This window comes from Microbulbifer litoralis (assembly GCF_023634065.1).
Lineage (GTDB): Bacteria > Pseudomonadota > Gammaproteobacteria > Pseudomonadales > Cellvibrionaceae > Microbulbifer > Microbulbifer litoralis.
In genome coordinates this window covers 170,932-227,323 of the sequence record NZ_JALKCV010000007.1, presented here as the reverse complement: position 1 = coordinate 227,323, position 56,392 = coordinate 170,932, and the positions used below count along the sequence as shown (strand labels likewise).

Sequence of the window (56,392 nt, the reverse complement as noted above, 5' to 3'; positions counted from 1 at the left end):
CAGCACCACCTGGCGCTGCCCCGGCGGAATGGTGGTGCCGCTTGCGGGGTTGATGATGGCGATACTGTAGGGGCCGTCGTAGCGATCCCTGTCTTCGCGATCCTCATCCTGGCTCTGCGGCGACAGCTTGCGCGTCGGCAGCGGACGCGGCAGGGCGATGGGCTGTACGTTGGTGCGACTGATCTCGACTTTTTCCACCTTGTCCTTGTCGCTGCCCACCGGCGGTGTATCCGTGAATACGACTTCGCCGTTGGGGCCGGTGGTCTTGTAGATGGCGCTGCCGCCGGACTGGGCACTGTTGCCATCGTCATCGAAGCCGCTGCCGCCGGCAAGGCTGGTCAACGGGGCGCTGAGGAGTAGTGCCAGTAGCAGGTTGCGGTATTTCATGGCGTCTCTTGTTGCGGTTCGGACCGCTAATATCAGTATTTAGTACCTTACACCACACTAGTTTACCGCCAATAAAAAAGCCCGCACCTGGTGGTGCGGGCTTTTTCGATACCGTGTGACGCGTTTGGCGCCACACGACAGCACTTCCGATGCGGAAGCCCCTGCGATTTTTACACAGAGTAGTACATGTCGAACTCGACCGGATGGGTGGTCATGTTCAGGCGCTCCACCTCTTCCTGCTTCAGCTCGATGTAGGCATCGATGGTATCGTCGGTGAAGACGCCGCCCTCGGTCAGGAAGGCGCGGTCCTGGTCCAGTGCGTCCAGGGCCATTTCCAGGCTGGAGGCAACGGTCGGGTACTCGGCCACTTCTTCCGCCGGCAGGTCGTACAGGTCCTTGTCCGCCGGGTCGCCCGGGTGGATCTTGTTCTTGATGCCGTCCAGGCCGGCCATCAGCATGGCCGCGAACACCAGGTAGGGGTTGGCGGTCGGGTCCGGGAAGCGCGCCTCGATACGCTTGCCTTTCGGGCTCGGCACATACGGGATGCGGATGGACGCGGAGCGGTTGCGGGCGGAGTAGGCCAGGATCACCGGCGCCTCGAAGCCCGGCACCAGACGCTTGTAGGAGTTGGTGGAGGCGTTGGCGAAGGCGTTGATCGCACGCGCGTGCTTGATAATGCCGCCGACGTAGTACAGGGCGGTCTCGGACAGGCCCGCGTAGCCGTCACCGGCGAACTGGTTCACGCCGTCCTTGGAGAAGGACTGGTGAATGTGCATACCGGAACCGTTGTCGCCCACCAGCGGCTTGGGCATGAAGGTGGCGGTCTTGCCGTAGGCGTGTGCGACATTGTGCACCGCGTACTTCAGGATCTGCACTTCGTCCGCTTTCTTGGTCAGGGTGTTGGCGCCAACGCCGATTTCACACTGGCCGGCGGTGCCCACTTCGTGGTGGTGCACTTCGATTTCCAGGCCCATCTGCTCCATGGCGGAACACATGGCGGCGCGGATATCGTGCAGGGAGTCGACCGGCGGCACCGGGAAGTAGCCACCCTTGACGCCCGGGCGGTGGCCCATGTTGCCTTCGCTGAAGACGTTGCCGGAAGACCAGGCCGCTTCTTCGGAGTTGATCTTGTAGAAGGCGCCACCCATTTCCGCGCCCCAGGTGATGTCGTCGAAGACGAAGAACTCGGGCTCCGGGCCGAACAGGGCAGTGTCGCCCAGGCCGGTGGACTTCAGGTATTCCTCGGCGCGCTGCGCGATGGAACGCGGATCGCGCTCGTAGCCCTGGCCGGTGGACGGCTCGACGATGTTACAGCGCACGATCACGGTGGCTTCATCGGTGAAGGGGTCCAGGAATGCGGACTCGTCGTCCGGCATCAGGATCATGTCGGACTCGTTGATGCCCTTCCAGCCGGCGATGGAGGAGCCGTCGAACATCTTGCCTTCTTCGAAGAACTCGCCGTCAACTTCTGCAGACGGAATGGAAACGTGTTGTTCCTTACCTTTGGTATCGGTGAAGCGCAGGTCCACCCACTTGGCCTCACTCTCTTTGATCAAACCGAGCGTATTCGCTGACATTGCAGTCCTCCAGGTCTTGAATTGGAATTTGTCGCTTAACCCTTCTGTGGCATCTAGTGAAGCAAGGAGTGTGCCAAATTGGGGCAATGGCGCTATTGCGCGCCCCGCGGCGCCTGTGCGCCGGCCGGCGGCACCGGCCGACACAGATTGGCGACAGAATGTCCCATCGGTCGCCACCGAACGCACCATAACAGAGCGACCCCGTTCGGAGTCGCACAAATGTGGTGCACGACCAAGTTCGTGTCAGCTAGTTTATAATGCCGCATCTTTGTTCAACAGGCGGTACTCCACGGAATCCCATGCATTTTGTCGTCAAATTCTTCCCCGAAATCACCATCAAGAGCAACCCGGTGCGCAAGCGCATGTCGCGGCAGCTCAAGGACAACCTGCGCACCCTGCTGAAGCAGGTGGACGACCGCATCAAGGTGCACAAGGACTGGGAGAAAATCGACGTCATCGCCCCGGACGCGGTGGCGCACCTGGCCGACCGTATCGAGGAGGTGCTGGCGCACACACCGGGTATCGCCAATTTCTCCCGCGTATACCAGTACCCGCTGGGCGACCTGCAGGATATCTACGAGAAGACCAGGGCGATCTGGGGCGACCGGCTCGCCGGCCAGACCTTCTGCGTGCGGGCCAAGCGCACCGGTAACCACGATTTCAAATCCCTCGACGTGGAGCAGTACGTCGGCGGCGGCCTGAACCAGCATACCCAGGCCAAGGGCGTAAAGCTGAAAAACCCGGACATCACCGTGCAGCTGGAGATCCGCCACGACAAGCTGAACGTGATCGAGGCCAAGCATCCCGGCCTCGGCGGTTTCCCCATGGGCACCCAGGACCCGGTGCTGTCGCTGGTGTCCGGCGGTTTCGATTCCACCGTGGCCAGCTACCTGACCATGAAGCGCGGCATCCGCACCCACTTCCTGTTCTTCAACCTGGGCGGGCGCGAGCACGAGCTGGGCGTGAAGGAGGTGGCCTATTACCTGTGGAACCGGTACGGCGCCTCCCACCGGGTCAAGTTCGTCAGCGTGCCCTTCGACGAGGTGGTGGCGGAAATCCTGGAGCGGGTGGACGACTCACAGATGGGCGTGATCCTGAAGCGCATGATGCTGCGCGCCGCCACCGTCATCGCCAACGAGCTGGACGTGGACGCGGTGGTCACCGGCGAGGCCATTGCCCAGGTCTCCAGCCAGACACTGCGCAACCTGTCGGTGATCGACAGCGTCACCGACACCCTGGTGCTGCGCCCGCTGATTACCAGCGACAAGACCGACATCATCAAGACCGCCCGCGCCATCGGTACCGAGGAGTTCGCTGCGAATATGCCCGAGTACTGCGGCGTGATCTCGGTCAAGCCCACCACCCGCGCGAAACCAGAGAAAATCGAGAAGGAGGAGAACCGCTTCGACTTCGCCATTCTCGATCGCGCCGTGCGCAACCGCGCCATGCAGAATATCGACGAGGTGATGGCGGACGTCGAGGGCGAGACACCGGATGTGGAGGTACTGGCCGAACCCGGCGATGCCGTGGTGATCGATATCCGCCACCCCACCGAGGAAGAGGTAAATCCGCTGGAACTGGAAAATACCGAGGTGGAGACGATTCCCTTCTACCGCCTCAACAATGCCTTCGGCGGGCTGGATAAGGGCAAGCACTACCTGCTCTACTGTTCCGGTGGCGTCATGAGCCGGCTGCACGCCTCGCACCTGCTGGACGAGGGCTATCGCAATGTGGGCGTCTACCGCCCGGAGAAAGGCGCCCCCGGGAAATCTTGAGGGCCCCCGGATTGTCTTGACCACTGCCCGCCCCCGTTCACAACGGGCGATTCCCGGATGCACTCCATACCGTCGTCATTCCGGATCCGGTCCGGAATCCAGGCCGCCGGAACTCCTTTACCGGATCCCGGATCGAGCCCGGGATGACGACTCCGAAGGGCGATTTCCACAACCACGCCGCCACAGCCGGAATCTCGGAAATTACCTCCCGGGTAAAGTTATTTATTTACCTGAAAGATAAGAAATCCCTGTCAAAAACCGCCTTTTCATTACCTGCCAGATAATAATTTTTCCCACTTTTTCCCCGATAGAAAATAAATGGAAGAATTCGCGCTCCCCCGAGTGATTTTAGATTTCCTGTGTGCTAATAATTTTCCCGATAACGGCAAAAAAAGCCGATAAGAATAACTTCTAATAAATAAATATAACGAAGGGAGAAAGCGATGTTCGGGACCAAGAAGTTACCGCGAGCCATTCACCTGCTCAGCCTGCCCCTGGCCACGACAGCGGCGCTGCCGGCCCTTGCCCAGGACGCAAAACTGTACCGCGGCCTGGAGGAGGTGGTGGTCACCGCGCAGAAGCGCGAACAGAACCTGCAGGACGTGCCGGTGGCAGTGAGCGCCTTCAGCGGCGAGCAGCTGCAGGAAGCGGTGGTCAAAGATATTTTCGACCTGCAGACCAACACCCCCGGCCTGATGGCCGGCCAGAACCAGACCAACACCACGTCGAATTTCGCCATCCGCGGTATCGGCACCTCGGGGCAGAACTTCGGCCTGGAATCCTCGGTGGGCCTGTACGTGGACGGCGTCTACCGCTCGCGCCCCAGCTCGATGATCAACAACCTGGTGGACATGGAGGCGGTGGAAGTGCTGCGCGGCCCGCAGGGCACGCTGTTCGGCAAGAATACCGCCGCCGGCGCCATCCAGTTTCGCACCAGGGCGCCGAGCCACGAGAGCGACGGTTACGTCGAGGTCACCGCCGGCAACTACGGCCTGATCAACACCGCCGCCGCGGCCAATGTATCGCTGGTGCCAGATGTACTGGCGGTGCGCGCCACCGGTTTCACCAGTGAGCGCGACGGCTATGTGGACGCCGCCATCGACGGAGACACCGTGGACATCAACAACCGCGACCGCTGGGGCGCGCGCCTGCAGGCGCTCTACACCCCCACCGATACCCTGTCCGCGCGGCTGATCCTGGACAAATCAGAAATCGACGAACTCTGCTGCGCGGCACTGACGGTGCAGGACAGCCTCGAGAACGAGGCCGGCGAACCCGGCCCCTCGGCACTGCTCGCCGGCCTCGGCGGCACCGTGTTTACCGGCAGCCAGTTCGACGACTACCGGACGGCCCTGAACTTCGCACCGGTCTCCCGCGGCGAGGACAGCGGCGCCTCGCTGGAAGTGAACTGGGACCTGTCCGACCGCTGGACCCTGACCTCCGTCAGCGCCAGCCGCGACTATAGCTCCTACGACATCATCGACAGCGATTTCGGTAATGTGGATATCATCTCCACCGAAAACGATGCCGAGCAGAGCTCCTTCTCGCAGGAAATCCGCCTGGACTTCACCGGCGAACGCGGCAACGCCGTGCTGGGCGCCTACTATTTCGACCAGGATATCGCGCTCGACTACCAGGTGACCGATCTCGACGCCATCGACGAATTCCTGCCGGCGGCGCTGGGCCTGAACGGCCTGATCGACGGCATCAACGGCTTTGCCGATCTCACCGGTATCAACGCCGCGGACGCCTTTATCGAAAACTACCGCGTGCCGCACCGCGCCGACCAGCAACACGAGAGCTGGGCCCTGTTCGGCCAGTTCGACTACAGCCTCACCGACGCACTGACCCTGACCATGGGCCTGCGCTACACCGAGGAGGACAAGTCGATGCAGACCGCTTTCTCCGAGTGGGTCGGCGACGAGCGCTGGGCGTGGCAGGGCGACACGCCCGATATCCCCGCCGCCAGCAGCTACCTGGGCCAGATGGGTGCCGCCTACGCCGCCGGCGATTTCCCGACGCTAATGGCGCTGGCCGGCGACCCGCAAGTGCAGGCCGCGCTGGCGCCCTTCGGCCAGGCCGGCTGGGGCAACTGGCTGCTGGCCGCCAACGCGCCGCGCGCGGATATCGACGCGGACCTGAGCGACGAGCAGGTCACCGGCACCGTCAAGCTGAGCTATGCACTGTCCGCCGACTCGCTGGTGTACGCCTCCTACGGCACCGGCTACAAATCCGGCGGCACCAACACCGACCGCATCGCCTTCGGTTTCGATCCGCTGTTCGACGCCGAGAACTCCAGCGCGGTGGAACTGGGGCTCAAGTCCGAGTTCCCGGCGCAGTCCCTGCGCCTGAACCTGGCCCTGCACCACACGCTGCTGGACAACTACCAGGCCAACGCCTTCACCGGCGACGGCTTCAACCTGCAGAACGCCGGCGAGCTGGAATCCTACGGCGCCGAGGCGGAGCTGTTCTGGGCACCGACGGACAACACCACCGTGACCGCCGCCTACGCCTTCACCGAGGCCAGTTTCAAGGCGTTCTCCAAGGGCAACTGCTGGGTGGCCACACCCTGGCACACCGGTGAGCCGGACCCGGGCCAGACAGACCCGAACGTCAACGTCTGCGACCGCACCGGCGATCCGCTGGCCAATGTGCCGGAGCACTTCCTGACCCTGGGCCTGCGCCGGGACTTCGCGCTCGGCGACGATATCAACGGCTACCTCTACGGCGAGTACAACTACAAGTCCGAGCATATGACGTCCAACGTCAACGACCCGCTGATGGAGCAGGACGGCTTCGGCCGCATCAACCTGCGCGCCGCACTGCAGTTCCTGGCCTACGATGCCGACCTGACGCTGTGGGGCCGCAATGTCACCGACGAGCGCTACCGCGGGGTCAACTTCGATGCGGTGATCCAGACCGGCACCGTCATGGCCTATCCGGGCGAGCCGCGCACCTACGGGCTCACCCTGAACAAGCGCTTCTGATCGCTCTCACAGTAAATTCCTCGCAGTAGTCTTGCTACCTGGGCCGCTCCGCGGCCCTTTTTTCCATCTAGTACTTCCCCGATACCGGTGCCACAGCCGATCAGTTCTGGCACCGGAGGTGGACATTTCGCTAGAATCGTCGGTCACGAAAATGTTTCACAGGGGAAAGGATGACCAAGCTGTATCTGGGGATCGATCTCGGCACCACCAATTCCGCCGCGGCGGTTTTCGATGGCGAGCAGACCAACGTCATACTGAACAAACGCGGCCAGGAAAATACGCCCTCCATCGTGCGCATCGCCGGCGACAAGGTGATGGTCGGCGACCGCGCGCGCAAATTCCTCGACAGCGACGCGGCCAATACCCACCGCGAGTTCAAGCGTCTCATGGGCACCGACAAACTGACCGCGCCGGACGGTGCCGGCAAGCAGTGGTCGCCGGAACAGCTGTCGGCCGAAGTGCTCAAGGCACTGCTGGACGACACCGAGGCCGCCACCGGCAGACGCCCGTCCCGCGCCGTCATTACCGTGCCCGCCCTGTTCGAACTGCCGCAGAGCAAGGCCACCTCCGAGGCGGCGCAGATTGCCGGGCTGGAAAAAGCGGAACTGCTGCCCGAACCGGTGGCATCGGCGTTTTCCGCCGGCTGGTCGGAGGATTCAGTGGGCCAGTCGTGGCTGGTATTCGATCTCGGCGGCGGCACCTTCGATGCCTCGCTGGTGGAGGCGCGCGACGGCCTGCTGCGGGTGATCGGCCACGACGGCGACAACTTCCTCGGCGGCCGCGATATCGACCGGCTGCTGGTGGACTGGGTCGTGCGGCAACTGGAGACCAACCACCAGGTGCAGATCCCCGTCGACGACCCGGCCCACAAGTCGCTGGCCGCCAAACTGTACAGCGAAGCCGAGCAGGCCAAGATCCGCCTGTCCACGCAGCCGGCAACCACGGTGGAAATCGAACTGGAGCTGGACGGCGAGGATATCTTCGACGAACTGTCCCTCAGCCGCCGGGAACTGGAACTGCTGTGCGAGCCGGTGATCGACCGCGCGCTGGAGATCTGCCGCCGCCTGCTGGCCGAACACGGCCTGGACGAGGGCGGTCTCGATCGCACCGTGCTGGTCGGCGGCCCGGCCAATATGTCGATTATCCGCGACCGGGTGACCGAAGAGCTGGCGCCGCTCGCCGCCGCGGACCGGAACCCGATGACCCTGGTGGCCCAGGGCGCGGCCCTGTACGCCGCGTCGATCGATCTCGGCAGTGAAGATGAAGAAGAGCAGGCCGGCGACAATAGCGCCGCCGGCTGCAAATTCTGGCTGCAGTACCCGAACGTCTGCTCCGAGCTGGACCCCACCGTCATGGGGCGGCTGGTCAGCGCGGAGGGCGCGACACCGGCCGCGATTCAGTTTGTCCGCGACGGCTGGGAGGGCGAAAAGGTTGCCCTGAACCAGGAGGGCGCCTTCCTGACCACCGTCGGCATACAGCCGTCCAGGGCCACACAGTTCGAAGTGCGCTGCTTCGACGCCAGCGGCGGGCGGATTGACGCCTACCCGGAAACCGTTTCCATCATGCACGGGCTGACGCTGTCCGACCCGCCGCTGTCCCGCTCCATCGGCGTGGCGCTGGCCAACGGCTACGTAAAGACGTTCCTCGAGCGGGGCACACCGCTGCCGGCGCGGCGGACGTTTTCCCAGTCCACCATCGACACGCTGATGCCGGGCACCGGCGGCGAACTGAATATCCCCATTGTGCAGGGCGAGCGCGCCAAGGCCCGCTACTGCCGCCGCGTCGGCAATCTCGTGATCCGCGCCAGCGAACTGAAAAAGCCGCTGCACGCCGGCTCCGCGGTGGAGATTTCGCTGGAGGTGGACCGCGGCGGCAATATGGAGTCGCAGGCCACGGTGCCGGACCAGAAACTGCTGATCAAGGGCGTCGCCGAACTGGTGATTCCCAGTGCCGATCCACACGCGATGCGCGCCATGTGGCAATCCCTGCAACAGCGCGGCTCGATCCTGCAGCAGGATGCCTTCCGGGAACGCAACGAGAAGATGGTGCGCCAGTTGGAGCGCCAGCAGCAGCAACTGGGGGAAATCGGCGTGCAGCTGGCCGGCACCATGGAAGACGAGGACACCCGCCAGCGCCTGTACCGCAACCTGCTCGAGCTCGAGGCGGAAGTGGAAGAGCTGGAGCAGCGCGGGCAGGTCGAAGAACTGCGCGACCAGTGCGAGACCGAATACCTGAACGCGCAGTCCAGTGTCATGCAGTGGGGCAGTGAAACGGACAAGCAGCTGCTCGCCAACCTGGAACAGAAAATGGCCACCGCCATGGACAGGGGCCGGGTGACCGAACTGGAAAGGATCATCGAACAGATGGAGCGGATCAACGCCACCGCCTATCGCAAGAGCCCGGAGTTCTGGTCCGACCAGTTCCGCCACGCCGCATCCCGCCTGCACGAAGCGCGCGATATGAAGCGGGCCAGGCGGCTGGTGGAGCAGGGCGGCAACCTGCTGGAGGAAGGCAGGACCGGGGAATTGCGCGGCATCACGCAATCCCTGTGGGCACTACTGCCGGACAATGTCCGCGCCGCCGAGGACACCCATGGCTCCGGCATTTTCTGACAACCCGGCCCTGTCCGGCTGGCCGTTCTGGGTGCTGGAACTGACGCCTTCCGCGAGCCTGAACGAGGTGAATCGCGCGGCCCGCGAAATCGCCGGCAAGCTGGCCCTGCAGATGGACGGCGCCGGCGAATACCCCACGCCGGCCGGTGTCATGTCGCGCGATGAATTTCTCGTCCGCGAAGCGCAGGCGGTACTAATCGACCCGCAGCGCCGCCTGCTGGCCGAGTTCTGGTACCTGCCGCCGGCGGCGCCCGCCGAAGAAGATGACGAACACCGTGAAACCGCAACCGCCGACCAGTGGCGCCGCCACTTGGGAGTGGGCTGATGTTCGGCGCAATCGCAGTCATCGCCTGGCTGATCTTCTTCGCCATCAGGGCCAGCAACGGCAACCAGGGCGGGACAAAAAAAAGCACGACCTGGCCACGCATCACCGGCTTTTTCATCTGGGTCACCGCCATCGTCGCGCTGCTCGCGTCCATCCCCGCCGATGCCCCCGTCCGGGTGGCCGTGCTGGTCGCCGCACTGTTGCTGCTGTTCCCGTCGGTCTGGATACGGCTGCCGATCAGGGCCGGCTGGGTAGCGCCCAGCTATTACCTGAGCTTTCTCATCCTGCGGGTCAACGGCCACGCGCTCCGTGCCGGCGCGGCCTTCAATGCCTACCGCGCGCTGCTCCACAAGCGCGGTGCGCCGGAGGCGTTCCGCGAACAGACCGTGGGCCGGCTGCGCGACCGGATCATGCGGCACAAGGGCAAAATCAGCAGTGGCGACATGCTGCTCAGTATCCTGCTGGATACGGAGAAGGGCAGCCCCGGAGCCATGCGCAGACTGGAACGCATGGACCTGCTCAGGAAGGAACAGGTGCCGCTGCCCATGATCCGCTTCGCCTTTGCGCGGCTGATGGCCGATGCACTGGCCGACGGGGACTGGCAGCGGGTCGCGACCCTCAGCAACCGATGGCGCCGCAAATGGCGCCTGCCGCTGGCCTCGCTGATCGAGTGCTGTTACCACCGGCATATGCAAACCCGCCGGGTAAACCCGCTGGACTTTTTCCTCCTCAGGCTGCAGTGCGGCTGGCCCGGCTGGCTGTCGCAACTGCCGCTCGCGCGGGCGGAACAGGCATCGGCCCCGGACGACGGCGATCCCGCGGCGCTGAAGCTGAAACTGGTCCAGCGCGCACTGTCCGGAAAGCCGCTCGAACAGGACAGTGCCGCCGCCGGACAGCTGCTGCCGCCGCAACAGCTCGACGCCTGGAGCGCCCGTGCGCAGGCCCTGCACTGCCGCGAGCCGGCGGCGGCGGTCGCCGCTATCGAGCAGTCGCTGGCCGTGCTCTGCGGTGGAGACGCCGGGCCCGCGGATTCCGGGCGCGCCGACAACGAGCCGCTGACCCGGCTGCGCTATCACGCCCAGTCCATCCAGCGCCGCCAGGCCGGCGGCGACCTGCAGGCCGGCTCGATGGAGTTTCGGGAGTGGCTCCACTTCACTGCCGTCTACGAGCAGCTGGCCGACGACGACAACGACCGCTACGAGGCCTATTCGCTGGTGGAGGGCGTGGTCTGGAACTGGATGGCGGATCTGTGGAACATCAAGAAAGAGCGCCACCTGGCGTTTGTGATGTGCGGCTACATGAACCCCCACGCGCGGGAATTCGGCTCCGAGGCCAGCAAGGTTTACGAGCAGGTGCTGCGGGGCGATCTGGGATAACACCGCTCCCCGGTGCCGGTGACCGGACCGTCCGACCGCTGGTCGGCCGGCCGCGCGGTCACAGCGCCCGATTACCGCTCAACTTTTACCCAGTTTCTACTCGCAGTTGTCACGCTTGGCCACTATAATCGCCGCCTTTGGCCGGACCACCGCTGTAGTACAGCCCCGCCCGATACCATTTCACGTATTAGCCCAGAGGCCCTTTGTGATAGAGAAGTTGCGCAATATTGCGATCATCGCCCACGTCGACCACGGCAAGACCACCCTCGTAGACAAACTGCTGCAGCAGTCCGGCACCCTGGACCGCCGCGACGAGGGCGCCGAGCGGGTGATGGACTCCAACGACCAGGAGAAGGAGCGCGGCATCACCATCCTGGCCAAGAACACCGCCATCAACTGGCACGACTACCGCATCAATATCGTCGACACCCCCGGGCACGCCGACTTCGGCGGCGAGGTGGAGCGCGTCATGTCCATGGTGGACTCGGTGCTGCTGCTGGTGGACGCGGTGGACGGCCCCATGCCGCAGACCCGCTTCGTGACCCAGAAGGCGTTCGAGCAGGGCCTGAACCCGATCGTCGTGATCAACAAGATCGACCGCCCAGGCGCGCGCCCGGACTGGGTCATGGACCAGGTGTTCGACCTGTTCGACAGCCTCGGCGCCACCGACGAGCAGCTGGACTTCCCGGTGGTCTACGCCTCGGCCCTGAACGGCATCGCCGGTATCGACGACACCGATATGGCGGACGACATGACGCCGCTGTTCCAGATGATCGTCGACAAGGTGGAGCCGCCCAAGGTGGACGCCAGCGGTCCCTTCCAGATGCAGATCTCGGCGCTGGACTACAACAGCTACGTGGGCGTGATCGGCGTCGGCCGTATCAAGCGCGGCACCCTGAAATCCAACCAGCAACTGGTGGTGGTCGATCGCGAGGGCAACTCGCGCAAGGCCAAGGTGCTGCAGGTGATGGGCTACCTGGGCCTGGAGCGGATGGAAGTCGAGCAGGCCAGTGCCGGCGATATCGTCTGCATTACCGGCGTCGGCGAACTGAATATCTCCGACACACTGTGCGATCCGGAAAATCCGGAAGCATTGCCGCCGCTGACCGTGGACGAACCGACCGTCAGCATGACCTTCCAGGTGAACGACTCGCCGTTCGCCGGCCAGGACGGCAAGTTCGTGACCTCGCGCAATATCAAGGAGCGCCTGGAACAGGAGCTGATCCACAACGTGGCGCTGCGGGTGGAGCAGGGCGATTCTCCGGAAAAATTCAAGGTTTCCGGTCGCGGTGAACTGCATCTGTCCGTCCTGATCGAAACCATGCGCCGCGAAGGTTTCGAGCTGGGCGTATCCCGCCCGGAAGTGGTACAGAAGGAAGTCGATGGCGAAATCCACGAACCCTACGAAGAGGTGGTGGCCGACGTCGAGGATCAGCACCAGGGTTCGGTGATGGAAGAGCTGGGCCTGCGCAAGGCGGAGCTGAAGAATATGGAGCCGGACGGCAAGGGCCGCGTGCGGCTGACGTTTATCGTGCCGTCGCGCGGCATGATCGGCTTCCGCTCCCAGTTCCTGACCATGACCAGCGGCTCCGGCATCATGACCAGTATCTTCGACCACTACGGCCCGGTGAAAATGGGCGACGTGGGCAAGCGCGTCAACGGCGTCATGGTGTCCATGGTCAAGGGCAAGACCCTGGCCTACGCGCTCTACACGCTGCAGGACCGCGGCCGCCTGTTCCTGGGCCACGGCGAGGACATCTACGAGGGCCAGATCGTCGGCATCCACTCCCGCAACAACGACCTGGTGGTGAACCCGACCAAGGCCAAACAGCTGACCAACGTGCGCGCCGCCGGCACCGACGAGGCCCTGACCCTGACCCCGCCGATCCGCCACACGCTGGAACAGGCGCTGGAATTCATCGAGGACGACGAGCTGGTGGAGGTAACCCCGAACCACCTGCGCGTGCGCAAGAAAATCCTGCAGGAAAACATGCGCAAGCGCGCGAAGAAATAAACGCGCTGTCCGCCGCAATAACAACGGGCCCATCGGGCCCGTTTTTTATGGGTGCATCCATTGATTCGTCATCTCCCGGATTCCGCTGCGCTCCATCCGGGCTACACCTGTCGATCCGGAATCCCGAATTCTGAAACTGGACTAGCGTCAGCGGCCCCCAAACCGCCGCGGCCGCACCCAGAACCAGCTGACCACCACCAGCGCCCCGAATGCCGTATAGCCAGTCACGAATACCCACTCCGGCGCCCGGTAGTAGAGGATGCTTTCCAGCCAGTGGACAATAAAGGAGCCGGAATAAACCGTATCCCCGGCGCGCTCGCGCAGTGCCATTTCCCAGATCGTCAGCGGGCAGATCACACTGAACCAGGCCTGCAATACCACCACGCCGATGGCGAGCAGGTGCAGCAGCCGGAACCAGGGGTTGCGCACCCATCTCCAGGCACGCAGTTTGCCGATCGGGATCAGCACAAGACCAAAGACGACGAAAGCGACAAACAGTGTATGCGTCACCAGGATTGCATCTGCCGCCAATAGATAGAGTTGTCGGGTTTCCATTGATCCAGCCGGGGGAAGGGTTATGACTGTTTCTCCAGGTGACTGCAGCCCGCGATGGCCGGCGGGCAACTCCCGAAGCCTCCACCTTAATACGCTCGCCGCGCCGGGGAAATAATCGCCCGGACAAAAGTTCCCGCGCGGCGCCAGCGTACCGCGCATTCCCGGTAAATCCCTCCCAATACGCTAGTCTGCTAAAGAGCCCAGCGACCGCTCCCAGGCACCGAAGATATCCATGCCGCAGATATTCCACCCCAGAGTCAACGGCCTGACGCGCATACTGCTCGCCGCCGGTGGGGTGGCGATAGTGGCTTTTGCCTATGTCGCCTATTTTGTCGATCGCTCTCCGTACAGCACCGGCCAGGGGGTTATTCCGGAACAGCCGGTGCCATTCAGCCACGAGCACCATGTGGGCGGCCTCGGCATCGACTGCCGCTACTGCCACACCGGCGTGGACCGCTCGACGTTTGCCGGCATGCCGGATACGCACACCTGCATGAGCTGCCACTCGCAGCTGTGGACCAACGCGCAGATGCTGGCGCCGGTACGCGACAGCCTGGAGCAGGAGCGCCCGTTGCACTGGGTGCGCGTGCACGAACTGCCGGATTTTGTCTATTTTGATCATCGGGCGCACGTGACCAACGGTATCGGCTGCGAGTCCTGCCACGGGCGCGTGGACCGGATGCCGCTGATGCGGCAGGCGGCGTCGATGACCATGCAGTGGTGCCTGAACTGCCACCGCAATCCACAGGGGGCACTGCGCGCGCCGGGGCGGATCACGGCGATGGACGTTTCCGATACGCCCGATCCCCTCGCGCTGCTGCGCCAGTACCAGATTCACACCGACCGGATGACCGAGTGCGTGACATGCCACCGCTAAAACCCGGACAGGAAACGGAATTTCCCGCGCAGGCACTGGCCAGCCAACGCGGCGCCGGCTACTGGCACAGCCTGGTGGCGCTGGCCGCGCGGGCGGACAACCTGATCGGCAGCGACGGCGACCACTCGCCGCAGCGGCGCCGGATGCTCAAGCTGCTCGGCGCCAGCATGGCCCTGGCGGGGCTGCCCGCCTGCACCCGCGAGCCGCGCGACACCCTGGTGCCCTATGTCCGGCAGCCGGAAATGCTGGTGCCCGGCCGACCGCGCTACTACGCCAGCGCGGCCGTCGTCGCCGGCTACGCCCAGGGCGTGCTCGCGGAGAGCCACGAGGGGCGCCCGGTCAAACTGGAGGGCAACCCGGATCACCCGGCCAGCCGCGGCGCCTGCGACGCCATTTCCCAGGCGTCGGTATTGTCCCTCTACGATCCGGACCGCTCCGCCGCCGTGCGCCACCGCGGCGCCATCGCCAGCGGCGACGAACTGCTGCGCGCGCTCGGCGACAAGCGCCGCCAGTGGAACGCGACCCGCGGCCGCGGCCTGGCCTTTGTGACCGGCACCATTACCTCCCCCAGCCAGCGCGCGCGCATCGACGCGCTGCGCGAACGCTGGCCGGAAGCGCGCTGGTACCTGCACGAGCCGGTGGACCGCAGCGGTGTGTACTCCGGCAGTCGACTCCTGTTCGGGCGCCCGCTGGAGCCCCGTTACCATTTCGGGCAGGTGCAGGTGGCAGCGACACTGGACGCGGATTTCATGCAGGCGCAGCCGGGCTTCCTGCGCCATGCGCGGGACTTCACCGCGCGCCGCCGCCCGCGCGACAACAGCGGCGACCTGGCCCGCCTCTACGCGATCGAATCCACCCCCAGTGTCACCGGCGCCAACGCCGATCACCGCCGCGGATTGCCGTATGCGCAGATCGAGGACGCCGCGCGCCAGCTGGCCATCGCGACGGGTATCGCCGTCGCCGCGCCGCGGCAAAATCCGCTGCCCGGACACTGGGTCGATGCACTCGCCGCCGACCTGCGGCGCCACCCGCGCGCGGCACTCGTCGTTCCCGGCGACCAGCAACCGGCCGCGGTGCACGCACTGGCGCACGCGATCAACCGCAAACTAGACGCCTTCGATCACACCGTGGAATGGATGGAGCCGGTCGCCCTCGATCCCGCTGCCGGCTCGCTGGTGGAACTCACCCAAGCCGCCGCCAGCGGCGCGATCGACAGCCTGGTCATCGTCGACAGCAACCCGCTCTACAGCGCGCCGGCGGACCTGGATTTCGCCGAAATCTTCGCGAAAATTCCCTGGCGGCTGCACTGGGGCGAATACCTCGACGAGACGGCGCGCCTGTGCCACTGGCACGTGCCCGCCGCCCACGCACTGGAAAGCTGGGGCGACGCCCGCGCCTTCGACGGTAGCGCCGCACTGCTGCAACCGCTGATCCGGCCACTGCACGGCGGCGTGTCGGCACTTCAGTTGCTGCAGATGCTGGCGGAAGGCCGGCAGGGCGAGCCGCTGAAACTGCTGCGGGAGTTCTGGAAAACGCAGTACGGCGGCGACGATTTCGAACACTTCTGGCGCCGCAGCCTGCGCGACGGCCTGGTGCCGGACAGCACCGCCAAAGCCGCCAGCGCGGAACCGGCGGCCGACTGGGCGCAGAAACTGCCCGCGCCCGCGGCGGAACCGGACGAGGCGCTCACGCTGCAGTTCCGCCCGGACCCGGCACTGTGGGACGGCCGCCACGCCAACAACGGCTGGCTGCAGGAAATGCCTCGCCCACTGACGACGCAGACCTGGGACAACGCGCTGCTGATCAGCCCGCAACTCGCCGCCGAAAGAAAACTGCGCGACGGCAGCCTGGTCAAGGTGACCAGCGGCGGCCGCACCCTGGCCGTACCGCTGCTGACGCTGCCGGGCCAGCCGCAACGCGCGCTGACCCTCTATCTCGGCTACGGCCGTACCGCCGCCGGGCGGGTCGGCGACGATATCGGCGTCAGCGCCTACCGGCTGCGCTCCAGCCGCAACCCCTGGGCCGTACCGGCCACCATCGAGCCTACCGGCGCCGAACAGACACTGGCGCTGACCCAGGTCCACCACAGTATCGAGGGGCGCGACATGATCCGCACGGCGGATCTCCACAGCTATCGGCAAAACCCACATTTCGCCCAACACCCCGCGCCGGAACTGTCGCTCTATCCCGAGCCGGAACCGCTGCCGCAGGGCGACGATCGCCACGCCTGGGGCATGGTCGTCGACCTGTCCGCCTGCATCGGCTGCAACGCCTGTGTCACCGCCTGCCAGGCGGAAAACAATATCCCGGTGGTGGGCGCCGGCGAAGTGGCCCGCGGCCACGATATGCACTGGCTGCGGGTGGACCGCTACTTTCCCGATCCGCCGGTCTCCCCACAGCCGCGCACCACCTTCCAGCCGGTGCCCTGCATGCACTGCGAAAATGCGCCGTGCGAATACGTGTGCCCGGTGGGCGCCACCATGCACTCCGGCGACGGCCTCAACCAGATGATCTACCAGCGCTGCGTCGGCACCCGCTACTGCTCGCAGAACTGCCCCTACAAAGTGCGCCGTTTCAACTGGTTCGACTACACCGGCAGCGGCGCCGCACACCCGGCACTGCCGCCACTGCAGAACCCGGACGTGACCGTGCGCGCCCGCGGTGTGATGGAGAAATGCACCTACTGCGTACAGCGCATCGTCGCCGCGCGCCGCGAGGCGGAGACCGAAGGCCGGCCGATCCGCGACGGCGAACTGCAAACCGCCTGCCAGCAGTCCTGCCCCACGCAGGCGATCCTGTTCGGCGATCTCGCAGATAGCGACAGCAGGGTCAACGCGCTGCGGGCGAGCCCGCTGAACTATGCCATGCTGGAAGATCGCAATACCCGGCCGCGGACCACCTACCTGGCCGCGGTACACAACCCCAACCCCGGATTAAAAGAGGCGGAACTCGACGACGAATGAACCAGACGTAGGCGTAGGGTGCGCCGAGCGCACCAGAAATTGAAACGGTGCGCGCGGCGCACCCTACAACCCCAAAAGGGACATGTCGCAAAACACGACGGAAAAACTGCTGCCGGAGGAGCTGACCCACGGCAACATGACCGAGCGCATCGCCGGGCTGGTGCTGGCGCCGCGTGCGCGCACGCGCTGGCGGCTGGCGTTCGCGGTGGCGGGCGCGCTGGCACTGCTGTTCGCGTTCTGTCTCGCAATGGTTTTCAGCAACGGCGTCGGCCTGTTCGGCATCAACATTCCCGTCGCCTGGGGCTTTCCCATCGTCAACACCATCTGGTGGATCGGCATCGCCCACGCCGGCACACTGATCTCCGCCGTGCTGCTGCTGACGCGCCAGCCGTGGCGCGCACCGGTAGCGCGGCTGGCGGAGGCGATGGCGATGTTCGCGATCGTCTGCGCCGGCATCTACGCCATCGCCCATCTGGGGCGCCCGCAACTGATGCACTTCCTGCTGCCCTACCCGAACACCCAGGACCTGTGGCCGCAGTGGCGCAGTCCGCTGGTGTGGGATTTCTTCGCCATCGCCACCTATTTCGTTTTCACCCTCGGCTTCCTGTTTTTCAGCCTGCTGCCGGACTTCGCCACGCTGCGCGACCGCGCCCGGTCGCGCTCGCTGCAGATTTTCTACGGCCTGCTGGCGCTGGGCTGGCGCAACTCGGCGCTGCACTGGGCGCGCTACGAACAGGTCAACGGCGTATTGGCGGCGGTGGCGGCGCCGATCGTGGTCTCGGTAACGGGTATCATTTCCCTGGACCTGGCGGTGTCCATCGTGCCGGGTTTCCATTTCACGATTTTTCCACCGTATTTCGTCGCCGGCGCACTCTTTTCCGGCTTCGCCACCGTCGCGCTGCTGGCGGTGATCACCCGTGCCATGTTCGGCCTGCGCGACCTGATCACCCGCCGCCACCTGGACTATCTGGGGCGCATGATGCTGCTGTTCGCGCTGGTCGTGAACTACTCCTATATCCAGGAGATATTCACCGCCTGGTACTCCGGCGATCTCTACCAGCGCGCGGTTTATATCGACCGCTGGACCGGCCCCTACGCGCCCGCCTGGTGGAGCATGTTCGTGTGCAATGTACTGCTGGTGCAGCTGCTGTGGTTCAGGGCCGTGCGCCGCTCACCGGCCGCCATTTTTGCGCTGGCGATCACCAGCAATATCGGCATGTGGCTGGAGCGCTACCAGATTCTGTTTACCAGCGTGCACGCAAGCTTTATTCCCGCCACCTGGGGCACGGCGTTGCCGACTGCCTGGGACGCGCTGCTGGCACTCGGCTCCCTGGGGGTTTTTGCATTTTTCCTGCTCGCCTTTGTGCGGCTGGCGCCGGTGATCTCGATGCACGATATGCGCAGCGCCATCCACCGGCGACAGCAGCAGCGGGAGCGGGCGGAATGAGTGAAATGAAAGGCGCGGCCAATGGGCACTACGGACTGATTGCCCGCTTCGACGACGGCGAGGCACTGCTGGCCGCCGCGCGCCGGGTGCGCAAAAGCGGCCACCGCCGGCTGGAAGCGCACGCGCCCTTCCCGCTGCCGGGGCTGGCGGAGGCGATGGGTTTCAGTGAGGGCGGCGGCGCTCTTTCAATCGCGCGTATCGCACTGCTGGTGGGCGCCATCGCCGCCGGTATCGCCTTCCTGCTGCAGTGGTACACGGCGGTGATCGACTACCCGATCGTCGTCGGCGGCAAGCCGCTGAACAGCTGGCCGGCCTTTCTGCCGATCACCTTCAAGGTCGGCATCTTCAATTCGGTCATGGCCGCCGCCATCACCATGCTGGTCAAAAACCGCCTGCCGCATTTTTATCATCCGGTGTTCAACGAGGACGACTTTGCCGCAGCCTCGGCGAACGGTTTTTTTCTCAGCCTGCGCGGCGGTGACGGGGAAAAACTGGAGGCACTGTTGCGGGACTGCGGCGCGCGCTATGTGCGGGAGCTGACATTGTGAATTGGCTTCGCATATTTTTGCGCACTGCAGAAAATAGTACCGACAGGATGCGCCGTGCGCGCTTCGAACCGACAATGAGCCCCCTGTGGGAGCCAGCCTTGCTGGCGATGCGACGATCCCGGTGGCTTCTCGTCTTTCGCCTGCAAGGCAGGCTCCTACGGTGTGCTGTTCTGGCAAACTGCCTGCTCACCGCCTGCGGCAACGATATGCGCGACCAGCCGCGCTACGATCCGCTGGCGCCGGCGCCCGGCTGGCCCAACAACCAGTCGGCGCTGACGCCGGTGGCGGGCACCGTCGCCCGCGACGAACCGCTGGGCCCGGTGCCGGATGTTTTGCCGCAGCCGCTGACCCGCGCACTGCTCGAGCGCGGCGGCGAGCGCTACGACATCTTCTGCAGCCCCTGCCACGGCGGCAGCGGCCGCGGCGACGGCATGGTGGTACAGCGCGGCTTTCCGGCGCCGCCATCGCTGCACAGCGCGCGCCTGCGGGAAATTCCGCTGCGCCATTTCTACGATGTGATCGAAAACGGCTTTGGCAGGATGGTCGCCTACGGCGCGCGGGTACCGGACGGCGACCGCTGGGCAATCGCCGCCTATATCCGCGCACTGCAGCTCTCGCAACACGCCGGTCTCGGCGACCTGCCGCCAAAACAGCGCGAAACGCTGCAGAAAGCCCCGAAGCGGGAACCGGAGGCCACGCCGTGAACCCGCGCGCCCTGCCACTGGTCAGAATCGCCGCGCTGGGCCTCGGCGGTCTGGTCGCGGGCCTGGCCGGCGGTATCCTGGCGCCGGGCTGGCTGGCGGCGGCGCTGGCCTGGGGTTCGCTGCCGCTGGGCGCAACGGCGATCCTGATGGTGCACCGGCTCACCGGCGGCCGCTGGGGCGAGGCGGGCGGGGCCCAGTGGCTGGCACTGGCGGCGATCCTGCCACTGTTCGCCGCGGCCATGCTGCCACTGCTGGCCGGCATGCACGCCCTGTTCGCCTGGACCCAGCCGGCGGAGACACTGCCGCAGCTGGTGCGCAACAAACTCGCCTACCTGAATATCCCGTTTTTCATCCTGCGCACGCTGGCCTTTTTCGCACTGTGGCTGTGGCTGGCGCGCGCGCCCGGCCGCATGCCCGCGCGGGGCCTGCTGCTGTGGCTGCTGGCGCTGACCTTTTTCTCGTTCGACTGGCTGATGTCGCTGGAACCGGAATTCTACTCCGACGTCTACGGCCTGATGCTCGCCGCCGAGACAACGGCCGCCGCGTTCGCCTGGGCACTGCTGCTCGGCGCGCAGCGGATGGCGCCGGACGCGCGCCGCGATATTGCCAACCTGTGGCTGGGCGTGCTGTTGGGCTGGGCATTTTTCGCCTTTTCCCAATACATCGTGATCTGGTCGGCCAACCTGCCCGACGAGATCGGCTGGTATATCCATCGCGGCCAGGGCCTGTGGCGTGCCGTGAGCGTCATCTCGTTCGCGCTCTTCTTCCTGCTGCCGTTTGCGGTGCTGCTGTCCGGCAGGGCCAAGGGCAGTGCGCGCTGGCTGGAGCGCGCCGCGGCCAGCTGCCTGGCCGGGCACACGCTGCAGATCGGCTGGCTGGTGCTGCCGCCGTTTGACGACAACGGTTTCCACTCGCTGCTGTTGCTGGCGCTGCTGACAGGGCTGTTCGGCGCGGTGCTTTTCGCCGGTCGCCGGCGGGAATCCCCCGCCGGGACCGGCGGGGAGGTGCCCCATGGCTGAACGGCGCGGCCACGAACCCGACCTGGCCCGCGTGCGGCCCATCGCCCGCACGCTGCTGCTGACACCGGTACTGGTACTCGCCAGCGGCTGGCTGCTGTGGCACGCCTACCAACTCTGGCGGCCGCAGCCGTCGCCGCCGCTCTTTCCACCGGAGCCGCCGGCGGCGGGCCGGCCACACCTGCAGACAGACCCGCGCGCGGACATGCGCGCATACCACGAACGCGTACAGCGGCACCTGCACAGCGCCGGCTGGGTGGACCGGGAGGCGGGCGTGGTGCACATACCGATCGGGCGCGCCATGGACCTGCTGGTCGAGCGCGGCCTGCCCGGACAGGACGCAGAACAGACCAGTGAAAAAGCACCGGAAAATGACAGGGAGAAAAACGAAAAGCGGGAACCCGCCGCGGAGGAAACGCCGTGAACCGATTCCTGTCGCCATTGTTTCTCTTGCTCGCGCTGTCGCCGGTGCAGGCCCGGCCGCTGTACAGCGAACAGGGACCGCAGCAGGCAGTCCTCGACAGCGTGCGCTTCGACCAGAAGATCGGTGCGGTGCTGCCGCCGGACACGCCGTTTCGCAACGCGCGCGGCGAGCGGGTGGAGCTGACCGCGCTCGCCGGCGAGCGACCGCTGGTGTTGCTGCTGGTCTGGTACGACTGCCCGCACCTGTGCCCGACCCTGCTGGAACAACTGGCAAAAGCCGCCGCTGCACTGCCGTTTGACCCGGGCGATTACAGCGTCGCCCTGGTCGGTATAGACCCGCGCGCTACACCGACCGATGCGGCCGACCTGGCGCGGCGCCTGCGCGAACGCCACGGCCGCACCGTCGACGGCTGGGCTGTACTGACCGGCACAGAGAAAAACATCGGCACACTCGCCGACAGGATCGGGTTCCACTACACCTACGATGCCCGCCGCGACAGCTACGCACACCCGGCGGGGCTGGTGGTGGTCGCGCCGGGCGGCACCGTCAGCCACTACCTGTTGCGCATCGAGAGCCGGGATCTGCGCCTGGCGCTGCTGGAGGCCGGACGCGGAAAACTGGGCAGCCCCGTGGACCAGCTGTTACTGCGCTGCTATCAATTCGATCCGCAGGGCGGCCGCTACAACCTGGCCGTGATGCGCCTGCTGCAGGGCGCCGGCGCCGTGTCGGTCGTCGCGCTGGCGGCGATGCTGGTCGGGCTGCGGCGGCGGGAGCGCCCATGAGCAGCGAAGCGCCGCAGACGCCGGCGATCGAGGATCCGCAGATCGGCCTGAAGCTGATTCCCGAACAGGCCTCCGAATATGCGCAACAGGTGGATTTCCTCTACTACGCGCTGCTGGGGATTTCCGGCCTGCTGATGGGCATACTCGCCGCGCTGGTGGTGGTGTTCGCCGTGCGCTACCGCCGCAGCCTGCGGCGCGAGCGCGGCGAACTGATTGCCGAGCGCAGCGGGCGGCGCCTGGAAATCGGTTTTGCGCTGCTGCTGTGCCTGTCGTTTATCGGGCTCTTCTACTGGGGCAGCCAGCTCTATCTCCACCTCTACAGTGCGACCGATGCGGACGTCACCATCGATGCGGTGGGCAAGCAGTGGATGTGGAAGTTCCAGCACCCGGACGGCACCCGCGAAATCAACACCCTGCACCTGCCGGTGGGCGAAACGGTGGCGCTGCGCATCACCTCGCAGGATGTGATCCACAGCCTGTCGCTGCCGGCGTTCCGGCTCAAGCGGGACGCGGTGCCCGGCATGTACACGCGCGCGCAGTTCACCCCCACCCGCGCCGGCACCTACCGGCTGTTCTGCGCCGAATACTGTGGCACCGACCACGCGCGCATGCGCGGCAAGGTGGTGGTGCTGGAGCGCGCCGACTACCAGCAGTGGCTGGCCGGCAAGGTGGATGTCCCGGACCGCGCCGAGGCCGGCGCGCAGCTGTTCCAGAGCCTCGGCTGCGGCGCCTGCCACAAGGCCGACGGCAGCGGGCTGGCGCCGGCACTGCAGGGCGTTTTCGGCAGCCGGGTCAAGCTCGCCGACGGCAGTGAAGTGGTGGCCGACGAAGCCTATATCCGCGATTCCATCGTCGAACCGCAGGCGCAGCTGGTGGCCGGCTACCAGCCGGTCATGCCGAGTTTTTCCGGGCAGGTTTCCGAGGAGGAAATCCTGCAGCTGATTTCCTACATTCAATCACTTGGGCAGTCACGCGAGGCCGATGAACAATGACCAGCGTTGTCTATTCGGAAAACGAGGACCGCCACGCGACGCCGGAGGACTACCTCAGCGGTGGCTGGAGTATCCGCTCCTGGCTGCTGACGGTGGACCACAAACGCATCGCCTGGCTGTACGCGGTTTCCATCACACTGTTTTTCTTTTTCGGCAGCGCCGCCGCGCTGCTGATGCGCCTGGAACTGATCACACCGGCCGGTGACCTGCTGAGTCCGGAGAGCTACAACCGGCTCTTCTCGCTGCACGGTATCGTCATGGTGTGGTTTTTCCTGATTCCATCGATACCGGCCACGCTGGGCAATTTCCTGTTGCCGATGATGGTGGGCGCGCGGGACATGGCCTTCCCCAAACTGAACCTGCTGTCCTGGTATGTCTACACCCTGGGCGGCATCTTTACCATCGCCGCGGTGATCGCCGGCGGCGTGGATACCGGCTGGACTTTCTATACGCCCTACTCGACGCTGTTTTCCAATTCCGCGGTGCTGGCGGCGGCGGTGGGGGTTTTTATCGTCGGTTTTTCTTCGATTCTCACCGGGCTCAATTTTGTCGTCACCACCCATACCATGCGCGCGCCGGGCATGACCTGGGGGCGGCTGCCGCTGTTCGTCTGGGCCAATTACGCCACCGCGCTGATCATGGTGCTGGCCACACCGGTGCTGACCGTGACGCTGCTGCTGATCGGCCTGGAGCGCACCCTGGGTATCGGCATTTTCGATCCCGCCCTGGGCGGCGACCCGCTGCTGTTCCAGCACCTGTTCTGGTTCTATTCGCACCCGGCGGTGTACATCATGATCCTGCCGGCGATGGGCGTGGTGTCGGAAATCATCGCCTGCTTCTCACGCAACCCGATCTTCGGCTACACCGGCATGGTGCTGTCGATCATGGCGATCGCGCTGTTCGGTTTTATTGTCTGGGGGCACCATATGTTCGTGTCCGGGCAGAGCCTGTATGCGGGTATCCTGTTTTCGTTTTTCACTTTCCTGGTGGCGGTGCCGTCGGCGATCAAGACGCTGAACTGGACCGCGACCCTGTTCCGCGGCCGAATCAGTTTTGATGCGCCGATGATCTATGCCCTGTCGTTCCTGGAGCTGTTTACCGTCGGCGGCCTGACCGGCATCTTCCTGGCCGCGCTGGCGCTGGACGTGCACCTGCACGATACCTATTTCGTCACCGCGCACTTTCACTACATCATGGTCGGCGGCGCCGTGACCGCCTATATGGGCGGGCTGCATTTCTGGTGGCCGAAACTCACCGGGCGCATGTATTCCCGCGGCTGGGCGACCACCGCCGCGCTGGCACTGTTGATCGGCCTCAACCTCACCTTCTACCCGCAGTTCCTGCTCGGCTATGCCGGCATGCCGCGGCGCTATCACTCCTACCCGGACGATTTCTCGATACTGCAAGTGCTGTCGACACTGGGGGCCGGGGTGCTGGCGCTGGGCTACCTGCTGCCGCTGATCTACCTGTCCTGGTCCCTGCGCCGCGGCGAGAAGGCCGGGCCCAATCCGTGGGACGCGCAGGGGCTCGAGTGGCAGACGCCGTCGCCGCCACCGGTGCACAACTTCCGCGAGACACCGGAAGTGAACGAGGGTCCCTATGCCTACAAGTAACAGCGGGCGCTCGGGCGAGTCGCGGCCCGAGGTGCAGTTCGACGATATGGAGCAGCAGCGCCACGCGGGCCTGCTGGGCATGTGGGTCTTCCTGCTCACCGAACTGCTGCTGTTCGGCGCCATTTTTGCCAGCTTCGCGATACTGCGGGTGCGTCACGGTGCCGTATTCGCCGAGGCCGCGGGGCACCTGGACCTGTCGCTGGCGGCGGTCAATACCGCGCTGCTGCTGAGCAGCGGCCTGACCATGGCACTGGCGGAACTGTCGGCGGGTGCGCGCCTGCGCCGCGCCACCATCGGCTGGCTGCAGGCGACCATGGCGCTGGGCGCGCTGTTCCTGGCGATCAAGGGCTTCGAATGGTACAGCGAGTTCCGCCACCAGCTGATGCCGGTGCTGGGCCTGCCGTTTCACTACTCCAGCGCGCTGGCGGCTCCCGGCGAACAGCCGGTGGCGGCCGTGGCAGAGCTGTTTTTCAACCTCTATTTTATCGCCACCGGGCTGCATGCGGTGCATATGCTGGTGGGGCTGGGAATCCTGGCGGTGATGCTGGCCCTCGCGCGGCGCTGGCGCCGGCCGGACCGCATCGACCGGCAGCTGCGCATCGCCGGTCTCTACTGGGCGTTTATCGACGTGGTGTGGATATTCATTTTCACCTGCTTCTACCTGTTGCGGGCCTGAGAGGTGTCGTGAAATGACCAATCGCACTGCCGTACTCTGCTGGCTGGGGCTGTTGGCACTGCTCGCCGTGACCCTGCTGGCCGGCGCACTGGACAGCAGCGCGTTGCGCTACTCGCTCCACTTTCTGTGCGCGGCAGCCATGGCCGCGCTGGTGATGCTGGTATTCATGCGCCTGTATACCTCCAGCCCGTTGCTACGCCTGGTCGCCGTGGGCGGGGTAATGTGGATCGCGCTGCTGATCCTGCTGACGCTGGCGGATACATTGACGCGCAGCTAGTGGACCATGCGGAAAGTTCGCGAACAGCACACTAGTCGAATCCCCTCCCGCCTGAACGACCAGTTAACGATGATCCACTGACCGAGGAACTCTTCCATGTCCTATATCGACGGCTTTGTATTGGCAGTACCCACAGAAAACAGACAGCGATTTATCGAACACGCCGAAAAGGCCGACGGTGTGTTTATGGAACTGGGCGCCCTGCGCGTCGTCGAGTGCTGGGGCGACGACGTACCAAGGGGCAAGGTCAACGATTTCTACGGCGCCGTCCAGGCCGGTGACGACGAGACGGTCGTGTTTGCCTGGATCGAATGGCCGGACAAGGCGACCCGCGACGCGGCCATGGGCAGGATGGAGGAACTGATGCAGACCGACCCGCGCATGAACCCGGAACAGAACCCGATGCCGTTCGACGGCATGCGGCTAATCTATGGCGGTTTCAGCCCGGTGGTGGAACTGGGCGGTTAGCCATCACCAAAGAAGCGCCGCTGCACCCGCCGCCACTCCGCCAGCGCCGCCGGCGTGTGCAGGCAGACCGTCAGCCTGTCGAAATCCTCCCCCTGTGCATGCAGCACCTCCAGTGCCTGGTGCGCGGCGATGGAGTGGGGGAAACGGTTGGTGCCGGCGCCCAGTGCCGGGAACAGCAGGCTCCTGATTTTCTTCTCACGTGCCAGCGCCAGCGCGGCCTGGTAGCAGTTCCGCAACTGCGCCAGCGCCGCGGCCCCCCACTGGTCACCGCTGCTCCACTGGGGCGTTACCGTGTGCAGCAGGTACTGCACCGGCAGCCCGTAGGCGCGGGTGACCCTGGCCTCGCCCACGGCACATTCCGGTTGCTGTTCGCAGGCGGCGGCCAGCGCCTCCCCACCACGATCGAATATCTGCGCCGACAGGCCGCGTCCGCGGATCAGGTGCTTGTGCGCCGGGCACACCAGCGCTGTGGCGCGCAATGTCAGGATATTTCCGCTTGTCAGCTCTACTTTTGCCACGGTTTCGCATTTTGTGAAATTGCCTGCAGACACTTTAGACGAATAGCAGCGCGACACTTTGGCGGCGGGTGGAATCACCATATACTTGGCGCCCTGTCCCGAATACCGCGCGGGGGAATCCACGGCGGTGCGGGACGGTCCAAGGGTTAAAAGAAGAACCGCCGCCCGCGGCCGGGGCCGAACGCAGGCATCGGTCCGCACGATACAGGGAACCCCATGAATTCAGGGTATAACAACAACAGCCTGAGCTTCCGCAGCCCGCTGGAGGAAGCGCGGCAACTGGAGCTGCGCCGCCGTATCCAGGCCTCCGGCTACATGTTGATCTTTTCCATGGCCATCACCGGCGCCATGGGCTCCATCGCCCTCACCGGCGGCGACCTGCTGCGTTCCGGCACCCTGTTCGGCGTGGCCGCACTGATCCTGGCCGCCTATGTCGCCATCAACCTGGTGGGCCAGAGCAAGGCCACGCCACTGCTGGTGGGCGCGCTGTTGCTGGTGCTCTATTTCTACCTCCTGTTGTCCGGCGGCGTGAACAACACCGGGCTGATGTGGGCGGTGATGCTGGTTCCCGGGTTTATCAACCTCTACGGCTACAAGGGAGGAGTCGCCGCGCTGGCGGTGATCGGCGGCGCCACTGCGCTGGTGCTCTTCTACCCGGATTTCCCCGGTCTCACGGCCCAGTACGACACCGCCTACCGCGCCCGTTTCCTGGCCGTTTTCGGCGCACTCACGGCGTTGACGGCGCTGCTCGACAACAGCCGCCACCAGACACAGCAGCTGCTGCACCGCCTGACCCGGGAGCTCGAGAACCGCGCCAGCACCGACGCCCTGACCGGGCTCGCCAACCGCCGCGAGGCCTATCGCGCCATCAACGAAATGGAACGCCGCAACCGCCACCTGGCCGGGCGCTATACAGTGCTGATCGGCGACCTGGACAACTTCAAGACCATCAACGACACCTATGGCCACGCCTTCGGCGACCGCGTGCTGCAGGATGTGGCCGAGGTACTGCGCGACAACACCCGCGCCGACGATATCGTGGCCCGCTGGGGCGGCGAGGAATTCCTGATACTGCTGCCGAACACCGACCTGCACGGCGGCGGCGTGCTGGCGGAAAAGCTGCGCGAGCGCGTCGAGGCGCTCAGCCGCAAATACAATCCGCCGGTGGAGATCTCCATCAGCTTCGGCGTCGCCGAGGGCGACCCGGCCAGCGCCACCCACGGCCAATTGCTGGCGGAGGCCGACGCGCGCATGTACCGCGCCAAAGACGGCGGCCGCAACCAGGTGGTGGCGGTCTGATATCCGGGGCTCGCCAGCAAGCTGCGCCGCGCCCACCGGCCGCCCACTGGCACCGGCAGTGCACATCGCCTGTCGCCTATAGCGGCTGACTGCCACCTGCTCCGCCGTCGTACCCAGTTCACAAAGCCCATAATTGACGCCTTATCCAACCTCTCGCCAGGCGCCCCGCGGTTAAAATAACTGCCAGCCCGCAACAATAAGAAACGGGGCAATGCCCAATGCACAATCCGCTTCCGCAATCCTCCGCCACGGCACAGGGCCGCTCTCTGTCGTTTCTTGCCGGGCGCCTGCCGCGCTTCGAACTGCGGCTCAGCCGGCGTACATGTCTCTACGCCGGACTCTACCTGCTGGTTTTTCTCGGCGCCTGGCTGCGTATTGACCAGATACTGCAATTCAATCCCGTGGACCATATCTGGAGCGATCCGCAGCGACACTGGGAACAGGGCACAGAGCCCCTGCGCAACGACCCCATGGCGCTGACCGACCCGGTGCTCTACCAGATCTATATCGGCGTATTGGGCAAGCTCACTTTCAAGGACCCCCTGCTGGTGGCTTTCTACACCGCATTGCTATCGCTTTTCACACCCTGGATCTGGTACCGCTTCCTGCGCGAATTGCAGCCGAGCAAAGCCGTGGCCCTGGCCGGCTGGGCGGCGCTGGCGCTGCTGCCGTCCTGGGTCGCCATCTATTCCTATTTCATGCAGGAGACACTGCTACTGCCACTACTCGGCGCCGCCCTCTATGCCAGCTGGCGCTGTCGGCGCAAACAGACATTGCGCAGTTTCCTGCTGATGGCATTTCTGTGGGCATTGGCCGGATTGACACGCGGTATCGCCATCCCCCTGGCCGCCGTTACCTGCTGCTGGCTGTGGCTGGAGCAGGGCGACAAACTGCGCAAGGCCGGCTATTCCGCTGTACTGCTGGCTCTGTTGCTGGGGCCTCTCACGGTGCGCAGCTACCAGCAGCTGCACATCTTTGCCCCCTACGGCAACGGCAAGCTCGTATCTCTCTACACCCGTTCGGGCAAGCAGAAAATCAATATCAATTACGAGCGCGAGGGCGCCAAGTGGGGCTACTGGTTCGCCTCCCCCGCCACCGGCGAGCACCCACTGGAGCCGCTGTCCGACTGGACCACCGCGCGGCACGGCAGCGTGAAGGTGGACATCGACCTGGATCGCGGCGGCGAGGACTGGCGCAAAGCCATGGAGGAAAACCCGATGTCTTTCTCCAAATATCTGTGGATTACCAGGGAAAACCTGGTCTACCTCTTCTTCGGCGCCTCCTGGCCCGACAATAACCGGGCGTATCCCCTGCACAGGGTGAATATCCAGATGCGCTGGCTGTGGGCGCCCTTGACCCTGCTGCTGATCGGCGCGACCGCCGTTTACTGGCGGCGGCTGCGCGGCAAATGGTTGTTACCGGTACTGCTGACCACCTGGATCCTGGTGCAGGGACTGCTGCCAATTGCCGTCAATGAGGGCCGCTATCGCAAACCGGGCGAAGGCTTGTTGTTGGCACAGGCAGTACTGCTGTTGGGCACTTTTGTCGGCAGCCGGCGGCGGACCGAGTACAACGGAAGCCGGGACGATGATTGAGTGGCTGCTGCAGCAACGGTTTGTGCGCTTCGCTGCCGTGGGTGCGGCGGCAACGTTGATGCAGTTTTTCCTGCTGGCATCGTTCGTGGAGTTGCTGTCGTTCAATAAAGTACTGGCTTCATCGGCGTCGTTCTCCCTCTCCGCCGGAGTCAATTACTGGCTCAATTATCACTTCACCTTTGCCAGCCAGGCGAGTCACCGGCAAACCCTGCCCAAATTTGTACTGGTGGCACTGGTAGGCCTTGCGGTCAATACCGGTTCCTTTGCGCTGTTCGTGGTCTTCCTCCATTACTTACCGGCGCAGTGTATCGCCACCGGTATTACCCTGTTGAGCAATTTCACCCTGCACCAGTACTGGATCTACCGGAGTGACAAATGAAGCTTTCCTTGGTCGTCCCCGTCTACAACGAAGAGGATTCCATCCAGCTTTTCTACAGCTCGGTGAGAAATGCGGCCAGCCTGTCGGAACACACGGTAGAAATCGTTCTCGTCGATGACGGCAGTACCGACAGTACGCTACCGATTGCGGCATCGATTGCCGACAGGGATCCACTGGTCGTGCTTCTCAGCCTCTCCAGGAATTTCGGCAAGGAGGCCGCGCTTTTTGCAGGTATCGACCACGCCTCCGGCGATGCCATTATTCCCATGGACGTGGACCTGCAGGATCCGATAGAGGTCATACCGCAACTGGTGGAAAAATGGCTGGATGGTGCAGACGTAGTTCTGGCAAAACGCACAGACCGCAGCAGCGACGGTTACCTTAAACGGCGCAGCGCCGACTTTTTCTACAGGATCAACAATCTTGTTTCAGAGACAAAAATTGAATCGAATGTCGGCGATTTCAGGCTGATGTCACGGCAGGTGGTCGACGCCATCAGGCAATTGCCGGAACGCAAGCTGTTCATGAAGGGCATCCTCAGCTGGGTCGGCTACAAGACTGAAATCGTCGAGTACACGCGCGCGGAACGGGCGGCCGGAACCACAAAATTCAACGGCTGGAAGCTCTGGAATCTCGCGCTGGAAGGCATCACTTCGTTCAGCACCGTCCCGCTGAGAATATGGAGCTATATCGGCCTGTTTATCGCCTTTATGTCACTCGCTTATGCGTTGTGGATGGTGATCGATAAACTGCTCTGGGGAAATCCTGTGCCCGGCTACCCGTCACTGATTACCGCCATCCTTTTCCTGGGTGGCGTACAGCTAATTGGTATCGGTGTGATCGGCGAGTATATCGGGAGAATCTATATGGAAACCAAAGCCCGGCCCAGATATCTCGTCAGGAATTCTGTCAACTATCAACCCAAAAAACCTGTAGAACAACGACAGGAAAAAAGAGAGTCAATTTCCACTGCCGGTTAGTAAGATACAAGCGGTGCGGCAGTAATAAATTAACCAAGATACTGACAACTTCAATAATCCAACCCCAACCCGCCAAGATACCGCGATGAATAACAATACACTGCTCGAAGAGGGAGTAACCGAAACCTATCCAGCCCCGCTTGTTCGGTCTGACCGAAAAAACATACAATGGCGAAACGTCGTCCCGGATTTCATTAATTCGCTAAAAAAACATTGGTCCGGGATCGATATTCAGAACTGGCGGGACCCGGCAGTATTACTCTCAGTCGTTCTGCTAAGCGCCATTGCAGCCTTCTCTACCCTGCCTGCAGGCGCGCTGTCCGATGAAGGTTTTCATTGGCACCAGCTCCTGCAATATTTCTCCGGTCGCTTCGACACCGTCAGCTCACTGACCATGTTCCCGGGTTTTCATCGCACAGTGTATGGCCTGTCGGGGCTCTTTTCATTTACGGAAATTGCCGAGGTTCGTTACGCCTGTTTCTTGCTCTCCATACCGGCGCTGCTGTTTTTCTTCCTGACAAGCAGGCATTATCACGGAAATAGCAGTTATCCATTAAGCCTTCAACTGCTATTGTGCCCAATTATTTTCCCGTTCTTTTTCCTGCTTTATACTGACATCCCATCACTTGCCATGACAATGACTTCGTTATGGTTAGTGACGCGGCGCAACTATCAGCTTGCTGCACTCGTCATGGGTGCATCCCTGCTGTTCCGCCAGACAAATATTATCTGGCTCGTGATGATATGGGCGATGTCCCTGACCAACATGGGATTTTTCAATTTACTTTTTGTAAACTTCCCAGGTTTTCTGCGAAAAATTTCATATTTCTTGCGTAGAAGCTGGCTATTCGCTGTATTTTGCGCTCTGTTCTCCGCATTTATCTATCTCAACGGCGGAGTGGCAATAGGTGATGCTGGCAACCACAAACTCGGCCTCTACCCGACTCAGATTTTCCTGCTGCTCTTTGTCATTTTCTTTTTATTCCTTCCACTTCATATCACCAATTTCAGAAAAATTCTCAGCCGTTTGAAAAATGAACCCCTATTGCCACTTTTCAGTGTTCTGCTTTTCGCGCTTTACATATTGACTTTCGACGCTAGCCACGGCTACAACTCACCTCATATGGATTTCTTCCTGAGGAATAACCTTCTTGAATTTATAAGAACCAGTTTTCTCACCAAATTGCTCGCCTTTATTCCTGCGCTCATCGCACTACTCAGCCTGATGGTAACGCCGCTCAAGCGAGGCAGTCACTACTGGATATACCCTTTCATGGCGCTTTCCCTGCTGCCAATAGGCTTGATCGAGCAGCGTTATTTTATTGTTCCTATAGTACTGTTCATGCTGTTCCGAAAGCCGATCAGCCAAAAACTGGAATATCTCCAGGCCACGCTGTACGTACCGGTTACCGTCTATATTTTTGAAGGCATCGCAAAGTATCAATTTTTCCTGTGAAAAACGCACAACGAGCTCAAACCCTCAAGTGACTCCGATACCGAAAAGCCTGGGTAGCAGGTAACCGGTCAGGAAAGCCAGCGCTGCCGCAGTGCCGCCGAACAGTAGCGTTTTGAACCCCGAACGCAGTGTCGGCTGACCGTAGACCAGGCTTTTCAGCATACCGATAACAAAAAACATCAGTGCCGCAAGCAGTGCACTGGCGGCAAAGCGAAGCGGCATCGACAGTTGTGGGAACAGGAACGGCAACAGCGGCACTGCACCTACGGCGACAAACGCGGCGAAGGTTGCCAGTGCCGATGCGGCGGGCCGGTGGCGGGTGCGGCTGAGGCCGTACTCCTCGGAGAGCATCGTCTCGATCCACAGCGCGCGATTGGCAGTGATGGTGGCGACGATTTTCTCCAGCGTATCGCCACTGAACCCCTTGGCGGCAAAGATCTGTCGCACCTCCTCGCGTTCGCCCTCGGGAACCAGGTGGATATGGCGCTCTTCGGTACGCCGCGCCGCCTCCAGGTGTTCCCGTTGTGCCGCCACCGCCTCGAAATTGCTTACCGCCATACTGAAACCGTCCGCGAGCAGGTTGGCGAAACCCAGCACCAGTACCACCGCTGCTGAGAAGCCGGCACCGAAAGCACCGGAGACGATCGCGAAGGTGGTGATACAGCCGTCTATACCACCCAATACCAGGTCGGATACGCGCGTTGATTGCGGTGATCTCTGCAGGCGCCGGGCGATATTTTCCGGGCGGTGCTCGGCGTGAAGTGCCTCCTGCTCCGTTTTCTTCATGACGATTTTCTTGCGCGAGGTTTCCCGCAGTTTAGCCGTAATTTGCTGAGTTCACGTCCGGGTATCTGTATTCGCGAGTGCTTCCACTTTTACGGTGTAGCGAGAACACCTGGGCCTCAAAATCTACAGCCCCGGATTACGGCGCTGCGCGCCTGCATCCGGGCTACGCGCTGCTTTTACGGTATCGCCTGGATGTGCAATCCGGGAAACTGCTCGCACGCCGGTCACGCGACAGCGGCGGGGGTAAAGTCGCGGCTGCTGAGAAATTGCGGGCGCTGTCGCTCGGCGCCGAAGGGGGCCTGCGGCCTGTTTTCCACACTGTTGTAGACACACATCACCACCTGCCGCGGGTCGCCGGAAATATTGTCCGGCGAGCCGTGCAGCAGGTTGCACTCGTGGATCACCAGGGTGCCCGGGGTACCGGTAATGGCGTGGATTTCCCGCTCGCGCAATATTTCACTCATGGTTTCCGGTTGTGGCACCCCCAGGGTCTGCTGGCGCAGGGAGGATTTGTAGTTGTCCTCGCCGGTCCTGCCGCAGCAGGAGACGTAGAGCTGGTGGGAGCCGGGAATGACATACAGCGGACCGTTGTAGTGCGTATTTTCATTCAGCATCAGCCAGGCCGTCAGCGCGCGCATGCGCGGCATCCCGTCCTCCACATGCCAGGTCTCGAAGTCCGAGTGCCAGGCAAAGGAGCGGCCGCGGAAAGCCGGCTTGTTGTTGACCCGCGACTGCATCATATAGACCTCGGAGCCCAGCAGCTGGCGTACCATCGGCAGTACTTTCGGGTGGCGGAACAGGGCATCTATCTGCGGGCTGAAACGGCAGGGATTGAAGATGGTGCGCAACTCGTCATTTTCCGGCTCGCGAACCAGCTCTTCGCGACCCGCCAGTTCGCTGCGCATTCGCCCGATTTCTGTACGTAGCGGCTGCACCAGCTCCGGCAGGAAGTCCGGGAATACCAGGTAGCCGTTTTTTTCATAGTGATCGAGCTGGCCCCGATTCAGCGGCGATTCCTGTGACGGCGAGCCGCCGTATACCATCGGGTCCAACCTGGGGATGATTTGCTCCCCACCGCCGACGCGGGAAGGGTACAGATCATCAGTCATAAACGTGCTTCCTCCTCTGTAAACTTCTGGAACTCCCTGACAGATCGTTGCAATCAGGGCACGAGCGACCGGGTGCGATTGTAGTTTGCCAGGGCTAGTGGGCCGGAATATCGGGCCCGGTTTGGACGGCGAACGGGTCGCCGGGAAGACGTGTGGCCGAGACAACAACCGCAGTCGGGGATGTAAACGGCAGGCGCCAGCTTACCGGAGCGGTATTGCAACGCGTTGCCGGCGCAGAGTCAAGCGGTGCACTTCAGGAGCAGGTGTAGATCTCGTAGTCGTCCGCGTTTGCGCGGTAGCCCTCGATCCTGTGCGGCTGCATAAAATCATTCTGCAGCGCGCGGGAGATAATATGCTTGTTGTAGAGACCGACACCGGGCCGCTCCATGAATTCCTGCAGTGGCATCCACCGGGCAAGCCCGATCTCCACTTCGTCGATGGCGATAGCCCGGCTCACGGGGCGCAGCTTGCACACTGCGTAGATATTCGAGGTGCCGAACTGGCCGTCGTGGTGGTGGCGGAAGCTTAGCAGCCCCTCGAACGCCGTCTCCACACCGGTCTCCTCCCACACTTCGCGGACCACCCCGCTTTCGATATGTTCCCCCGGCTCGAGCATACCGCCGGGAAACTTGAAGTTATCCGGGCGCGTCTCCAGGTCGCTGCGCTCGACGATGGTGAGAATTTCCCCCTCGGCGGAAATGACCAGGCCGCCGACACCAATCGTATGGGTGGCGAATGGCGGCAGCGGTGTATCGGTCACCAGGCGCCGGGTCATTGTCACGCGGTCTCCCCGGCAGTGGTGGTATTCGAATTCCTGCTGCAGCGCCAGTGGTATCAGGTGGGCCAGCTCCGCCGGCAGCTCCAGCCAGACCGCCCGCATCCCCTGCTCGCGCCAGTGGTCGAGCGATAGCGACAGCCGCGCGCTGAAATCCGCGGCGCCGGCCGGCAGCGTCTGCGGATGAATGTGAATCCCCTGGAATCTGTTTTCACTGGCGGGAAGTATGCGCATTATCTGGTCCGGAAACTGAATCGGGGCGGGGCCATGAATGGATGTTACTGCAGAAAACGTTGCAGCACATAGGCCGCCAGCTGCCCCAGTTGTGGATGGTGGAAGGCCCCCGGCAGGGTCTCGATAATTTCAAAACCCAGCTCCTCGAACAGGGTCAGGGCCGATGTATCGTTAGCGGGCACATAGTCGAGCCGGATCTCCGCGAAATCGGCATCCTGGGCGCGGGCGATACTGTGTTGCACCAGCGCACGGCCGACGCCGCGGCCGCGGACATCCGGGCGCACCAGGTAGCAGGCGGTGGCGATATGGCTGTCGCCGTCATCCGGCTCCATCGCCAGGCGGTACATGCCGAGCAGGTGCGGGCCCTCCTCGGCCACCGCGACAATCTGTCCCGGCGCGGACCAGAGGGCGCAGAAGCGCTCCTGGTCGAGATCGCCACTGAACGGCAGCGGCAGGTCACTGTCGGCCACCGCGGTATGAATACTCCACATGGCTTCCAGATCGCTTTCCTGCGCCTCGCGAATATCCATCGACGGTTCCGCTGCCTGCATTGCCATTTACCTGACGATAAAACTGACCTGGTCGACACCGGTATTGCCGGTTTTCGGGTCGTGGGCGTAGACCAGCAGTTCGTAGACACCCGGCGATTGCACTGCCAGGGGCGCCGTGAAGGTGTTGGCCTGTTCCTGCATCTGTAGCGGGATGGTGTCGAAAGTCTCCCCGTCTTTTTTCACCAACGCTGCCACCTCGATATCGCTGCCGTCCCAGAGGCCGCCGTCGGTCAGCGGGCAGCCACACATCATCACCACATTGGCGCGGATCTCGAACGGGCTCTCGTCGAGCGTCGCGTAGCGGTGGGTCTGCGGGCTCAGCACGTCGACCACGAAGCCGGGAATCTCCACGATCAGGCCGTCGCCGTCGATTGGCTTGCCCGGCACCAGCCAGGTCTGGACCTGCGCCAGCACGCGCGCCTGTTTCTTGATATAGGGCGCCAGCACTTCCACCGTCAGGAAAACCGGCTCGTCGATATCCAGTGTAGCCTTGTAGGAGGCCGCTCCGTCGGCGATGGAACCGTGGCGGCTGTGGGGCGTCTTCATGATCAGCTCGGTGTTGCCGGTGCTGCCGCGGGTCAGGCCCTCGGCGAGGATGCGCCCGCTGTCCGCCTCGCGGATGCGCACCTGCGCGCCGCCGATGGAGCTGCCGATGAACTTGGCATCCTTGGCCTTGGCGCGCACGACGATATCCGTGGGTTCGGCCAGCACTGCGCCGGAACACAGCAGCAGTGCGCAAAACCAGGAAAGCAGTTTCAGCCTGGACATGATTCTCCCTCCCGTTTATTCCCCGGCCACAGGCTCCAGCCGGTAGAGGCCGGCGTCGCTGGTGTCGTTGAGCAGATAGATGCCGCCGTCGTCCGCCTGGCGCACATCGCGAATGCGGCCGAGCTGGCCCTCGAGCAGTGTCTCGCTGTCCACTACCTCGCCGTCGCGGATCACCAGGCGCAGCAGCTTCTCACTGCCGAGGCCACCGGCCAGCAGGTTGCCCCGCCAGCCGGGAAACCGTTCGCTGTCTACCACTGCCAGGCCCGACGGGGCGAAGCGGCCGGGATAGTAAAAAACGGCGTCGCGCATACCGGACTTCTCCTCGGTGCCGATCGCGTCCTCGCTGCTGTACTCCCTGCTGTGGGTCGCCAGCGGCCAACCGTAGTTGACGCCGGCCTGGATCAGGTTCAGCTCATCGCCGCCGCGGGCGGCGTGTTCGCTGGCCCAGACGCGGTCGTCGGCATCCACGGCCAGGCCCTGGATATTGCGGTTGCCGTAGCTGTAGATCTCGCCCAGCGACTGGTCGTCGCCGGCGAGCGGATTGCCCGGAGCCGCCGCGCCGGTATCGGTCAGGCGCAGCACACTGCCGGCGTGGTCACCGGTATCCTGGGCGCGCATGCGTTCCACGCCGCGCTCGCCGACGGTCATCATCAGGGTGCCGTCCGCGCGCCAGGCCAGGCGCGAGCCGTAGTGGCGGCCGGGCTGGGAGAAGCGGTCCTGCACGAACAATTCCTGGAAATCCACCAGCGCACCGCCTTTCAGCTTCGCCCGGCCCAGGGCCGTGGCATCGCCGCCGTCACCGGCCTTGGCATAGGTGATATAGATCCAGTCGTGCTCGCCGTCGCCGTACCGCGGGTGCAATACCAGGTCCAGCAGGCCGCCCTGGCCGACGACAGAGATATCCGGCAGGCCGTCCAGGTAGCGGATCTCCCCGTCGTCGACCAGCGCCAGGCGCCCGCGGCGCTCGGTGACCAGGAAGCGGCCGTCCGGCAACTCCGCCACCGCCCAGGGGTGATGCAGGCCGGAGGCCAGTTTCACGATACGGAAATCGTGCTCGCGGCTGTCGATATTGCCTTCCACCACTTCCGCGGCGCCCGCGGAAACCGCGGCGGTGCCTAGTAGCAGGGCCGCGAACCAGCGGCGACAGGATTGGGCAAACTCAGTCATTACTCTTTCCCCTTGGAGATTTCGATGCGGTCATTTTATTGGCCAGGTCGATTCCTGTCAGGTGTGGCAAGCGGTGCGCACGGCGTCCCCCACACCGGTTTCTCAGCCCGGCAGCAGGTGTTGCTGCAGTTGCTCGCGCACATCCGCCGGTATCGACGCCTTGGCCTGCTTCTCGTAGTCGAAGTGCACCATCACGCACTCGCCGCGGGCAACCAGCTCGTCTTTCTGCCATACCTCCTGGTGAATGGTGAGGGATGTATTGCCGATCGAGGTAATGGCGGTGCGGATCTCCACCGGCGAGAAGAGAAATATCTGCGCGACGAAATCCACTTCCATTTTTTTCAGGATCAGGTTCCATTTCGCCAGTGACAGATCGGGGTTGAAGAGGTGGAAAATCGGCAGGCGGCCCTGTTCGAACCACTGCGGTATCACGGTGTTATTGATATGCCCGAGGGCGTCGGTTTCGCAGAAGCGCGGTTCCACGCTGTATTTAAACATCGGTGCTGTTTCCCCGTCTGGTCAGAACATTGCCGGCAATGATACCGGGATAGCGCGAGTAACGCAGGGATTGCCTGACGGGAAGGCAGGGAGCCCGCCGCCGGGGACCCGGCGGCGGCGTGGGGAGGGATCAGGCTTTCCCGGTCTCCTCGATCCAGCGGTTCACACGCGCCTCCAGCATCGGCAGGGGCAGGGCGCCGCCGCCGAGTACCGTGTCGTGGAAGCCGCGGATATCGAACTTGTCGCCGAGCTGCTGCTTGGCCCGTTCGCGCAGTTCGAGGATCTTCAGCATGCCGATCTTGTAGGAGGTGGCCTGGCCCGGCAGGGTCAGGTAGCGGCGTACTTCGGAGCGCACGGCGCTCTCCGGTACGGCGGAATTCTCCAGGAAGAACTCCTCCGCCTGCTGCTGGCTCCAGCCCTTGGCGTGCAGGCCGGTGTCCACCACCAGGCGGATGGCGCGCCACATCTCGGCGGTCAGGCGGCCGAAATCCTTGTAGGGATCCTTGAACTGGCCCATCTCCTTGGACAGGTTTTCCGCGTACAGCGCCCAGCCCTCGATATAGGCATTGAAGAAGGCCTGGGTGCGGAACTGGGGAATACCCTCGAGCTCCTGTGCGATCGAGATCTGCATATGGTGGCCCGGCAGGCCCTCGTGGTAAGCCGTGGTTTCCATGTCGTTTTTCGAGTAGGCGCTCATATCAGACATGTGCACGTAGTAGACACCGGGGCGCTTGCCGTCCGGGGTGCCCGGGAAATAGTGCTGGGCGCCGCCGTCCACTTCGCGGAAGGGTTCCACCCGCTTCACCACCAGTTCCGCCTTGGGCAGGATGCCGAAATAGTCCGGCAGCTTGCCGCGGATCTGGTCGAGGAAGGCGCGGGTGTCGCTCAGGTAGCCCTCGCGGCCTTCGTCGGTGTTGGGGTAGTAGAACTGCTCATCGTCGCGTACGAACTTGAAGAACTCCTCCAGGCTGCCGTCGAAGCCCACCTGGTCCTTGATCGCCAGCATTTCCTTGCGAATGCGCTTCACTTCATCCAGGCCAATCTGGTGCACTTGGTCGGCGGTCAGGTCGGTGGTGGTGTAGTGGGCCAGGCGGTTGTTGTAGAAGTCCTGGCCATCCGGCAGGCTGCCGACACCGCGGGGCTTCTCGTCGGAGTGGCTGCGGTCGGCCTTGATCCAGGCGATGTAGGCGTCGTAGGACGGCTTGAACTCGCCTTTCAGGCTCTCGCGCACCTGCGCCTTGAGCTTGTCGGCAGTATCCTTGTGGATCTTGCCGTCTTTCAGCAGCGCATCGATTTTGCCGTCGGCATCGGCCAGCAGCGGGGAGGGTTCTTCACCGCCGAAGGGCTGGCCACTGATGACTTTCTGCGCCCGTTCCACGGCCAGGTCGTAGGCGAAGCGGGGCGGGCGGACGCCCTCTTTGGCCGACAGTTTGGCGCGCTCGAGGATCTGGTTCATCGCTCGGCTGACACCGCCGATCCGGGCGATATACGCCTGCATGTCCTCGAGCGTATCCACTTTGTGGAAATTGATCAGGAAGGTGGGCAGCTGCGATTCCGGCCCGCCCAGCTCACCGCTGAAGTAGTTGTGACGCAGGAACGGCTGGTCGGCCTTCTCCTGTTCGTACTGGAAGACCCACAGGTCGTAGGATTCCTTGCCGGCGGTGGTCAGCTTGTCGTAGTCGAAGTTCTTCTTCAGCTCCTCGACGGTCTGCTTGCGCCAGGCCAGCTGGCGGGCCTCCGCGGCCTCGCTCATATCGTCGATCTGGTCGTAGAGGTCCTTGCGGCCCAGCTGGCTGAGGCGCATAGGGCTGAACTTCAGCGCCTCTTCGAAGCGCGCGTCGAACCATTGGTTCAGGCGCTGGGTTTCGGTCTGCCGGGTAGTGGCCTGTTCACCTTCGGTGGCGCTGGCATTCTGGCCCTGCAGGGCGTTGACGCTGAGCTTGCTGACATCGGTCTGGCATCCGCTCAGGATCGCCAGGGACAGCAGGCTGGGAATCAGTGCGTGTTGCGGTCGGATTCGCATTTATTGTGCCTCGGTCAATTTTTATACGAAAAATCGCCGATTACTTTGGCACGATTTGGCACAATAGTCGATTGGAAGGAAGTTTGACCCGGCGCACTTGCGCCGAGCCGACAGGATTGCGGGATCAGGTCACCTATTCCTGCAGCGCCTGCTCGCGGCGCTGCTCGGCCATCTGGTTGATGATATGCAACTCGCGCTGCGGGAAGGGGATGGTCAGGCCCTCGGCCTCCAGGGCCGGCTTGAGCTTCTTCATCAGGTCCCAGTAGACATCCCAGTACTCCACATTCGCGGTCCAGACACGCAGATGCAGGTTGACCGAGCTGTCCGCCAGCGCGCGCACGGCGTAGGCCGGCTCCGGGTCGGTGAGGATGCGCTCGTCCTCGGCCACCAGCCGGCGCAGCACGCCCATGCCCGTCTCGATATCGTCGCCGTAGGCAATGCTGGCGACAATCTCGATGCGGCGGGTGGCGTTGCGGCTGAAGTTGGTCAGCGTCTGGCCCCAGATGGCGCTGTTGGGCGCGGACACGCGCAGGCCGTCGAAGGTGTCCAGTTCGGTGGTGAACAGGCCTACCTGACGCACGATACCCATGGTATCGCCGAACTGGATGGCCTCACCGACGCGGAAGGGCCGCAGCCCCAGCAGGATAAAGCCGGCGGCGATATTCTGCAGCGTATCCTTCAGGGCCAGGCCGATCGCCAGGCCGGCGGCGCCGAGCAGCGCGATCAGGCTGGTGGTGTTGACCCCGAACATGTCCAGGATAATCAGCAGGCCGACGGCGTAGACGGCCCAGACGGCGATATTGCTCAGTACCGGGATCAGCGTCTCGTCCAGTTTGTTGGACAGGCGGCGCACGCCGCGGCGGGCCAGCCTGGCGGCCAGGGCGGTGGCGATCAGGACCAGGATCGCGGCCCCAAGCTTCAGCAGGCCGGCGGTCAGCAGCGGCCAGTACTCCTCGATCAATGCGTTGTAATCCATCCGGCGTACACCTCCTCTAAAATTGGTTATTTCCGCAGCATAGGGCAATGCGGCGGCAGGTACAGGGATTACAGCAAATTTTTGCGTTTGGCTGAATCGATACAGTGCCGATACGCCGGGCAGGTGACCAGGTGATCGTTGACCATGCCGGTGGCCTGCATGAAGGCGTACACAATAGTCGAGCCGACGAAGTTGAAGCCGGCCTTCTTCAGCGCCTTGCTGATCGCATCCGACTCCGGTGTGATGGCCGGCACCGATTTGAGGCTGCGGCGGCGGTTGTCCCGTACGCGGCCATCGGTGAATTGCCAGAGAAACTCCGCCAGGCTGGTGCCGCCGTCGCGCAGCGCGAGGTAGGCGCGGGCATTTTTCACCGCCGACTCGACCTTCAACCGGTTGCGGATAATGCCAGGATCCTCCAGCAGTTTTTCGACTCTGCGGGGGGTATAGCGGGCGATTTTCTCCGCGTCGAAACCGTTGAACACCTTGCGGTAGTGTTCGCGTTTGTTCAGTACCGTGATCCACGAGAGACCCGCCTGCGCGCCCTCGAGCAGCAGGAATTCGAACAGGGTGGCATCGTCAGTAACCGGCCGGCCCCACTCTTCGTCGTGGTACCGGCGGTAGAGCGGGGTGGACAGGCACCAGCTGCAGCGTTTTTCTTTCACGAATATCCTACGGGTTATCTCGATCAGGCGCCGGTGAAGAAATAGTGCTGGATCAATTGCAGGATCAACAGCGTCGCCATCAAGATGAAAATAATATTGCTGCGGTTCATGCATTTACCTCGGTATTGCCGTTTGCGAGCAGGCCCTGTTGCAACAGCCAGCCGTGGCACTCGCGCAGCATGGTATCCAGGTCCACATCGCTGCGATAGTCGAGTTCGCGCTCGGCCTTGGCGCTGCTGGCACAGAGCCGGCGGGTAATCAGCGCGGCCTTCTGCGGCGTTACCCTGGGTTCGCGACCGCTGATACGCGACCAGACGTCAGACAGCAGGCCGATCGTGTGAATGACAAAGGCCGGTGTGGTGCGCGCCGGCACCGGTTTGCCCAGCAGCGCCGCGATGCGGCCGAAAAATTCCAGGAAGCTGGCTTCGATACCCGCGAGGATATAGTTTTCGCCGCAGCGGCCGCGGTGCCAGGCATTGATATGGGCCCGCGCCACCGCACCGACGTGGCAGAAAGAGCCCTGGCCGGGCGGCACGCCGGGCAGCTGGTCTTTTTCTATCAGGAAAAATGTCTGCGCCCAACTGCTGGTATCGTATTTGCCGACGACCGCACAGGGATTCAGGAAGACCGCGTCCAGTCCCCTGTCGATCTCCCTGCGCACCGCCAGCTCAGCCCGCTTCTTGGTGTACAGGTAACCGTAGCGGGGGTCGTCCGCCAGTTGCGGGCTGGACTCGTCGATGCGCTGGTGCCGGTAGCCGTAGGCGGAAATCGAACTGGTGACGATCATCCGCCCGGCATTCTTTTCCCGCGCCACCTGCGCGATATTGGCCGAGCCCTCCACATTGTCGCGCCACTGCCGCGCATTGCCGCCGCGCCACATGCTGGTATTGGCGGCCACATGGAAGACGGCCTCCACCTGTTCCGGCAGCGCCCGGCGCAGGGACTCGATATCGTCCAGCGACGCCTGCACCGGCTCCGTGCCCAGTGCCCGCAGGCGGGCGACATTTGAGCCGGGCCTGTGCATGGCGGTCACGCGCCAGCCGTCGGCGATCAATTGTTCGATCAGGTTGGCTCCGAGGAAGCCGGTACCGCCAGTAATGAATGCGTGCATTGGAATTGCTTTTTATCGGTTTTTCCAGTGTTGCCTCTCGGCTAATCTATGGCATTTCCTTTGGCAGTTCTACAGGGGTTTGAGATGAAGGGGTTGATCCAGCGGGTGAGTCACGCGCGGGTGGACGTGAACGGCGAGTCGGTGGGGTCGATCGACAGCGGGCTCCTGCTGCTGCTCGGGGTCGAGGACGGCGACGACCGCGAGAGCGCCGACAAGCTGCTGCACAAGGTGCTGCACTACCGCATCTTCGGCGACGAGCGGGGGCGCATGAACCTGAATGTGCAGCAGGCCGGCGGCGGGCTGCTGGTGGTGAGCCAGTTCACGCTGGTAGCGGAGACGGCACGCGGCCTGCGACCCAGTTTCAGCCGCGGCGCCACGCCGCAGAAAGCCGAGGAGCTGTACGATTATTTCGTCGGGCGGGCGCGCGATCAGTATGCGCCGGTGGCCAGTGGCGTCTTTGCGGCCGATATGCAGGTTTCGCTGTTAAACGATGGGCCGGTGACTTTTCTGCTCGAGACATAGCTATTGGGGGGAGTTCCCGGATTCCGCTGCGCTCCATCCGGGCTACGGGTCAGTGGGCCGGATCGTGGTCTGTAGTCCGGATGCGGGCGCGCAGGGTCGGAAACCCGGGGAGCACGCGGGCCACGGGTCAGTGTGCCGGATTGTGATTTGTAGCCCGGATGCAGGCGCGCAGCGCCGGAATCCGGGGCGCGGTGTTCAGGCAGCCCCCGCCGACATGCAGGCTTCGCTGTCGAACGACGGCGCGGCGACTTTCTTGCTGGCAACAGGGTCCGCGGACGACTCGTAGCGCGCCGACAGTTGCTTCAGCCGGGCCTTGCGCTGTTCCTTATCCAGCTCGCCGAGCCGTTCGGCGGCATCGTAGAATGCCGGCCAGTTTTCGCCACTGTCCAGGTAAAGCTGCTTGAACGCCGGCACCTGCGACTGGTATTCGGCCACCAGCGCCAGGGTAGCGTTGTTGGTCTTGTCGATATAGTGGCGATAGCGCTCCGGGTCGGGCCAGTCCGCCGACAGCTTCCGGTAGCAGGCGCGCAGCCGCGCCAGGGTATCGGCCTTGCGCACGCGTTTGGCGCTGTCCGGCAGCGACGATTCGTAGATTCCCTCGAGGCGCTCGCGCGTCGCCAGCATCAGGTGATTGACCGCCAGCGCCTGGGCGCTGCGGTCCGCGGCGGCACCGTCGTAGCCATAGCGTCGGCGCCAGTCCGGCAGCGCGATCTGTGAGACGGCGGTGGCGAAGCTCTCGTTGAAGCGGGTATCGCCGGAGATATAGACGCGGCGGTGGGCCAGCTCGTGGAACAGCAGGCCGGCGAGCCGCTCCGGCGACCAGCCGACAAAGCTCGACAGTATCGGGTCGTCGAACCAGCCCAGGGTGCTGTAGGCGGGTACTGGCCCCAGGTAGACATCGAAGCCTTCGCCCAGCAACTCCTCGCCCTTGGCCTGGGCATCGGCCTTGCTGAAATAGCCGCGGTAGCTGGCACAGCCGATCATCGGGTAGCACCAGCGCTTGGGCTGCAGCGAGAACTCCGGCGCCGCCAGTACATTCCAGATCGGGTACTTGCCCTCCAGCTGCACGTAGCTGCCGTAGGCCTCGCCCACCGGCAGCTGCAGCTCGCCGGCGGCGTAGGCGCGGATCGACTGCACCAGCAGCAACCGCCCCTGCAGTTTCCCGCCGGTTTCCGGCGCCGCCGCTACCCGTTCGATCGGTTCGCGCGCGGCGAGGATACGCAGCTGGCCGCTGACCGCCTGGGTGTAGTAACTCGCGGTTTCACAGCCCGGCAACAGCGACAGCACCAGAACCAGCGCCACCAGGCGAATGCCAGCCACCACAATGACCCGGCGGTTACTGATATACAATTTATTGTCCTTCAATTGTTTACCGATCGTTACTGGAGGTTCACCAGATGGAGCAGGCAGCCACGGGTACCGGCATTTCGCCTGTCGCCGCCGTTCTCACTGTATTCGCCCTGCTGTTCGCCGCCATCGCCTGGCTGCGCCTGCTGGGGATCTGCTTCCGCCGGGATACGCCACTGGGATTGATCGCCTTCTTCCTGCCGCCCGTGGCACTGCTGTTGCTGCTGCCGCAGAGGCGGGCCGAGCCGGAGCTGTTCCTGCTGGTGCTCGCGGCGCTTGTGTCTGCCAGCATAGCCGCTGTTCTGTGAAGTGACGGGGCCGGCCCCGGCATTCTGTTGATTTTTCCGCCAGCCGGAATTTTCCGGCGCTGGGGTACTCAAAGAGCTGCTATCAGTTGGATCGGGTTTATCGAGGACCAGCTCTATGTATCGCGCCGCCCTGACCGGTTTTCTCTGTGCCGGACTCCTGACCGCCTGCGGTTACAAGACCGACGGACCGGATATCGCTTTCGAGACACGCAGCTACCGGTGTGAAAACGGCGAGCGGCTGGAAGTCAAATACGCCAACCCCGACAGCGGGCCGTCGATGGCCACCCTGAGCTACAGGGGCACACTGGTGCCCATGCACCAGGAACCGGCCGCGTCGGGCGCCCTCTACGTGGCCGACAAGGGGCAGCCCGGCTATCGCTGGCACTCCAAGGGCAAGAGCGGCATGTTGATGAAACAGGAAATCGGCGAGACCGAAGAGGAGGTGCTGCTGCGCGACTGCATCAGCGGAGATTCCGGCCAGACCCGGAGTTGATTGCCGGCACTGCCCGAGAGCTACCTGCCGTGGTTTCCAGCCGCGGCGCGAACGGCATGCCAGGACACCAAGCCCCGCACAGTCCTTTGCCCGTAAGCGAATCAGGCGTTCTCTTCCCTCGGCTCCGTCTTGATCCAGCGGCCGAAGAAAATCCCCACCTCGAACAACAGCCACATGGGCACCGCCAGCAGTGATTGCGAGATCACGTCCGGCGGTGTCAGCAGCATGCCGATCAGGAAGCAGCCGACGATCACATAGGGGCGCTTGCTGGCCAGGGTCTTGGCATCCACCACGCCGCTCCAGATCAGCAACACCGTGGCGATGGGAATCTCGAACGCAAAGCCAAAGGCGAAAAACAGCTTCAAGACCAGGTCCAGGTAGCTGCGGATATCCGGCATTACCTTGATATCCGCGTGCGCGGCGCTGACGAAAAAGTCGAACAGGATCGGGAACACCACGTAGTACGCAAACGCCATACCGGCGTAGAACAGCACCACGCTGCTGAACAGGATCGGCGCCATCAGGCGCTTTTCGTTCTTGTACAGGCCGGGGGCGATAAACGCCCAGGCCTGGTAGAGCACAAACGGGATGGCGATGAAAAAGGCCAACACGAAGGTGGTCTTGAAGGGTGTCAGGAAAGTGGAGGCCACCTCGGTGGCGATCATGCCGGCGCCTTCCACCAGCCGCGCCTGCAAAGGCTCGGCAACGAAATCGTAGATGTCGGCGGCAAAGGGCACCATGCAGGCAAAAATGGCCACCACCACCAGCAGGGTCCTGAGCAGGCGGTCGCGCAGTTCGATCAGGTGATCGATAAACGGCTGCTGGCTGTCTGCCGCCTGGTGCTCGTCGGCGTTATCGCTCATTGCTGTTTACTGTTTTCCTGCGATGGCTCTCTATCGGACGCGGATGTTTCCGCGGCTGAGGATGCTTTATCCGCTGAGGGCTCGTTATCGGCCGAGGGCTCACTATCGGCTGAAGGCTCTCCAATCGAGGGCCCTCCCTCCGCGGTTGCGTGCCTGGCGTACTCGGGGTGGCTCTCTTCCAGTGTCGGGTCGCCGTGGTCGTGCCAGTGTTCCGGGTACTCAGGATCCACCAGGTCCTCGGAGTTTTCATCCTGTTCCGGCAGGTAGTCGTCCGCATCGGCGGACGGGTGCCGGGCGTCGTGTGGCTCCGCTTCCACCGCGGCTTTTTCCCCGCGGCCGCGATTCGCCGGTTGCGAATCCGGGTCGCTGAAGGCCTGCTCCATCTCGCGACGGCTCTCCTCCAGCTCGCGCATGATGCGCTCGTTGTGCAGCTCGCGGCGGATATCGTCGGCACCCACTTCCCGCTCCAGTTCCTCGCGCGCATTGTGCAGTGTGCGCTTGATACCGGACCACCAGCGCGCGGTGGTGCGTACGGCGTCGGGCAACCGCTCGGGGCCCACTACCAGCAGGCCCACGATGCCGACCAACAGAAGCTCAAAGAAACCGATATCGAACACAGGCGTAACTCTTGATTGTCCTGGGCTTGGTGATCCGGGACGTTACTTGTCCTGGGACTGCTTGTCCTTGTCTTTGACCGAATCCTGCTCCGGTTTCTCCGGCTCGTCGTGTTGCAGGCCCTCCGGTTCCTTTTTCTCTTCCTCTTCTTCGTCCTTGTTTTTGTCCTCGTCCTTGATCGCTTTCTTGAAGCCCTTGATGGCACCGCCCAGGTCGCCACCCAGGTTCTTCAGGCGCTTGGTGCCGAACAGCAGCAATACGATGACCAGGACAATCAGCAACTGCCAGATACTAATTCCACCGAATCCCATGGTTTTCTCCAGATTTGTTTCGCCTGCGTGCAGGCTCCTACAGATTAATCTTGCGCTCGCGAGGCTTTCTCTTCCAGGCCGGACAGGCCGAAGCGGCGCGCCAGCTCATCCAGTACGTCCTGTGAATCCGCCCCCAGGTGCGAAAGCATGACCAGGGAGTGGAACCAGAGATCGGCGGTCTCGGCGATCATCGCCTGGCGGTCGCCGCCGTTCTCGACATCCTTGGCGGCGAGTATCACTTCCGTGGCCTCCTCGCCGACCTTTTCCAGAATCTTGTTCAGGCCCTTGCGGTGCAGGCTGGCCACGTAGGAGCCTTCAGCGGCATCAGAGCCCTCAGCGGCATCAGAGCCCTCAGCGGCACGAGAGCCCTCAGCGGCTTGCCTGCGGCTTTCCAGTACCGCGTCCAGTTGTTGCAGCAGATCACTCATAGATGGCTTCCGGATCCTTGATCACCGGCTGGTTGATACGCCAGTCGCCGCCGTCCAGCACACGGTAGAAGCAGCTGGTACGGCCGGTGTGGCAGGCGATGCCGCCCAGTTGCTCCACCAGCAGCAGTACCGTGTCGCCGTCGCAGTCCAGGCGCAGTTCGCGCACCTGCTGCACGTGGCCGGAGGACTCGCCCTTGCGCCACAGTTTACCGCGGGAACGCGACCAGTATACGGCGCGTTCTTCCCCGATGGTGAGCGCCAGTGACTCGCGGTTCATCCACGCCATCATCAGCACGCGGCCGGTCCTGGCGTCCTGGGCAATGGCCGGCACCAGGCCGTCGTCGTTCCAGGCGACCTGGTCGAGCAGGGCGGTGTTGGAATCTGCTTTGGTCAATGTGTCTCCTTAAGACTTCCTGACTCTGTATTGTAGGTTGGGGTGAGCACCGCGAGCCCCAACACAGCGGTCCCCGCGGTGCGCACGGCGCACCCTATGGCCAGAGCAGCAGGGCCAGGGCGGCGATGCCCATGGCCCAGCCGGCGGGCGGCAACTGCGCCAGCCAGCCGGGGGCGGCGACTGCGGCGGTACCGGCGGCCAGGATGACGCCGGCGGCGCGGCGCAGGTACTGGCTGCGGCCGCGGCGGTGGCTGCCGGCCAACTGGTCGCCGATATTCTCCAGCTGCGGACCCAGCTCCCGCGACTGCTCCAGCGAGGAGTAGACCAGCTGCGGCAGGTGCGGGAACTTCTCCAGCCATTCGGGCCCGTAGCGCTGAATCTCGGCCCAGATGGTCTTCGGGTGGATGCGGTCGCGCATCCAGCCTTCCAAGAATGGATGGGCAGTCTTCCACAGATCCAGCTGTGGATAAAGCTGCCGGCCCAGCCCCTCGATATTCAACAGGGTTTTCTGCAGCAGCACCAGCTGCGGCTGCACCGCCATATCGAACCGGCGCGCCGTCTGGAACAGGCTGATCAGCACCCGCGCGAAGGAGATCTCCCCCAGCGGCTTTTCGAAGATCGGTTCGCAGACGGCGCGGATGGCGGCCTCGAAGGTGTTCACCGGTGTGTCCCGCCGCACCCAGCCGCTCTGCACATGCAGCTCCGCCACCATGCGGTAGTCGCGGCGGAACATGGCCAGCAGGTTGCGCGCCAGGTAGTACTGGTCCTCCCGCGACAGGCTGCCGACGATGGCAGTGTCCACGGCAATATACTGCGGCCGCTGCGGATGCTTGCGCGACACGAAGATATTGCCCGGGTGCATGTCCGCGTGGAAGAAGTTGTGCTGGAATACCTGCTTGAAGAAGATCTCCACCCCGCGCTCGGCCAGCCGCTTCATATCCGTGCCCTGGGCCTTCAGCTGGGCGATATCCGTCACCGGAATACCGTCGATACGCTCCAGCACCAGCACGTTCTCGCGGGTGAAGTCCCAGTAGACCTCGGGGATATACAGCAGCGGCGAGTTGGCGAAATTGCGTTTCAATTGGGTGGCGTTGGCGCCCTCACGCACCAGGTCCAGCTCGCCCTCGATGGTGTGGCGGTAGTCGTCCACCACCTCCACCGGGCGCAAACGCCGGCCGTCCGGCACGAAGCGCGCCACCCAGCGGGCCAGCACCTGCAGCAGGCGCAAGTCCTGCTCGATGACTTTGTCGATGCCCGGGCGCAGCACCTTCACCACCACCGACTCGCCGCCGTGCAGGCGCGCGGTATGCACCTGCGCCACCGACGCCGACGCCAGCGGCTCGCGCGAGAATTCGGCGAACAGCTCGTCCACTGGCGCGCCGAGCGCGCGCTCGACCAGGGCGATACAGTCGTCGCTGGGGAAGGGCGGCACATTGTCCTGCAGGCGGTCCAGCTCCCGGACCATATCCGGCGGCAGCAGGTCCGGGCGCGTGGACAGCAGCTGGCCGAACTTGACGAAAATCGGCCCCAGCTTCTCCAGCGCGCGGCGCAGCCGCTCGCCGCGGCCCATCTTCGGCTGCGGCAGGATTTTGAGAGGCAACAGCAAACCGCGCAGCCACAGCGGGCGCCGCTCGGCGGGTACCAGGCTGTCCAGGCGGTAGCGCAGGAAGACCCGCGCGATGGTAAAACTGCGTGCGACGGGCAAGGTTATTCGCCCCCCATGTGCGAGAAGCGCTCGTGCAGAATCCGTACCCGCGCCTCCAGGCGATCGGTGGCCAGGGCCAGATCCTGCAGGTCGTCGGTAAAGGCTTCGAACTGCGCCACAGGCGGCGTCAGCTGCCACTCCTCACTGACCGCCTCCGCGGCCGCGGACGGCGCCCGCTCCAGGTTGCCGCGCAACCAGCGCGCCGCCGAGCGCAGCGTCTCGCCCACCGCGTGGGCCGGCACATCGCCGACGATCTTCGCCAGCGGCTCCTCCCAGTCGATCTCCAGATCGCGCAGGATCGACTGCAGCTCCGCCAGCAGCGCGCTGGACCCGGAGATGCTCACGCCCAGCTTGGCCGGCGTGGCGTCGGTGTCGCGGATCAGGCGCAGGAAGGCGATGGCGGAACCGCGCAGGCGGGTGGTGACCTCGCCCTCCCAATGGTGGCGCACCCGCACCTGGTCCCCCTCGATGCAGAGGCAGAACTGCAGGCTGGGCGCCGTCAGGTCCAGACCCAGGGCCTTGCCGTCCAGCTTCTGCAGCCGCGCGCGGGTGCCCGGGTCGTATTGCAGGGCGGTGTTGATGGCGGTTTCCAGCGCGGCGTCGAAGCCGGCGCGAAAGGTTGGGTCCAAGATTGTGTCCTTAACTCATCTATCCAGAGGTCTACGCATTCGCCGGTGGCACTAGCCGGGGCGCGGTGCGTCTTTCCGGGACTGTCTGCGAGAGGGACCTCGCAGACAAGCCTCCAGGGACGGATTTACGGCGTGTCCCGGAAAGGCGCACCGCGCCCCGGCTCCCCGAACGAAGCCTCAACCTCACTGACACGTCAGGGCTTGATACCCTTGTGCAAAGCGACGATACCGCCGGTCATATTGTGGAACTCGCAATCCACAAAACCGGCATCGCTCATCATCTGTTTCAGCGTCTCCTGGTCCGGGTGCATGCGGATGCTCTCCGCCAGGTAGCGGTAGCTGTCGGCGTCGTCCGCCACCAGCTTGCCCATAAACGGCAGCAGGCGGAACGAGTACTGGTCGTACACCTTCTCCAGCAGCTTCGACTCCGGCTTGGAGAACTCCAGCACCAACAGGCGGCCGCCGGGCTTCAGCACACGCAGCATCGAGCGCAGCGCCAGGTCCTTGTCGGTGACATTGCGCAGGCCGAAGGCGATGGTGATGCAATCGAAGGTATTGTCCGGGAAGGGCAGGTACTGGGCATCCGCCTGCACCGGCACCACATTGCCGGCGACACCGCGATCCAGCAGCCGGTCGCGGCCCACTTTCAGCATCGACTCGTTGATATCCGCCAGCACCACCTGGCCCTCCGGCCCCACGATGCGCGAGAAGCGCGCCGTCAGATCGCCGGTGCCGCCGGCGATATCCAGAATCGCCTGCCCCGGGCGGGCGCCGGACAACTCGATCGTGAAGCGCTTCCACAGGCGGTGGATGCCACCGGACATCAGGTCGTTCATCACATCGTAGCGCGCCGCCACCGAGTGGAAGACATCCGCCACGCGGCCGGCCTTCTCATCCACCGGAACCTCTTGATAGCCGAAGTGGGTGGTCTTGCGATCCTTCATGGTGTGCCTGCTGAACCAAAATCTGGGGCCACATTGTACATTGCCCGGCAAGCCGCGGCACCGGCCGCTCACTAAACTTCAGGAAGGCATACCGGCACAACCAGGCACAACGGAGGCAGAGACACCATGGCCTACCGGCTGCACGGCGACACACCGATCGGGCGCGCCCTGCGCGATGCGGCCCGGCAACAGCTGGCAGATGCCGCCGAAGACCTGGCCGCGCTGCCGGAAGAAGAGGCCGTACACGCAACCCGCAAGCACTGCAAAAAACTGCGCGCCCTGTTGCGCCTGGTGCGCGCCGACACCGGCGACCTCTACCGCTACGAGAACGCCCACTACCGCACCCTCGCCAATACCCTGTCCGCCAGCCGCGATGCCGTCTCCCTGCGCGACGCTCTGCAGAAGCTGGCGCCGGAGAATCCCTTCCCGCAGATCCACAGCTTCCTGGAGTCCCGTGTCCAGCGCACCGAAGAACCGGCCCTGCGGGCCGCCGCCGAACTGCTGCACCAGGGCGCCGCTCGCATCGACCACTGGCCGCTGGACGACCTGCACTGGCGCAGCGCCCGCAAAGGCTACCGGCGCAGCTACAGGCGGGCCCGCAAAGCCATGAAGAAGGCGTTCGACGAACAGACGACGGAGCACTTTCACGAGTACCGCAAGCGGGTAAAGGACCAGTGGTACCACACGCGGCTGCTGGAGGATAAAGACTCAAAGGCCGTGGGCGGCCGGCGCAAACCGCTGAAAAAGCTGGCCAGCGCGCTCGGGGACTGGCGCGACCTGCAGTTACTGCGCCGGCACCTGGTGCTGGAAGGGCAGTCGTTTGGGGGCGAGCTGATCCCGCTGCTCGACGCTATCGAGACACGGCTCGACGAATTGCAGCGAAAGATGGAAAAGCGCAGCCGCAAACTGTTTGCGGACAGGGCGTTCGCTTTCGGCGACTGATCCCCACTGCCATCCACCCGATCCAGCATTGCCCCCTCAAATTCACCAAAAAATGTGATAGCTTCAACATTATCGGCGCCAATTGGCGCCCAGAAAGGGAGAAATGGCCAGGATGTTGGAATGGCTGAACACACATATCGCCTACTGGCACTGGCTGGTCCTCGGCCTGCTGCTGGTAACCGCAGAAATCTTCGTTTCCGGATTCGTACTCTTCTGGTTCGGTATCGCCGCGCTGTTGATGGGGGCGTTGCTGATCCTCATCGACATGCCGATTGCACTGCAACTGCTGCTGTGGGCCGGCATCTCCATTGGCCTGGTGATCGCCTGGTACAAACTGATCCGCCCGCAATGGAAAGACCGCACCACCTCCGGTATGGCCGCCGAGGCACTGGCCGGACAGGTGGGCCTGGCACTGGAATCCAACGCCGGCCGCAACCGCGGCCGCCTCAAATTCCCGGCGCCGATTCTCGGCGAGGAGGAGTGGCAGTTTATCTGCAACGAGGAAGTCGCCATCGGCGACCGGGTCCGGGTAACCGACATCTCCGGCAACACCCTGATAGTCACCCGCCTCTAGCAAGCAAGGAGCCAACAAACAATCGTCATTCCGGCAAACGCCGGAATCCAGCAAGCCCCCAAAGCCCCGGATTCCGACCAACACCGCAGTGTGACTAACCGCACTTACCCAAAAACCTAAAAGAACTTTAACGAGCATCAGACCCGCAAAAAGGAAACAGTAGTGGAAGGTTTATCAGTCATTCTCGCCCTGGTGGTACTCATCGTCGTCACCATCGCCATGGGCGTACGCATAGTCCCGCAGGGCTCCAAACATATCGTCCAGCGCCTGGGCAAATACCACAAGACACTGACACCGGGCATGAACATCATCATCCCCTACGTCGACCAGGTCCCCTACAAAGTAACCACCAAGGACATCGTGCTGGACATTCCCTCCCAGGAAGTCATCACCCACGACAACGCCGCCATCATTGCCAACGCCGTGGCCTATATCAATATCGTCTCGCCGGAGAAGGCCGTCTACGGTGTCGAAAGCTACGAGATAGCCATCCAGAACCTGATCCAGACTGCCCTGCGTTCCATCGTCGGCGAAATGTCACTGGACTCGGCGCTGTCCTCCCGCGACCTGATCAAGGCAAAACTGAAAGAGGGCATCTCCGACGATATCGCCGACTGGGGGATCAACCTGAAAACCGTCGAAATCCAGGATATCAACCCGTCCCAGACAATGCAGAAGGCAATGGAAGAACAGGCCGCAGCCGAACGCCAGCGCCGCGCGACCGTGACCCGGGCGGAAGGGGAAAAGCAGGCGGCAATTCTGGAAGCGGACGGACGACTGGAAGCCTCCAAGCGCGACGCCAAGGCGCAGGTGGTGCTGGCCGATGCCAGTCGTGAGGCTATCGAGCGAGTTTCGGCCGCTATTGGCGAGCAGGAGATGCCGGTGATGTATCTGCTGGGTGAGCGCTATATCACGGCGCTTTCGGAGCTTTCGCAGTCTGATAATGCGAAGAACGTGATCTTGCCGGCGGATTTGCCGCAGGCGGTGAAGGGGTTATTGCACAGATAGCTACGATAGAACCCGAGTCCGCATCGGCCTGGGTTAACCGGTATTCTGGTTAAAATTTCTAAGGCGAGGATTAGCTTTGCCATCAGCTTGTTATAAATAGCAGGACAAACATGCTGTTCTTTCAAAATTTAACCCCTTTGCCTCAACGCGCTCCGCGCTAAATACGTTCCGGCCGCCCCAGTTTGCGGCATTATGAACTTTTGAAGGAGATAGAAGTTGGCGGCCAAAAAAAAACCAACAAAAGTCTATACGTTCATTGATACCAATATCTTCCTGGATTTCTACAGGTCTCAAAATGAGACCTCTTTGGCATTGCTTAGGAAGTTGGAGGGAGTCAAAGAGAATGTTATCTGTACTTATCAAGTAGAAATGGAGTTTCTCAAAAACAGACATAGAGCCATCATCGACAATATATCTGATAAGAATTTAAATATTGATCCAAGATTGCCAGCTGTCATGGATGATAGCAATTTGAGTGGCAGCCTGAAAAAACATAAATCAGACCTAGACAAAAAGAAGAAAGAGCTTAAAAAAAGGGTCTCCAATATTATTGGAAATCCTGTGCTATACGATCCAATTTATAAATCATTAGAAGCAATATTCTATAGTAAAAACGACCACGTTCTTACCAGAGACATGAAAATTCGCCACAAAGTAAAAAGACTGGCTTGGCGAAGATTTATACTTGGATATCCCCCAAGGAAGTCGACCGATACATCAATAGGCGATGCATTAAACTGGGAGTGGTTTATTCATTGTGCCCAAAAATATCCGGGCAAGTACGTGATAGTTTCAAGAGATTCAGACTATGGAACTTACTATAACGATAAAGCCTTTCTCAATGATGCATTAAAAGCAGAATTTCGAGATAGAGTAGGGAAGAAATCTATAACATATAAAACAAAACTTTCGGAAGCTCTAAAGCTCATGGAGGTGACAGTAACACCCGCTGAAGAGAAGGTCGAGCAAGAGCAAATGGCGAATGTAGACTCTCAGAATCAGAGTTCAAAAAATAAGGAGAAAAAGGGTATGAACACGTTAGAGAATCTGTTGAGGCTGTTCGATGAACCTGGATCGCCGAATTCATAACCAGCGCTGCAGGGGAAGTGCCAACGTTATGACCTTTGTATTAGACTCTGCCGCTTCCAATCTTGTACAAAGGTGCATAGCATTGTTCGCATGTGAGGGCTACATTCAGGCTGTAAAAAACTCGGGTGACTCTTAATGAAACTAACTTTTCGTACGGAGAGAGCGTTGAAATGCTTTTCGAGCTGCAAAGCAAGCCATGAGTCACATAGATGCGCGATCTCGTAGGTAAGATATAACCTGACGATAGAGGCCGGCGTTTTCTACAGTCTCGTAAGCCGAATCACAAGAAACGCAAAGAGAAGGAAGAATCTTCCTGAACTATTCAAAAAGACGATGTGTAATGAAGAAAGAACTATATAAAACTAAACTCGGAAAACTGTATATTGGCGATTCAGTTGAATTGTCTAGGTCTTACTTGCGCCGATACTATAAAAATAAATTTAACTTAATCATTACATCACCACCTTTCCCCTTAAATAACAAAAAACGATATGGAAACCTTCAGGGCAAGGATTACTATAACTGGTTCATGGAACTCGCACCAATATTTTCAGATTTGCTTGCTGATGATGGCTCTCTTGTTATCGAGATTGGCAATGCCTGGGAACCAGGACGTCCTGTGCAGTCGCTGCTTCACTTAGAATGCTTGCTTGGCTTAGTTAAGAACCCTGAAGCCGATTTGCGTTTAATTCAGGAATTTATTTGCTATAACCCGTCTCGCCTTCCGTCGCCAGCCCAATGGGTAACTGTCAATCGCATTCGAACTGTCGATAGTTACACACACGTTTGGTGGATTGCGAAGAACGACTTCCCGAAAGCCGACAACTCAAAAGTACTGCGCCCTTATTCCAAAAAAATGGAGCGGTTGATCAAAACAAAGAAGTTCAATGCAGGAAAGCGTCCATCAGAGCACGGCATTAGCGACACAGCGTTCGCGA

At 62.8% G+C, this 56,392-nt stretch carries 56 protein-coding genes (2 of these 56 running past the window's edge); 32 read left to right on the top strand and 24 right to left on the bottom strand.

Going from position 1 to position 56,392, the window contains the following annotated elements; translation table 11 throughout:
* Together MWN76_RS12790 and glnA are read right to left on the bottom strand one after the other, a co-directional pair.
* Nucleotides 1-387, bottom strand: the 5' portion of a protein-coding gene (locus tag MWN76_RS12790; RefSeq protein ID WP_250461818.1) for a DUF4124 domain-containing protein. Its footprint begins 324 nt before the window's first position; the window shows 387 of its 711 coding nt (coding positions 1-387); its start codon is at nt 385-387; its stop codon lies off the left edge, out of view.
* A gap of 170 nt (nt 388-557) precedes the next feature.
* A complete protein-coding gene (gene glnA / locus MWN76_RS12785; protein WP_250461817.1) occupies nt 558-1,964 on the bottom strand; it encodes a glutamate--ammonia ligase in 1,407 nt (468 codons plus the stop codon).
* Nucleotides 1,965-2,263: 299 nt separating this feature from the next.
* Between glnA and thiI the strand changes: the two genes are divergently transcribed.
* The 6 genes from thiI to typA all read left to right on the top strand — a co-directional run bounded on the left by thiI (nt 2,264) and on the right by typA (nt 13,053).
* Complete coding sequence (gene thiI, locus MWN76_RS12780) at nt 2,264-3,739, top strand: tRNA uracil 4-sulfurtransferase ThiI (RefSeq protein WP_250461816.1); 1,476 nt, start codon at nt 2,264-2,266, stop codon at nt 3,737-3,739.
* Between the two features lie 443 nt (nt 3,740-4,182).
* The gene (locus tag MWN76_RS12775) at nt 4,183-6,726 is read left to right on the top strand and encodes a TonB-dependent receptor domain-containing protein (protein ID WP_250461815.1); all 2,544 of its coding nucleotides are present in this window, start codon (nt 4,183-4,185) and stop codon (nt 6,724-6,726) included.
* Between the two features lie 170 nt (nt 6,727-6,896).
* A complete protein-coding gene (locus MWN76_RS12770; protein WP_250461814.1) occupies nt 6,897-9,338 on the top strand; it encodes an Hsp70 family protein in 2,442 nt (813 codons plus the stop codon).
* Nucleotides 9,319-9,663, top strand: coding sequence for a hypothetical protein (locus tag MWN76_RS12765; RefSeq protein ID WP_250461813.1), 345 nt, complete (start codon nt 9,319-9,321; stop codon nt 9,661-9,663). Before MWN76_RS12770 ends, MWN76_RS12765 begins: the two co-directional genes overlap by 20 nt.
* Nucleotides 9,663-11,039, top strand: a complete 1,377-nt coding sequence (locus tag MWN76_RS12760; protein WP_250461812.1) for a hypothetical protein — start codon at nt 9,663-9,665, stop codon at nt 11,037-11,039. The genes MWN76_RS12765 and MWN76_RS12760 overlap by 1 nt, the downstream gene beginning before the upstream one ends.
* 205 nt (nt 11,040-11,244) lie before the next feature.
* Nucleotides 11,245-13,053: a translational GTPase TypA gene (gene typA, locus MWN76_RS12755; RefSeq protein WP_250461811.1), complete on the top strand. Its 1,809-nt coding sequence runs from the start codon at nt 11,245-11,247 to the stop codon at nt 13,051-13,053.
* Between the two features lie 147 nt (nt 13,054-13,200).
* On the opposite strand, the gene MWN76_RS12750 is transcribed toward typA, so the two are convergent.
* Nucleotides 13,201-13,608: a DUF2784 domain-containing protein gene (locus tag MWN76_RS12750; RefSeq protein ID WP_250461810.1), complete on the bottom strand. Its 408-nt coding sequence runs from the start codon at nt 13,606-13,608 to the stop codon at nt 13,201-13,203.
* Between the two features lie 232 nt (nt 13,609-13,840).
* Between MWN76_RS12750 and MWN76_RS12745 the strand changes: the two genes are divergently transcribed.
* The 13 genes from MWN76_RS12745 to MWN76_RS12685 all read left to right on the top strand — a co-directional run bounded on the left by MWN76_RS12745 (nt 13,841) and on the right by MWN76_RS12685 (nt 26,395).
* Nucleotides 13,841-14,485, top strand: a complete 645-nt coding sequence (locus MWN76_RS12745; protein ID WP_250461809.1) for a cytochrome c3 family protein — start codon at nt 13,841-13,843, stop codon at nt 14,483-14,485.
* Nucleotides 14,473-17,448 carry a 4Fe-4S dicluster domain-containing protein gene (locus MWN76_RS12740; RefSeq protein ID WP_250461808.1) on the top strand — a complete coding sequence of 992 codons (2,976 nt, stop codon included), beginning with the start codon at nt 14,473-14,475 and terminating at the stop codon, nt 17,446-17,448. Before MWN76_RS12745 ends, MWN76_RS12740 begins: the two co-directional genes overlap by 13 nt.
* A gap of 82 nt (nt 17,449-17,530) precedes the next feature.
* Entirely contained in the window at nt 17,531-18,895 is a 1,365-nt protein-coding gene (nrfD, locus tag MWN76_RS12735) for an NrfD/PsrC family molybdoenzyme membrane anchor subunit (RefSeq protein WP_250461807.1), read from the top strand.
* Nucleotides 18,892-19,443 carry a DUF3341 domain-containing protein gene (locus MWN76_RS12730; RefSeq protein WP_250461806.1) on the top strand — a complete coding sequence of 184 codons (552 nt, stop codon included), beginning with the start codon at nt 18,892-18,894 and terminating at the stop codon, nt 19,441-19,443. Before nrfD ends, MWN76_RS12730 begins: the two co-directional genes overlap by 4 nt.
* A gap of 206 nt (nt 19,444-19,649) precedes the next feature.
* The gene (locus MWN76_RS12725; protein WP_250461805.1) at nt 19,650-20,147 is read left to right on the top strand and encodes a c-type cytochrome; all 498 of its coding nucleotides are present in this window, start codon (nt 19,650-19,652) and stop codon (nt 20,145-20,147) included.
* On the top strand, nt 20,144-21,166 hold the full coding sequence (locus MWN76_RS12720) for a hypothetical protein (RefSeq protein WP_250461804.1): 1,023 nt from the start codon (nt 20,144-20,146) through the stop codon (nt 21,164-21,166). The genes MWN76_RS12725 and MWN76_RS12720 overlap by 4 nt, the downstream gene beginning before the upstream one ends.
* A complete protein-coding gene (locus tag MWN76_RS12715) occupies nt 21,159-21,587 on the top strand; it encodes a hypothetical protein (protein WP_250461803.1) in 429 nt (142 codons plus the stop codon). Before MWN76_RS12720 ends, MWN76_RS12715 begins: the two co-directional genes overlap by 8 nt.
* Entirely contained in the window at nt 21,584-22,369 is a 786-nt protein-coding gene (locus MWN76_RS12710; RefSeq protein ID WP_250461802.1) for an SCO family protein, read from the top strand. The genes MWN76_RS12715 and MWN76_RS12710 overlap by 4 nt, the downstream gene beginning before the upstream one ends.
* Nucleotides 22,366-23,361, top strand: a complete 996-nt coding sequence (gene coxB / locus MWN76_RS12705) for a cytochrome c oxidase subunit II (protein ID WP_250461801.1) — start codon at nt 22,366-22,368, stop codon at nt 23,359-23,361. Before MWN76_RS12710 ends, coxB begins: the two co-directional genes overlap by 4 nt.
* A complete protein-coding gene (locus MWN76_RS12700; RefSeq protein WP_250461800.1) occupies nt 23,358-24,974 on the top strand; it encodes a cytochrome c oxidase subunit I in 1,617 nt (538 codons plus the stop codon). The genes coxB and MWN76_RS12700 overlap by 4 nt, the downstream gene beginning before the upstream one ends.
* Nucleotides 24,961-25,650: a cytochrome c oxidase subunit 3 gene (locus MWN76_RS12695; protein ID WP_250461799.1), complete on the top strand. Its 690-nt coding sequence runs from the start codon at nt 24,961-24,963 to the stop codon at nt 25,648-25,650. Before MWN76_RS12700 ends, MWN76_RS12695 begins: the two co-directional genes overlap by 14 nt.
* Nucleotides 25,651-25,663: 13 nt before the next feature.
* Nucleotides 25,664-25,927 carry a hypothetical protein gene (locus MWN76_RS12690; RefSeq protein ID WP_250461798.1) on the top strand — a complete coding sequence of 88 codons (264 nt, stop codon included), beginning with the start codon at nt 25,664-25,666 and terminating at the stop codon, nt 25,925-25,927.
* A 96-nt stretch (nt 25,928-26,023) separates the two neighbouring features.
* Complete coding sequence (locus tag MWN76_RS12685; RefSeq protein ID WP_250461797.1) at nt 26,024-26,395, top strand: DUF1428 domain-containing protein; 372 nt, start codon at nt 26,024-26,026, stop codon at nt 26,393-26,395.
* On the opposite strand, the gene MWN76_RS12680 is transcribed toward MWN76_RS12685, so the two are convergent.
* The gene (locus tag MWN76_RS12680; RefSeq protein WP_250461796.1) at nt 26,392-26,913 is read right to left on the bottom strand and encodes a macro domain-containing protein; all 522 of its coding nucleotides are present in this window, start codon (nt 26,911-26,913) and stop codon (nt 26,392-26,394) included. The two genes, MWN76_RS12685 and MWN76_RS12680, sit on opposite strands and share 4 nt — an antisense overlap.
* 216 nt (nt 26,914-27,129) lie before the next feature.
* Between MWN76_RS12680 and MWN76_RS12675 the strand changes: the two genes are divergently transcribed.
* The 5 genes from MWN76_RS12675 (at nt 27,130) to MWN76_RS12655 (ending at nt 32,622) form a co-directional block, all read left to right on the top strand.
* Nucleotides 27,130-28,212, top strand: a complete 1,083-nt coding sequence (locus MWN76_RS12675; RefSeq protein ID WP_250461795.1) for a GGDEF domain-containing protein — start codon at nt 27,130-27,132, stop codon at nt 28,210-28,212.
* Nucleotides 28,213-28,430: 218 nt separating this feature from the next.
* Complete coding sequence (locus tag MWN76_RS12670) at nt 28,431-29,807, top strand: glycosyltransferase family 39 protein (RefSeq protein ID WP_250461794.1); 1,377 nt, start codon at nt 28,431-28,433, stop codon at nt 29,805-29,807.
* Complete coding sequence (locus MWN76_RS12665) at nt 29,800-30,186, top strand: GtrA family protein (protein ID WP_250461793.1); 387 nt, start codon at nt 29,800-29,802, stop codon at nt 30,184-30,186. The genes MWN76_RS12670 and MWN76_RS12665 overlap by 8 nt, the downstream gene beginning before the upstream one ends.
* Complete coding sequence (locus MWN76_RS12660; protein ID WP_250461792.1) at nt 30,183-31,166, top strand: glycosyltransferase family 2 protein; 984 nt, start codon at nt 30,183-30,185, stop codon at nt 31,164-31,166. Before MWN76_RS12665 ends, MWN76_RS12660 begins: the two co-directional genes overlap by 4 nt.
* Before the next feature lie 85 nt (nt 31,167-31,251).
* Nucleotides 31,252-32,622, top strand: a complete 1,371-nt coding sequence (locus MWN76_RS12655; RefSeq protein ID WP_250461791.1) for a Dol-P-Glc:Glc(2)Man(9)GlcNAc(2)-PP-Dol alpha-1,2-glucosyltransferase — start codon at nt 31,252-31,254, stop codon at nt 32,620-32,622.
* Between the two features lie 24 nt (nt 32,623-32,646).
* On the opposite strand, the gene MWN76_RS12650 is transcribed toward MWN76_RS12655, so the two are convergent.
* The 11 genes from MWN76_RS12650 to MWN76_RS12600 form a co-directional block, all read right to left on the bottom strand.
* A complete protein-coding gene (locus tag MWN76_RS12650; RefSeq protein ID WP_250461790.1) occupies nt 32,647-33,408 on the bottom strand; it encodes a VIT1/CCC1 transporter family protein in 762 nt (253 codons plus the stop codon).
* A gap of 224 nt (nt 33,409-33,632) precedes the next feature.
* On the bottom strand, nt 33,633-34,517 hold the full coding sequence (locus tag MWN76_RS12645) for a phytanoyl-CoA dioxygenase family protein (RefSeq protein ID WP_250461789.1): 885 nt from the start codon (nt 34,515-34,517) through the stop codon (nt 33,633-33,635).
* A 253-nt stretch (nt 34,518-34,770) separates the two neighbouring features.
* Nucleotides 34,771-35,526, bottom strand: coding sequence for an NUDIX domain-containing protein (locus MWN76_RS12640; protein ID WP_250461788.1), 756 nt, complete (start codon nt 35,524-35,526; stop codon nt 34,771-34,773).
* A 44-nt stretch (nt 35,527-35,570) separates the two neighbouring features.
* Entirely contained in the window at nt 35,571-36,077 is a 507-nt protein-coding gene (locus MWN76_RS12635; protein ID WP_250461787.1) for a GNAT family N-acetyltransferase, read from the bottom strand.
* 6 nt (nt 36,078-36,083) lie between these two features.
* On the bottom strand, nt 36,084-36,845 hold the full coding sequence (locus tag MWN76_RS12630) for a hypothetical protein (RefSeq protein ID WP_250461786.1): 762 nt from the start codon (nt 36,843-36,845) through the stop codon (nt 36,084-36,086).
* Between the two features lie 15 nt (nt 36,846-36,860).
* Entirely contained in the window at nt 36,861-38,012 is a 1,152-nt protein-coding gene (locus MWN76_RS12625) for a PQQ-dependent sugar dehydrogenase (protein WP_250461785.1), read from the bottom strand.
* Nucleotides 38,013-38,114: 102 nt separating this feature from the next.
* Nucleotides 38,115-38,510, bottom strand: a complete 396-nt coding sequence (locus tag MWN76_RS12620) for an acyl-CoA thioesterase (RefSeq protein WP_250461784.1) — start codon at nt 38,508-38,510, stop codon at nt 38,115-38,117.
* Between the two features lie 130 nt (nt 38,511-38,640).
* Nucleotides 38,641-40,533 (bottom strand): DUF885 domain-containing protein, encoded by a 1,893-nt coding sequence (locus MWN76_RS12615; protein ID WP_250461783.1) that lies wholly within the window; start codon nt 40,531-40,533, stop codon nt 38,641-38,643.
* Nucleotides 40,534-40,666: 133 nt separating this feature from the next.
* The gene (locus tag MWN76_RS12610; protein WP_250461782.1) at nt 40,667-41,509 is read right to left on the bottom strand and encodes a mechanosensitive ion channel family protein; all 843 of its coding nucleotides are present in this window, start codon (nt 41,507-41,509) and stop codon (nt 40,667-40,669) included.
* A 68-nt stretch (nt 41,510-41,577) separates the two neighbouring features.
* Entirely contained in the window at nt 41,578-42,171 is a 594-nt protein-coding gene (locus MWN76_RS12605) for a DNA-3-methyladenine glycosylase I (protein ID WP_250461781.1), read from the bottom strand.
* Between the two features lie 106 nt (nt 42,172-42,277).
* Complete coding sequence (locus tag MWN76_RS12600) at nt 42,278-43,282, bottom strand: SDR family oxidoreductase (protein ID WP_250461780.1); 1,005 nt, start codon at nt 43,280-43,282, stop codon at nt 42,278-42,280.
* Nucleotides 43,283-43,366: 84 nt separating this feature from the next.
* Between MWN76_RS12600 and dtd the strand changes: the two genes are divergently transcribed.
* The gene (gene dtd / locus MWN76_RS12595) at nt 43,367-43,804 is read left to right on the top strand and encodes a D-aminoacyl-tRNA deacylase (protein ID WP_250461779.1); all 438 of its coding nucleotides are present in this window, start codon (nt 43,367-43,369) and stop codon (nt 43,802-43,804) included.
* A gap of 195 nt (nt 43,805-43,999) precedes the next feature.
* On the opposite strand, the gene MWN76_RS12590 is transcribed toward dtd, so the two are convergent.
* The gene (locus MWN76_RS12590) at nt 44,000-45,154 is read right to left on the bottom strand and encodes an aminopeptidase (RefSeq protein ID WP_250461778.1); all 1,155 of its coding nucleotides are present in this window, start codon (nt 45,152-45,154) and stop codon (nt 44,000-44,002) included.
* Nucleotides 45,155-45,201: 47 nt separating this feature from the next.
* On the opposite strand from MWN76_RS12590, the gene MWN76_RS12585 reads away from it, so the two are divergent.
* Together MWN76_RS12585 and MWN76_RS12580 are read left to right on the top strand one after the other, a co-directional pair.
* Entirely contained in the window at nt 45,202-45,459 is a 258-nt protein-coding gene (locus tag MWN76_RS12585) for a hypothetical protein (protein WP_250461777.1), read from the top strand.
* A gap of 115 nt (nt 45,460-45,574) precedes the next feature.
* A complete protein-coding gene (locus MWN76_RS12580) occupies nt 45,575-45,952 on the top strand; it encodes an MliC family protein (protein WP_250461776.1) in 378 nt (125 codons plus the stop codon).
* A gap of 101 nt (nt 45,953-46,053) precedes the next feature.
* Here MWN76_RS12580 and tatC read toward each other — a convergent pair whose 3' ends face one another.
* From tatC to ubiE, 8 genes are all read right to left on the bottom strand, one after another.
* Nucleotides 46,054-46,815 carry a twin-arginine translocase subunit TatC gene (gene tatC / locus MWN76_RS12575; RefSeq protein WP_250461775.1) on the bottom strand — a complete coding sequence of 254 codons (762 nt, stop codon included), beginning with the start codon at nt 46,813-46,815 and terminating at the stop codon, nt 46,054-46,056.
* The gene (tatB, locus tag MWN76_RS12570; RefSeq protein WP_250461774.1) at nt 46,812-47,432 is read right to left on the bottom strand and encodes a Sec-independent protein translocase protein TatB; all 621 of its coding nucleotides are present in this window, start codon (nt 47,430-47,432) and stop codon (nt 46,812-46,814) included. The genes tatC and tatB overlap by 4 nt, the downstream gene beginning before the upstream one ends.
* A 42-nt stretch (nt 47,433-47,474) precedes the next feature.
* Complete coding sequence (gene tatA / locus MWN76_RS12565; protein WP_250461773.1) at nt 47,475-47,741, bottom strand: Sec-independent protein translocase subunit TatA; 267 nt, start codon at nt 47,739-47,741, stop codon at nt 47,475-47,477.
* 44 nt (nt 47,742-47,785) lie between these two features.
* On the bottom strand, nt 47,786-48,169 hold the full coding sequence (locus MWN76_RS12560) for a phosphoribosyl-ATP diphosphatase (protein ID WP_250461772.1): 384 nt from the start codon (nt 48,167-48,169) through the stop codon (nt 47,786-47,788).
* Complete coding sequence (gene hisI, locus MWN76_RS12555) at nt 48,162-48,563, bottom strand: phosphoribosyl-AMP cyclohydrolase (RefSeq protein WP_250461771.1); 402 nt, start codon at nt 48,561-48,563, stop codon at nt 48,162-48,164. The genes MWN76_RS12560 and hisI overlap by 8 nt, the downstream gene beginning before the upstream one ends.
* Before the next feature lie 94 nt (nt 48,564-48,657).
* The gene (gene ubiB / locus MWN76_RS12550) at nt 48,658-50,268 is read right to left on the bottom strand and encodes a ubiquinone biosynthesis regulatory protein kinase UbiB (protein ID WP_250461770.1); all 1,611 of its coding nucleotides are present in this window, start codon (nt 50,266-50,268) and stop codon (nt 48,658-48,660) included.
* 2 nt (nt 50,269-50,270) lie between these two features.
* Nucleotides 50,271-50,897 carry a ubiquinone biosynthesis accessory factor UbiJ gene (locus MWN76_RS12545; RefSeq protein ID WP_250461769.1) on the bottom strand — a complete coding sequence of 209 codons (627 nt, stop codon included), beginning with the start codon at nt 50,895-50,897 and terminating at the stop codon, nt 50,271-50,273.
* A 194-nt stretch (nt 50,898-51,091) separates the two neighbouring features.
* Nucleotides 51,092-51,841, bottom strand: coding sequence for a bifunctional demethylmenaquinone methyltransferase/2-methoxy-6-polyprenyl-1,4-benzoquinol methylase UbiE (ubiE, locus tag MWN76_RS12540; RefSeq protein WP_250461768.1), 750 nt, complete (start codon nt 51,839-51,841; stop codon nt 51,092-51,094).
* A gap of 126 nt (nt 51,842-51,967) precedes the next feature.
* Here ubiE and MWN76_RS12535 point away from each other — a divergent pair, with 126 nt between their 5' ends.
* The 5 genes from MWN76_RS12535 to MWN76_RS12515 form a co-directional block, all read left to right on the top strand.
* Nucleotides 51,968-52,783, top strand: coding sequence for a CHAD domain-containing protein (locus MWN76_RS12535; protein ID WP_250461767.1), 816 nt, complete (start codon nt 51,968-51,970; stop codon nt 52,781-52,783).
* Nucleotides 52,784-52,886: 103 nt separating this feature from the next.
* Nucleotides 52,887-53,357 (top strand): NfeD family protein, encoded by a 471-nt coding sequence (locus MWN76_RS12530; protein ID WP_250461766.1) that lies wholly within the window; start codon nt 52,887-52,889, stop codon nt 53,355-53,357.
* Nucleotides 53,358-53,519: 162 nt separating this feature from the next.
* Nucleotides 53,520-54,365: an SPFH domain-containing protein gene (locus tag MWN76_RS12525; RefSeq protein WP_250461765.1), complete on the top strand. Its 846-nt coding sequence runs from the start codon at nt 53,520-53,522 to the stop codon at nt 54,363-54,365.
* 216 nt (nt 54,366-54,581) lie between these two features.
* Entirely contained in the window at nt 54,582-55,454 is an 873-nt protein-coding gene (locus MWN76_RS12520; RefSeq protein WP_250461764.1) for a PIN domain-containing protein, read from the top strand.
* A gap of 340 nt (nt 55,455-55,794) precedes the next feature.
* Nucleotides 55,795-56,392 carry the 5' portion of a DNA methyltransferase gene (locus tag MWN76_RS12515; protein WP_250461763.1) on the top strand. 416 nt of this gene lie beyond the right edge of the window, so 598 of the gene's 1,014 nt are visible here — the first part of the coding sequence; it begins with the start codon at nt 55,795-55,797; the stop codon falls past the right edge of the window.

What these genes read in the sequence shown, in the direction of transcription:
- glnA (WP_250461817.1), bottom strand. Translation starts at nt 1,964, where the DNA reads ATGTCAGCGAATACGCTCGGTTTGATCAAAGAGAGTGAGGCCAAGTGG.
- thiI (WP_250461816.1), top strand. Translation starts at nt 2,264, where the DNA reads ATGCATTTTGTCGTCAAATTCTTCCCCGAAATCACCATCAAGAGCAAC.
- MWN76_RS12775 (WP_250461815.1), top strand. Translation starts at nt 4,183, where the DNA reads ATGTTCGGGACCAAGAAGTTACCGCGAGCCATTCACCTGCTCAGCCTG.
- MWN76_RS12770 (WP_250461814.1), top strand. Translation starts at nt 6,897, where the DNA reads ATGACCAAGCTGTATCTGGGGATCGATCTCGGCACCACCAATTCCGCC.
- MWN76_RS12765 (WP_250461813.1), top strand. Translation starts at nt 9,319, where the DNA reads ATGGCTCCGGCATTTTCTGACAACCCGGCCCTGTCCGGCTGGCCGTTC.
- MWN76_RS12760 (WP_250461812.1), top strand. Translation starts at nt 9,663, where the DNA reads ATGTTCGGCGCAATCGCAGTCATCGCCTGGCTGATCTTCTTCGCCATC.
- MWN76_RS12750 (WP_250461810.1), bottom strand. Translation starts at nt 13,608, where the DNA reads ATGGAAACCCGACAACTCTATCTATTGGCGGCAGATGCAATCCTGGTG.
- MWN76_RS12745 (WP_250461809.1), top strand. Translation starts at nt 13,841, where the DNA reads ATGCCGCAGATATTCCACCCCAGAGTCAACGGCCTGACGCGCATACTG.
- MWN76_RS12740 (WP_250461808.1), top strand. Translation starts at nt 14,473, where the DNA reads ATGCCACCGCTAAAACCCGGACAGGAAACGGAATTTCCCGCGCAGGCA.
- nrfD (WP_250461807.1), top strand. Translation starts at nt 17,531, where the DNA reads ATGTCGCAAAACACGACGGAAAAACTGCTGCCGGAGGAGCTGACCCAC.
- MWN76_RS12730 (WP_250461806.1), top strand. Translation starts at nt 18,892, where the DNA reads ATGAGTGAAATGAAAGGCGCGGCCAATGGGCACTACGGACTGATTGCC.
- MWN76_RS12725 (WP_250461805.1), top strand. Translation starts at nt 19,650, where the DNA reads ATGCGCGACCAGCCGCGCTACGATCCGCTGGCGCCGGCGCCCGGCTGG.
- MWN76_RS12715 (WP_250461803.1), top strand. Translation starts at nt 21,159, where the DNA reads ATGGCTGAACGGCGCGGCCACGAACCCGACCTGGCCCGCGTGCGGCCC.
- coxB (WP_250461801.1), top strand. Translation starts at nt 22,366, where the DNA reads ATGAGCAGCGAAGCGCCGCAGACGCCGGCGATCGAGGATCCGCAGATC.
- MWN76_RS12700 (WP_250461800.1), top strand. Translation starts at nt 23,358, where the DNA reads ATGACCAGCGTTGTCTATTCGGAAAACGAGGACCGCCACGCGACGCCG.
- MWN76_RS12695 (WP_250461799.1), top strand. Translation starts at nt 24,961, where the DNA reads ATGCCTACAAGTAACAGCGGGCGCTCGGGCGAGTCGCGGCCCGAGGTG.
- MWN76_RS12690 (WP_250461798.1), top strand. Translation starts at nt 25,664, where the DNA reads ATGACCAATCGCACTGCCGTACTCTGCTGGCTGGGGCTGTTGGCACTG.
- MWN76_RS12685 (WP_250461797.1), top strand. Translation starts at nt 26,024, where the DNA reads ATGTCCTATATCGACGGCTTTGTATTGGCAGTACCCACAGAAAACAGA.
- MWN76_RS12675 (WP_250461795.1), top strand. Translation starts at nt 27,130, where the DNA reads ATGAATTCAGGGTATAACAACAACAGCCTGAGCTTCCGCAGCCCGCTG.
- MWN76_RS12670 (WP_250461794.1), top strand. Translation starts at nt 28,431, where the DNA reads ATGCACAATCCGCTTCCGCAATCCTCCGCCACGGCACAGGGCCGCTCT.
- MWN76_RS12665 (WP_250461793.1), top strand. Translation starts at nt 29,800, where the DNA reads ATGATTGAGTGGCTGCTGCAGCAACGGTTTGTGCGCTTCGCTGCCGTG.
- MWN76_RS12660 (WP_250461792.1), top strand. Translation starts at nt 30,183, where the DNA reads ATGAAGCTTTCCTTGGTCGTCCCCGTCTACAACGAAGAGGATTCCATC.
- MWN76_RS12655 (WP_250461791.1), top strand. Translation starts at nt 31,252, where the DNA reads ATGAATAACAATACACTGCTCGAAGAGGGAGTAACCGAAACCTATCCA.
- MWN76_RS12650 (WP_250461790.1), bottom strand. Translation starts at nt 33,408, where the DNA reads ATGAAGAAAACGGAGCAGGAGGCACTTCACGCCGAGCACCGCCCGGAA.
- MWN76_RS12645 (WP_250461789.1), bottom strand. Translation starts at nt 34,517, where the DNA reads ATGACTGATGATCTGTACCCTTCCCGCGTCGGCGGTGGGGAGCAAATC.
- MWN76_RS12640 (WP_250461788.1), bottom strand. Translation starts at nt 35,526, where the DNA reads ATGCGCATACTTCCCGCCAGTGAAAACAGATTCCAGGGGATTCACATT.
- MWN76_RS12635 (WP_250461787.1), bottom strand. Translation starts at nt 36,077, where the DNA reads ATGCAGGCAGCGGAACCGTCGATGGATATTCGCGAGGCGCAGGAAAGC.
- MWN76_RS12630 (WP_250461786.1), bottom strand. Translation starts at nt 36,845, where the DNA reads ATGTCCAGGCTGAAACTGCTTTCCTGGTTTTGCGCACTGCTGCTGTGT.
- MWN76_RS12625 (WP_250461785.1), bottom strand. Translation starts at nt 38,012, where the DNA reads ATGACTGAGTTTGCCCAATCCTGTCGCCGCTGGTTCGCGGCCCTGCTA.
- MWN76_RS12620 (WP_250461784.1), bottom strand. Translation starts at nt 38,510, where the DNA reads ATGTTTAAATACAGCGTGGAACCGCGCTTCTGCGAAACCGACGCCCTC.
- MWN76_RS12615 (WP_250461783.1), bottom strand. Translation starts at nt 40,533, where the DNA reads ATGCGAATCCGACCGCAACACGCACTGATTCCCAGCCTGCTGTCCCTG.
- MWN76_RS12610 (WP_250461782.1), bottom strand. Translation starts at nt 41,509, where the DNA reads ATGGATTACAACGCATTGATCGAGGAGTACTGGCCGCTGCTGACCGCC.
- MWN76_RS12600 (WP_250461780.1), bottom strand. Translation starts at nt 43,282, where the DNA reads ATGCACGCATTCATTACTGGCGGTACCGGCTTCCTCGGAGCCAACCTG.
- dtd (WP_250461779.1), top strand. Translation starts at nt 43,367, where the DNA reads ATGAAGGGGTTGATCCAGCGGGTGAGTCACGCGCGGGTGGACGTGAAC.
- MWN76_RS12585 (WP_250461777.1), top strand. Translation starts at nt 45,202, where the DNA reads ATGGAGCAGGCAGCCACGGGTACCGGCATTTCGCCTGTCGCCGCCGTT.
- MWN76_RS12580 (WP_250461776.1), top strand. Translation starts at nt 45,575, where the DNA reads ATGTATCGCGCCGCCCTGACCGGTTTTCTCTGTGCCGGACTCCTGACC.
- tatC (WP_250461775.1), bottom strand. Translation starts at nt 46,815, where the DNA reads ATGAGCGATAACGCCGACGAGCACCAGGCGGCAGACAGCCAGCAGCCG.
- tatA (WP_250461773.1), bottom strand. Translation starts at nt 47,741, where the DNA reads ATGGGATTCGGTGGAATTAGTATCTGGCAGTTGCTGATTGTCCTGGTC.
- MWN76_RS12560 (WP_250461772.1), bottom strand. Translation starts at nt 48,169, where the DNA reads ATGAGTGATCTGCTGCAACAACTGGACGCGGTACTGGAAAGCCGCAGG.
- ubiE (WP_250461768.1), bottom strand. Translation starts at nt 51,841, where the DNA reads ATGAAGGATCGCAAGACCACCCACTTCGGCTATCAAGAGGTTCCGGTG.
- MWN76_RS12535 (WP_250461767.1), top strand. Translation starts at nt 51,968, where the DNA reads ATGGCCTACCGGCTGCACGGCGACACACCGATCGGGCGCGCCCTGCGC.
- MWN76_RS12530 (WP_250461766.1), top strand. Translation starts at nt 52,887, where the DNA reads ATGGCCAGGATGTTGGAATGGCTGAACACACATATCGCCTACTGGCAC.